Raw genomic sequence first — 57671 nt, forward strand, 5'->3', positions numbered from 1 at the left:
CCATTTATGACACAAAAGACAACTCCTGGTCTGCATGGGCAACTTTGAAGCTGCCAGATACCAATAGGTTTTATAATGCCGGTGCAGGAAGTACACAGCGGCTGGATTTACCCAATGGCGATATTTTGTTACCCATTTATTTTAAAGCAAAAGACGTTAATGTGTATAGCGCGACGGTCTTGCGCTGTAAATTTGATGGCAAACAATTGAGCTATTTAGCCTATGGAGATGTGCTCAGTTATCACATCGGTAGAGGGTTTACAGAACCATCCCTTACATTTTATAAACAAAATTTTTACTTGACGTTACGTAATGACTCTGCGGCATATGTAGCAGTGAGTAAGGATGGCTTGCATTATTCCAAGCCAAAAGTCTGGCGTTTTGATAATGGAGAAGATGTAGGAAGTTATAATACACAACAGCACTGGGTAACACATAATAATGGTTTATTTCTAGTTTATACGAGGCGCAGTACCGACAATGAAAACGTAGTTCGCCACAGAGCCCCGCTCTTTATTGCTGAAGTAGATCCTGAGCGGCTGGTAGTTATACGTGAATCTGAACGTATTTTGGTGCCAAATAAAGGTGCACAATTGGGCAATTTTGGAGTGGTCAATGTCAATAAGAACGAAACGTGGATTACCACCTCGGAAGGGATGTCGGGACGTCAGCCAACAAAATATGGCGCAGACGGAAGGGTATATGTTGCGCGGATCATTTGGTCTAAACCCAATAAAAATTGGGATAAATACTAAGTAGAGATAAAATAAGTTGGCACCAACAAGATGCCCGTCAAATGCATTCCTTCTTTAGAATTTACTTTTAGAAAGAGGGTTGAGGAAGCTAAAAACATTGGACTAAAAACGTAGGTAACATAAACAGCATCGCTTACGATCTGGGATTATCTTCTTCACAGCACTTTGCAGGGTAGAAAGCTGGGAGCAGCTGATCCATAAGTTTTTGCTGCTGGTCTTCCGGAGTCCTGTAAAAAAAATTACTTTGGAAACCGTTTTTTGTAGTATACCTGGTAAAGCTAGCCCGGTTAGTGGGCTATATGAGAAGAGCCTTATGATGCGGGAGCATCAGGTACGGTCTATGAGAATCTCAGGCTGAAATGCCTGGGTTTACTTGACAGATTTTCGGCATATTCGCTAAATTTTGAGACAAATTGCACAACATTTGATCAGCTGGATCAAAAATTAATTCATCTATTAGCGTTACCAATTCCTAATCAAACAAACTAAAATTGCCATCATGAAAATTACGATACCCAGTCTTACTCAAATTTAACAGCCCGGAAGAAGGCGGAAGTTTATTCCCGTGATTTTATGGCAGTATTTCCGGCAATGATCTTATTTTTCAAAACCGGGTACGTAACCATAAATATAATTTCTTCCACAGATATTTTAAATAAGCAATGAAAAGAACATGATCCGCTCTTGAAATAGACAGTAAAACCTAGTAATAAACCATATAAACAATTAATTATGACAAAAAAAACTACAAAATTTAGTCGAAAGGACTCAATCAGGTGGTTAGGTACAGTTCTATCTATGGCTGTAGTAATCGTGCCGCCTTTTATTCCCCTTTCACTTAGTGCAAAGGCTGTGGATATTGGTAAAGTGGCGTCCGTTACCTATGGTCTTAATGAACGCAGGTCCTTGTTTCAGGAGCGTGTCATAACCGGCCGGGTCAGCGATGTTAATGAGGCTGGAATAATCGGAGCGGGTATAAGGGTTAAAGGGACAAAAATTGCTACTGTTTCGGATTTGAATGGAAACTTTTCTATCACAATTCCGAACAACGACGCCATACTGGAGTTTACGTCTATTGGCTATGCGTCAAAAGAAGTGCCGGTTAAAGGCTTAAAGGAAGTTCGTGTCACCTTGCAAGAGTCAACATCTACTATGGACGAGGTTGTCATAACCTCTTTTGGTACACAGAAGAAGGAAAGTGTGGTTAGTGCTATTTCAACAGTTCGACCTTCTACCATGAGAAATTCGTCAAGTAACCTGACAACCGCTTTGGCTGGAAAGGTTGGTGGAGTGATTGCCTACCAACGGTCAGGAGAACCAGGACTGGATAACGCCGAATTTTACATCCGTGGCGTTACGACTTTTAGTACATCTGGTAAACGAGATCCGCTGATCCTGATTGACGGTGTAGAAATGGCAACAAACGACCTCGCCCGGTTAAACGTAGACGACATCGCATCCTTTTCCGTACTAAAGGATGCCAGTTCCGCGGCACTGTATGGCGCACGTGGAGCAAACGGCGTGATTCTGGTGACGACAAAGGTGGGAGCGGTAGACAAATTGTCGATCAGCGTAAGAGCTGAGCAGTCCAACTCTTATAATACTAAGTTAGCCGAACTGGCCGATCCTGTTACCTACATGAAACTTCACAACGAAGCGGTGCGAACGCGCAACGCCCTGGTAGACCTACCCTATTCGTCTTCTAAAATTCGGGAAACAGAGCTGGGCACCGACCCGCTTCGATATCCATCCGTAAACTGGTATGACTATTTAATAGACGATAAGGCGATCAACCGCCGTCTGAATATGAACCTCACCGGCGGGGGACAATCTGTACAGTATTACCTGGCTTCCAACTTTCAGAATGACAAGGGAATACTAAAAGAAAGCGAACAAAATCTGGTAGAGAACAACATCAATATCAATCGGCTTCAGATACGCTCGAATGTGACCATTAAGTTTGCACCAACCACCACTGGTGTTGTGCGTGCATACGGATCATTTGATGATCGGACGGGCCCTTATATTCCCAGTATGAAAGATGAGTTGGGCAACACAGTGTCGGGTGGCGCGGCGGTATTTCGCGCGGCACGAAATGCGTCACCGGTGCGGTTCCTGCCATTTTATCCGGCAGACGCAGCCAACGAATTTACTGACCATATCCTTTTCGGTATGAATCCGGAAATGTCTTTTTCCAACCCTTGGGCGCAAGTGGTCAGCTCATTTCAGGAATCGAAAGAGTCCATGATGCTGTTGCAAATGGAAATGGATCATAAATTTACCGGGAGTCTGGAGGGTTTAACTGTGAGAGGAACATTCAACGCGATGCGGAAAGCGTATTATGCGCAAAACCGTGCGTATCGTCCATTTTATTACAGTCTTGCAAATACCATAGACGGTTCCTATCAATTAACACCGCTCAATCCAGACAGTGGTACTGAGTATCTGAACTATGAAAGTCAGGGCAGAACGGTCAATGCGTCCCAGTATGGTGAGGTTCGCCTGCAGTACAACAAAACCTTTAATAAAAAGCATGATCTCAATGCCTTATTAGTTGGTACGATCAGGAATGAAACTGGTACCCTTCAATATGATGAGAGAGTGTCTGATGACCTTCAAGCATCTCTAGCACGAAGGAATATCTCCTCAGCTGGCAGGTTATCTTATGGATATGATTCCCGCTACTTTCTGGAACTAAACTTTGGATATAACGGTACCGAACGTTTCGCCGAGCAGAACCGTTGGGGATTTTTTCCTTCTGCCGGAGCTGGGTGGATGATAAGTAACGAACAGTTTATGAAGGGTGTGAAGGATGTGATAACTACTTTAAAATTACGTGCTACATATGGTAAGGTCGGAAACGATCAGATAGGGTCTTTGTATGATCGGTTTTTCTACCTGTCTCAGATCAATATGAACGGGACCGGATACTGGTTTGGTTTGAATAGAAACTACCGTACGGGTATTTCTATCGATCGGTATGCCAACGACCAGATCACCTGGGAAGTTGCTAAAAAGGCGAATTTCGGTTTAGAGCTTGGATTGTTCAACGATCTGACGCTTATAGCAGACTTTTTTCAGGAAACCCGAAGTAATATTCTTCAGACCCGGGTAGATATACCAACTACTATGGGTCTTCGGGTAGTCCCTCAGGCAAATGTTGGAGTGGCTCAGGGAAAGGGAATGGATGTGGAACTGACCTACAACAAAAAGTTCAATAACGGTTTATCGTTAATGATAAATGGCAATTTCACTTATGCAGCAAGCACAGTTAAGAAGTGGGAAGAACCTGATTATAGTGATGTCCCCTGGCGTACCCGCGTTGGACAGAAGATTAATCAGCCGATAGGTTACATTGCCGAGCGGCTATTCATTGATGAGGAAGAAGTAAACAACTCGCCCAAACAACTATTTGGAGAATATGGTGCAGGAGATATTAAATACAAGGACATCAACAATGACGGTCAGATCAATACGGACGATATGGTAGCCATTGGTCACCCGACTATTCCTGAGATCATTTACGGAAACTCGATCTCGGTAGCATATAAAGCCTTCGACATCAATTTCTTTATTCAAGGGTCTGCCAGATCCTCGTTCTTTATAAGCCCCGCTGGTATCTCTCCTTTCCTCAACCAGGGACAAAAAGCGCTGATGCAAACGATCGCAGACGATCACTGGTCTGAAACGAACAGGAATATAGAAGCATTCTGGCCGCGACTATCTGAGTATACCATCTCAAATAACAATCAGACGAGTACGCATTGGCTGCGTGATGGAACCTTTATACGACTAAAACAGGCGGAAATAGGCTATACTTTACCCGAGCGATTGAGTAAAAGAGCCCGTATGAGTATGATGCGGGTGTACCTCAGCGGAACCAATTTGTTTTACATTTCTAAGTTTAAGATGTGGGATCCGGAAATGGGCGGATTAGGCCTGGGATATCCGGTTCAGCGTGTATTTAACTTAGGTTTGAATGTTAAATTTTAATAAAGATCTACGAATGAAGAATATAATGAGAATAATAGTAGCCTTTTCCCTGATGGGAATTATGAGCTGCAAATACCTGGATGTGGTGCCAAATGACACAGCGACATTGGACCACGCCTTCTCCAACCGCTCTGTAATGGATAAGTTTTTGAGAACATGTTACTCACACTTGCCAGATCCGACCGATCCGTTTTACTACCCTGCCTATTTTACCAGCAGGGACGAGTTTGACTGGAGGAGCGATAGCAGGGCTGGAAATACGCCCGCCGGCCAAATTTCCCGTGGACTTCAAAACACCAATAATCCACTGCAGGATTACTGGACGGGAGGCCAGGGAGGTAAATCAATGTATCAAGCCATACGTGACTGCAATATTTTTCTGGAAAACGCACATATTCCTCGTGATATCGACGAAATAGAACGGGCTCGATGGATCGCCGAAGTGAAATTCCTAAAGGCCTATTACCATTTCTTTTTAATGGAATTGTACGGCCCCATTGTGTTGGTGAAAGAAAATCTACCCTTATCGGCTACTCCTGAGGAAACGAAAGTATATCGCGAACCAGTGGATGAATGTGTAAACTACATCGTGCAGTTACTGGATGAGGCGGCGGTTGATTTACCATTGGCACTTCCAGATCCGTCGACAGAACAAGGCCGGATTTCCAAAACTATTGCACTGGGTATTAAGGCGAAAGTTTTAGCCTGGGGAGCCAGCCCATTATTTAATGGCAATCCGGATTATGCAGGTTGGATCGATAAGCGCGGGAAACAATTAATCTCTAGTACTCCTGACCCTAAAAAATGGGAGAGAGCTGCCGTAGCCATAAAGGAGGCAATTGATGCTGCCCATGCTGCCGGAAACCGCTTATATGAGTTCAACAAGTTTGCAGGTGGCGCCCAAACATTCGCAATGAATGACAGTTTGGTGCAGTTGATGACTGTCAGAAAGGCTATTACTGAATCGATCGAGCGAAATCCGGGAGTAATCTGGGCCACTCAAGAACAATTTGCAAATGGTAAAGGTGGTTCCAGCTTTGCTCCGCTAGGAAATATGCTTGCAAGTCTTTTTCCGGTATTGTATAGTACAGATCAGCCTAGTTATATCAACTACATGTCTGCTTCCTGGCATATGGGTGAATTGTTTTATTCAAACAAGGGTGTTCCGATTAATGAAGATAAAACGTATGACTACAACAACAGATATAGCTTAAAACGGGCAACGTCGGCGGATAATCATCAATCTTATATTGCTACTGGCGAAGTAACCGTCCTTCTTCACTTCTTCCGGGAGCCGCGTTTTTACGCCAATTTAGGTATAGACAGAGGGTTCTTTGAGCTATCGACTACTACAACCAATGGCGGCGTCTCATTTGCCCCCTTTATTAAGAGCCGTCCGGATGAGGTTGGACCAGCAGCGGGCCATGGTGCATATACTCCTAAAAAGATTATCCCGTTTGAGTCATCCGCCAGTCAGGGAGATGTGAATAAGCGATATACAGCATATCCTTATAACTTTCCTTTACTACGCTTATCAGATCTTTATTTGCTTTACAGCGAGGCACTGAACGAAACAAAGGGCCAACCAGATGCAGAGGTCTACAAATGGATTGACGAGGTGCGGGCTAAGGCGGGATTGAATGGCGTAGTACAGTCGTGGCAACAAGCGGCCTTTAATCCTGACGCACCATCAAATAAAAATGAGATGCGTAAAATTATTCAAAGAGAGCGCCTGATCGAGCTCTCATTTGAGGGACAACGCTTTTGGGATATACGTCGATGGAAAACGGCTGGTCAGTATTGGAACCTCCGTCCTATGTCTTGGACTCCATCCAGAGAAACAGAACAATTTTATGTTCCTTTCGTCTATAGCCAAGTTGTACGCCAGGTTACATTTAGAGATTACCTGTATCCAATCAGAGATTACGACTTACGGATTAATCCAAATTTGGTTCAAACGTATGGTTGGTAATAACGGTAAGTACAGAAATGGAATTATTAATAAAGATTAATTTATGAAAAAATATAGATTTATAATGGCGATATTGGTTTTATGTACCTTTTTCGCTTGCAAACAGGAAATTGACAAACCGGGTGGCAAATGGTCTTCCGGACCGATAGAGGTTGATCAGATAACTCCTATTAACGGAGGAGCGACGATTACGTACAAACTCCCAAACGACCCCAACTTACTTTACGTGATGGCAGAATATGAGCGGAACGGGAAATTGTTTACCGAGAAATCGTCTATTCATAAAAATATGCTTACAATCGAAGGATTTAACACGCTGGACAAAGTGCCCTTCCGCCTGTACATGGTTAATAAACAGGAACAGCGTTCAGAGCCTCTTGAATTAGAGTTTAAACCTCTGGAGTCACCTATTAGCATTGCCAAGAATTCCCTGAATATGGTGCCGGGATTTGGCGGTATTGTTGCGGATTGGAGTAATCCTAAAAAGACAGAATTTGGTGTCCGGTTGATGGTTAAAGACGAAAAAGGCGCTCTGGTAACCAAGGAAATGTATTTTTCCTCGAGCGAAAAGGAACGCCGCTCGTTCCGGGGCTTTAATCCAAAAGAGACTACTTTTGCGATCGCTTTTGAAGATAAGTGGGGAAATATATCGGACACGACGGTGCTTAAGACAACTCCATTTTTTGAGACGGTGGTACCGAAACCATATGCGGATTTTCGGTCAAGTATCCCTTATGACAATGTCACAAATCTTTCTGGTAGAAACATTAGTTCACTATGGGACAACATTGTTAATACTGCTTCTCACGGATGGTTGACTCAATCCGGAGGCGGTAGTGGCATATCTATGACTATTGATCTCAAACAAGTTGTCAAGCTCAGTCGGATTGTTATTCACGGTTATCATGTCAACTCCGTTTACGGACAGGCAAATATTACTCAATTTGAGGCATGGGGTGTCAAGAAAATTGACTTTGCTAAATTGGCTGACCGTCCGTACTGGCTGGACGAGTATGCTGTTCGCAATAAGAATATCAGAGACCTCGATGGGATTAACGAAACCACCCAGCTTCCTGCCCGGACATTTAAAGATGACTGGCAATATTTGGGTTGGCATGCCATACCTCGCTATGACAGAATGGTTCCGCCAGATCCACAGGGCGCATTAAACCTTGCAGCAAACGGTACGGAATACGAAATTCCACTGGATGCTGGCCCAGTGCGATATATTCGAATATTTGTACGTGAAATTGCAGGTACAATGCCACCTCCCGTAAACAACTATTGGTCTATGGGAGAGATTACTGTTTATGGCGATAACACAGTTCCACAACAATAGAAATGGAATAAACTTTATACAGATGAAAAAGATAACTAAAATAATTCCCATAACACTAGCCTTCATAGCGGTCGTTTTATTATTATTGTCCTCTTGCGACAAAATGGACGACATTCAGCGAAAATATGCTGAGAAAGAAGAGCAAGTCTATTTAGGAAAAGTAGACTCCATTAAATATTTTTCGGGATTCGGAAGAGCAAAGATAACATGGTATATCGGTTCCGATCCCAAAGTAGAAAAGACCATTATCTACTGGAATAGGAGGAAAGATTCAATTGTGAAAGAATTTGTACGTAAAGGAGCAGGAGTCCAAAAGGACTCGGTGATCGTTGAAAACCTTCCTGAAGGCTCCACACTTTTCGAATTCAGGAATGTAAACAACAGAGGAGAAACGTCATTATATTCGTCTTCAACCATCAATGTATGGGGTTCAGAATTTGCAGATGGCTTGCGTGCGAGAAATTTAACAGCATTTAATTTCGACTATGCAAAGTCGCTTTTCACGCTAAACGTTTCGCCATCGACCCGCGGGGATAGTGTTATCTATTCAGAAATTGTTTACAAAGACAAAGCCGGCGCGGAAAAAACAGTGAAAATAGAACGGGCCACAGTGGAAGTTCAATTACCTAACTTTCCCGACGCAGGTGAGTTTAAATTCAGAACTGTTTTCTTTCCACCTCAAGGCTTAGATATCGTTTACAATAAGTTTAAAACCTATCGGGCACCAGATGCAATCTCTAACAGAGGTATAAAACTTTCAGTCCCAGGAAGGATAGCAAGTAAATATTTTAAGGGTGAAGGGCAAAGTTTATATGAGTGGAATGCTACAGGCGGCATCATTCGTTATGCTGTAAATGCAGACGGATCGTTAACCCAAACAGCATCCATAGCTTCGCTCGTTCCCCGCGCTACTTATCGCGACTTCTTCTACTACAATGAGGATCGGTTTATCGGTATTAATACTGCCGGTGCTGTATCCATGCACCAAATTCAAAATGGTCAGCTAATTTTTGTAAAAGCGACGCCCACTTCAGCAAACACTTTCGGAACCGGATTTACTATGCCGAGGTTTGTACCCGGTAACGGTTTCTTCTTGTCAGTATTAGCCGCCTCGGCAGACCCATTGACCTCAGGGGAGGTTAAGGCCTGGTATGCAAAAAATGACGCTACATTTGGCGCGCCTAACGGAGTTACCGTAGGAACAGGGTATGCTATTTATGAGCCCCTTACTATGTTCAATAATCAATCTCTTTTGGGGGTTGACGCCAATGGAATTTTATGGAGCATTCCAGTTACGGCGAACGGTTCTCTAGGTTATAGAAGTCGTATCGGCACCGGCTGGAATCGGTTCAAAAAAATAGTAGGTGTTGGAACATCGTTGCTATGTATGGAAGAAAATGGTGATTTTTATGTATTTAATAATTTTAATTCTACTGATAAGTATTGGATTGTAAATTAAGGAATAACTAACAAGTATGGTTCATATGAGGTATTCTGTTGATTCTCATATGAACCGTACTCTGTAACGGAGATTTTAACACATGTATACACAAAATACATCTTGTTGACCCCTTCTCGCCAAAACTGAAATGACCCCATATGATTTTTATAATGAATCAGTTAGGACTGCAAGATTGACCAGTTATAGTCAACTGCTTTGATGCAGCATATTCAGAAGGTGTCATTCCAAACTGTTTAAGAAAGGATCTCCCAAATTGGGTCTGAGAACTGAAACCCGTCATGGAAGCGATCTTCAGGATCTTATGGTTCCCTTCAGCCAGCAGTTCGGCTGCCCGTTTAAGCCGGGTGATGTTGATGAGCTCGTGTGGTGAAAGGTTAGAAATGGCCTTGATTTTCCGGTATAGTGTTGGTCTGCTCATGTGCATGATTTCGGCCAGTTGATCTACATCCAGGGATTTGTTGTCCAGGTTTTTATGGATGGCCTCATAAAGTGTTTCCAGAAAAGCCTCATCTGCTTTATTGTAGGCCATACTCTTGATGTGAACCAGCGGAGAACTTGCAAAGTAGTTTTTAATTTTATCCCTGCCTGCTAATAAATTGGAAACCTGGGTTAACAAATGATCCGGAGAGAAAGGTTTTTCCAGATAGGCATCTGCACCAACCTCCAGGCCTTCTATTTTAGACTGTAAAGTATTTTTTGCGGTGAGCAGGATGATCGGTATGTGTGCATATTCCAGGTTCTCCTTCACCGCTCTGCACAATGCTATTCCATCTAAAACCGGCATCATGATGTCGCTGATGATCAGATGAGCGCTTTTTTCTTTTAAGATATCCAGCGCCTCCTGTCCGTTTCCAGCTTGTAATACCTCAAAATCTTTAGCCAGTTTGCCTGCAATGAAGGCACGGATCTCTGTATTGTCTTCTACCACTAAAATGATGGGACAATTTGTCGCATCTTTTTTTTGCGAGATGCTTTTTGCAATTGGGCTTGTTTCTGTTAAACTGATTTTAAATTCTTGTTCATGGCGTATGGGTAGGGTCAACACAAAGTTGTTGTATTTTTTATCCTCATTTTTTAGCCCCAAAGTCCCCTCATGCAATTCAGTAAGGGATCGGGCCAGGGCCAGGCCAATTCCTGCTCCTCTTTCCGATCCTGCACTGGTCATTCTGAAGAAGGGTTCGAAGATCTTTTCCCGGAAATTTTCTGGAATAACTTTGCCGTCACTGGATACGGTGATTACGAAATTGTGCTCATAGGTGACCAGCTTTACCGAAATTTCGCTTCTGGAATATTTTACCGCATTATCGATCAGGTTACTGAATATCTTGTTTAGTGCTTCTGGATCGGCATAAGCATAGAGGGGCATCTCTGGTAAATCTACAGTTAATTCCAGTTTTTTATGTTCAATAGCTGTTTTGAACCTGGAACAGTTCTCTTTCAGGATGTCGTTGATGTTTACATTTACAAAACTGAGGTTAAAGCCTTCAATCTCAGTTTTTCTGAAGCCCAGGAGTTGATCGGTCAGTTCTATCAGACGATTGGTGTTTTTTTCCATGGTCGTTAGGTTTTCTTTGACCTGGGGCAAGGCTTCTGCATGGCGCATCACTTCCTCTAAAGGACCTTTGATCAGGGTTAGGGGTGTTTTAATTTCATGGGTAACATAAGTGAAAAATTCGATTTTAGCCTGGTAAAGCTCCGTTTCCTTTTTAGATTCCCAGCGCTCGATCTTTCTTTTATTTCTATCGCTGGTTCTTTGATGGTAATATTTTATGCCGTAGTATATGGCAGTTACCACAATGATGAAGTAAAGCAGATAAGCCATAGGACTTGCCCAATAAGGAGGGCTGATGACAATTTTAAGGCTGGCCACATAGGGATTCCAGATGCCACTGCTGTTTGTAGCTTTCACCTTAAATGTATACGTACCCGGCGCGAGGTTAGTAAAATATACTTTTCGGTTGGTTTTAAGATAGGTCCAGTTTTGGTCCAAACCTTCCATTGTATAGGTGTATTCTGTCATTTCGGGTGCCGTGTACCCTAGCGCAGCGAAATCAATACTAAACGTGGATTGGTGGTGTTCAAGGTTCAGTACCCTGGTAAAATTGATCGATTGGGCCAAGGGAGAATTCTTTTGACCGATTTGCAGTTCTTTGTTGTACACCTGGAAGCCTGTAATGTAAATTGGCGGAACAAACTGGTTTTTTCTAAACTCATCTGGCAGGAAGCTGATCATTCCTTTAACGCTGCCAAAATACATCCGGCCATTCTTATTCTTATATGCCGAACTATAGTTGAACTGATCGTTCAGCAAGCCATTGGATCTGGTATATAGTGTTATCTTTTCATCCGGACTAAAACACACAAGTCCACGAGAGGTACTGATCCACAGGTTCTGCTTTTGATCTTCGAGTATCCTATAGAAAACATTGCTTGGAAAGCCGTTTTTGGTAGTATACCTGGCAAAACTTTTGTCTTTTTCATTAAAGCGGTTGAGACCATTTTCTGTTGCAACCCAGATGTTACCTTTGCTGTCCTGGAAAATGCTATTGATGGCATTGCTGCTCAGGCTTTTGGTATTATTTTCTTCGAACTTATAGGAAGTGGATCTTCTGTCGCCATTGTTATAAATATACAGGCCATCCCTTAATGAGCCTGCCCAGATATTGCCGGAATTGTCTTCCATTAAATATTGGTAATGCAGATTTCCGGGCACTTCATTCAGCAGGCTGAAGTCATCGCTATGTTTATTATATCTGTACAGTCCATAAGAACTGCCCAGCAGTATGTCTCCTGAACGGGTTTTTAATATGGATTCAATAAAATTGCTTTTTAACTGGTTGGGCTTATTTTCTACCTGGTAATGCCTGATTACTTTTAAGGTATTGATGTCTATAACGTCCAGTCCACGTTCAAAAGTTCCTACCCAAAGTTCATCATCTGTAGCCAGCAATCCGTGGATATTGGTATGGCTAATGCTGGTTTTGCCTCCACCTGGTTTAAAATGTTCAAATACCCCGGTTTTAGCATTTAGCCTATTTAAGCCGGCATCTTCTGTGCCAATCCAGAGGTTCCCATATTTATCATTGCATATTTCTTTAACCGCATAGCCGCTTAGACTATTGCCGGAAGCCTGTGGGAAAAATTTATCAAAGGAGGTAAATTCCTTTGCATAATAGTTTACGCCCCCGAAATACGTTCCTACAAAAATCCCGCCTTCTTTGTCTTTACACAGGGTATAGACTGCATTATCTGAAATAGAATAAGGATCGTTGAATTTATTGCGCAGGTTTTTATATTTACCTGTCTTCATATCATAAATAAACAATCCTGATTCTGTCGCTATCCAGTATCTATCATTTCCTATATCCATAAAATCTCTTGCATAGATGGCTGTGTTGTCGGGATTAGAGGTTAACAGGTCCCGGTAGGACAACGTATGGATATCAAATATTTTTATTCCCTGATTTGAAGTCCCAACCAGTAGATATCCTTTATTGGTATGATATACCTTTTCTATCCACGGGGAGATGGCCGGTTTGGATTTATCAAATACCTTATAACTAATAAATGAGTCGGTGGCCGGCTGGTATCTTTGGATGAAACCATCAGCTGATGACACCCAGATATCATCTTTTTCACTGATGCTGATAGAGGTTGTACCGGTATGTGATTTGTTCCTGTATGTGATGTTTTGCTTTGTTTTTTCATTATATCGTGAAAGGAACAAGCCTGTTATATACCATATATTTCCGTGGCTGTCTGCACTTACATCTCTGATGTCATATCCTTTTGAAGGGGGAACCAGGCTAAAACTTTCTTTAAGTGGATCGTACTTATAGAGCCCGGTAAGTGTGCCAATCCAAATAGTCTGGTTTTTATCTTCATACAGGCTATGGATAAAATTGTTCCCGATGCTTTCCGGATTATCGGGATCATTTCTAAATATTTTAAATGTATAGCCATCAAATCTGTTTAAGCCATCTTTTGTGCCAAACCACAAAAATCCTTTCTTGTCCTGTAAACTGCAGATCACGGAGTTGTAAGATAGACCATTCTCTACCTGGTAGTGCCTGAAGGAGTACGACTGGCTGTAGCCAATGCTTACCACGCTGAACAGCAAAAAAAATACAAAGAATAGTTTAGTTAGTTTGGTGTACATATCTGGTTTGTTGTGGTTATCCTAAAGATAGTTCTAAAACTCAGATAAACGAAGATAAAATGTATCAATTACTTGATTAGACCAATTATAGATACATTTTTGATACAAATTGTACAACATTTGATCAGCAGGATCAAATGTTAATGCTTCTATTAGCACCATTAACAAATAGACAACTAAAACAAACAATGTCAGTATGAAAAAACTACTACAAGCAAAGGTTTTGACGATCTGAATTAATTCTGTTAAAGTGGCCAGGCATACGCTGGTCCGCATTGGTTTTAATTGCATCTGGTATAAAGGTTGTCAGCATGGCCAATCCTGATGCATTAAAACCGGCGGATCATCCGTTTGCCTGTCTGCTATTACTGCAAAATGGGATTATATAAAGCCAGCTACCAGTTGAAATGGAGGTATACTTATCCGCGCATACGGAGGTATGGATGATCAAAGGACGTGTAGAAACGGACACTGATCTGTTATAATTAGAAAATAATAAACGAGAATAAATAAAAATTACAAACAATGAAAGACCTAAAAACCTATCTATCGCTGCTGATATTCGTCCTGATTTTTCAGGCCTGTGCGCAAAAGCAAACCGGACAAACAGATCAAAAACCAAGAGAAATATGGACGGTAGAAAAAGCTAACAAATGGTATGAACAATGGGGATGGCTGCGTGGAGCGGATTTTATTCCGAGTACAGCAATTAACCAGCTGGAAATGTGGCAAAAAGAAACTTTTGATGCGGCTACAATAGACCGGGAACTTGGGTTTGCAGAAGGTATAGGAATGAATTCTATGCGGGTATATCTGCATCATGCAGCCTGGCAGCAAGACAGGGAGGGTTTTAAAGAAAGAGTAAAAACTTATCTGGATATTGCCGATAAGCACCATATTTCTACCTTGCTTGTGCTGTTTGACGATTGCTGGAACCCAACCTATAAAACAGGTACGCAGCCTGCGCCTAAGCCAGGTATACACAATTCGGGCTGGGTTAGGGATCCGGGAGATCTTTATCATCAGGACCCTAAATTGGTGGATACGCTGGAAGTTTATGTGAAGGATATCCTGACCAGTTTTAAAGATGATAAACGCATTGTGCTGTGGGACCTTTACAATGAACCTGGTAATTCAGGTTATGGCAATAAGAGCATGGACCTGCTTAAAAAAGTATTTGAATGGGGACGTACCGTTGATCCTAGTCAGCCACTTTCTGTAGGGGTATGGAAGCGTGACCTGAAAGAACTTTCAGATTACCAGATCCATAATTCTGATATCACCACATATCACAATTATGGAGATCCTAAAGACCACCAGTTTTGGATTGATACCCTCAGAAGCGTATCTAAACGACCACTGATCTGTACGGAATATATGGCCAGAACAAGGAATAGTCTGTTCAGCAATATTATGCCTTTGCTTAAAAAAGAAAATATAGGCGCTTATAACTGGGGCTTGGTAGCGGGCAAAACCAACACCAAATATGCCTGGGACACTCCTTTGCCCAATGGTGATGAACCAAAAGTTTGGTTCCATGATATATTTAATCCTGATGGAACACCTTATAAAAAAGAAGAGATCGATCTGATCAAATCACTAACGGGAAAATAAATGAGTCTGCAAGCTTAATTTAATAAAAGAACAGAATGATTAGATATAAATTGCTTCAGCTAATGTTGTTGTTGGGTTTTCCTTTGCTAGTCTGGAGCTGCGGCAGGGATAAAAAGACGGAAGAGGACAAGAGCAACAAGGGTATAATTAACCCGGTGCTCGATATAAATTTTCCTGATCCAACAGTGATTAAGGTGGGTGATAACTATTACGCGTACGCTACCAATACCTATTATAAAAACAAGAATTATAATATCCCTGTTGCAGTATCTACAGACTTAAAGACCTGGAGAGTTTCAGGAGATGCTTTGCCGAAGAAACCGGATTGGGCCACTAAAGATTTCTGGGCACCACATGTACTTTTTGATAGCAAACTAAATAAATATGTGATGTTCTACTCGGGTGAACTGGGACCCAACACCGGCAAATGTATCGGGGTTGCTTTTTCCAATACACCAGAAGGACCTTTTACAGATTCCGGAACACCGATCATCAGTGGAACCGGATTTATTAATATTGACCCTTTTGCTTTTATTGATCCTAAAACAGGGAAGAAACTGCTTTACTGGGGTTCTGATTCTAAACCAATTAAAGTTCAGGAACTTACTGATGACTGGAAGGCCTTTCTGCCTGGCAGCGTAGCAAAAGATGTAATCCCAACAGGTAAAGAAGCAAAATATGACCGTTTGGTTGAAGGTGCATGGGTAGATTATCAGGATGGTAAATATTATATGTATTATTCCGGAGACAATTGCTGCGGGGCAGGTGCCAGTTATGCGGTTTTGGTTGCCCGTGCTGATGACGCATTTGGGCCGTTTCAAAGATACGGAGAAGCCAATGGTACAGGTAGCAGTGTCATTCTTGAAAAGGATACCAAATGGATGGCTACCGGACACAATTCTATTTTTCGCGATGGGGGTGGAACTGCATACATTGCTTATCATGCTTTACCAGTTAACCAGACTACCGGAAAAGCTGTGGGAACCGACAGGCAGATGCTGATCAATAAAATTGAATATGTTAACGGCTGGCCAAAAGTAATCAAGTAGTTTAAATTTCTAGTAGCGTTTGTAAGCGTTCAGAGACCCAGGGTTTCTGAACGCTTTTTTTATTATTTTTACCAGCCTATGGTATTGATACAACTGCGCATTACTGAAATGACATTTTGTCCAGGTGAAACACTGATTATAAGTTTTGAACCTGTGGATGGAATAAAACCCAAATATCTTGCAGGCCAGTTTTTAACACTCGTTTTTAAAGTGAACGGCAGAGAATTGAGAAGGTCTTACTCTTTATGCAGTTCGCCTGATGTAGACGAGCCGCTTTCTATTGCCATAAAACGGGTTGAAAATGGCGAAATATCCAGGTTGCTGCACCATAAAACGGCCGTAGGGGATGTGCTTACTGCAGTTGAACCCAATGGCCGTTTTAGCTATGTACCTGAAGTGCAATTGAAAAGAACAGTTTTTCTTTTTGCTGCGGGTGTAGGCATAACCCCATTGTACGCCATTGTTAAAACTGCACTCATTACTGAACAGCATACAAAGATCATTCTGATCTATAGCAGCCGCTCGGCCGATCAAACCCTGTTTTATAAAGAATTAAACAACTGGCAGGTGCAATATCCAGGACGTTTCAAGATTGTTTATGTGTTTAGCCAGTCGCAAAATCTCCTGATGGCCCGTTTAAATGGACCACTAATAGAAAGGCTGGTGGCTGAGTATCTGGAGTTCAATAAGGAAGATGCTTTGTTGTATACCTGTGGTCCGGTCGACTACATGGACGTATGTCGTATTACACTGCTCAATTTAGGATTTGACCAGGGCCAGATCAGGAGGGAGACCTTTGTGCTCCCCGAGGATGAGCAGGACGAAGATGATGCCACCGAGAAAAAGGTAAGACATACCAATACCTATTCGGTAGTTTTGAATTTTAAGAACAATATATATCATTTAAGCGTTCCTTATAACCAAACCATACTGGATGCAGCATTGGAGAAAAACATTAAACTACCCTATAGCTGCCATGCGGGAATATGCAGCACCTGTACCGCAAATTGCATTAAGGGTGGTGTAGAGATGGATTATAATGAAGTACTGATGGACGATGAAATTGCAGCTGGAAGGGTGTTGGTTTGTACCGGCCATCCTACGGAAGACGATACCACAATTGTTTGGTAAATTTTTAGTTTTGGTACAATGTTTTGATAAAATTTTTAGCAATTTTGTGCCGTAAAAAAATGTGATCTTAAACGTTTAAAATCAGTATCATTTTTAAATATATATGAGCAAAAATACTGTTGACCTTGGCGAGCAAAAAGATGTGGAAGTGTATGGGGCCAGGGTGCATAACCTTAAAAATATAGATATCTCCTTTCCGCGGAATAAACTGGTAGTGATTACAGGTCTGAGTGGGAGTGGTAAATCATCTCTGGCTTTTGATACTATTTATGCCGAAGGGCAGCGTAGGTATATGGAAACCTTTAGTGCCTACTCCCGGCAGTTTATGGGCGGGATGGAAAGACCTGATGTAGATAAGGTATCTGGTTTAAGCCCCGTTATTGCCATAGAACAGAAAACGACCAGTAAAAACCCACGCTCTACAGTTGGTACCATTACCGAAATCTACGATTTTATGCGGCTCCTTTATGCCCGTACAGCCGACGCTTTCTCATACAATACGGGTGAAAAGATGGAGCGCATGAGTGAAGACCAGATTCTTGAAAATATATTCGATAAGTTTGGTAACATGCCTGTAAATATTCTGGCCCCGGTAGTAAAAGGACGTAAAGGGCATTACAGGGAATTGTTTGAACAGATTCGTAAACAGGGTTATGTGAAGGTGCGTATTGATGGAGATATCCAGGATATTACACCAAAGATGCAGGTAGACCGCTATAAGATCCATGACATTGAGATTGTGGTAGACCGTCTGATCATTGACCGGAAAGATGTAAAGCGCTTACAGGACTCTTTGCAAACTGCCATGCGTTTGGGCAAAGGCATCATTAAGATCAGTGATAAAGACAACAATGTATCACATTTCAGCCGTTTTCTGATGTGCCCCACAACCGGCATCTCTTATGATGAACCCCAACCCAATAGTTTCTCATTCAATTCCCCATACGGTGCGTGTGAAAACTGTGATGGCCTGGGCTATATATTTGTGGTAGACAAGGAATCGGTAATGCCCAATCCTAAGCTGAGCATTATGAACGGAGGATTGGCCCCATTGGGTGAGTACCGCGATATATGGATGTTCCAGGTATTAAAGGCATTGGCCAAAAAATATAATTTCTCTTTGTCTACCCCGATAGAAAAGTTGGGTGATGACATCATCAATATCATTTTAAATGGATCACATGAACTGCTTTCTGTAGCGGTAGAGTATAATAAATGGAATGTACAAAACTATCAGATCACTTTTGACGGCATCATTAAACTGCTGGAAGAACAGCAGGAACGCAAAGGGGAGGCCGCAGTAGATGATATGGAGGCTTTCAGAAAACTGAAGACCTGCCCGGTGTGTAATGGCGCGCGGTTAAAGAAGGAGAGCCTGCACTTTAAAATTGATGGCAAAAATATCTTTGAACTTGCAGAGATGGACATCAGCAGCATTAAAGAATGGTATGTTGATTTGGAAAGCAGATTAACGGAAAGACAAAATACCATAGCTAAAGAGATTTTAAAAGAGATCAGGTCCAGACTTGGCTTTTTGAGTGATGTTGGGCTTAATTATTTGTCGCTGGACCGTACGGCACGGACCCTTTCCGGAGGGGAGGCGCAAAGGATCAGGCTGGCCACACAGATCGGTTCTCAGCTGATGAATGTGATGTACATTCTGGATGAGCCAAGTATCGGGCTTCACCAGCGTGATAATGAACGTTTAATAGGAGCGCTAAAAAATCTGCGGGACCTGGGCAATACGGTGCTGGTGGTAGAACATGATAAGGACATGATTCTGGAGGCCGACCATGTGATCGATGTTGGCCCGGCTGCTGGTGTACATGGCGGGCAGATTGTCGCACAGGGTACACCTGCCGAGATTTTAAAGTCTGATACGCTTACAGCAGCTTATTTAAATGGTAAAAAAGGGATAGAAGTACCTAAAAGGCGCAGAAAGGGAACCGGGCATAAACTTTCTATCATCAAGGCAAGCGGGCATAACCTGAAAGACGTATCTGTTGATTTCCCTTTGGGCAAGTTTATTACCGTAACAGGTGTATCAGGTAGTGGAAAGTCGAGTTTAATCACAGAGACTTTGTATCCAATTTTAAACCATCACTTTTTTAGGGCTAAAAAACATCCTTTACCCTATGAAAAGATCAATGGCTTAAAAGAAATAGACAAAGTGATTGAAATTGACCAGGCACCCATCGGGCGTACGCCGAGGTCAAATCCTTCTACCTACACAGGTGTTTTCTCTGACATCCGGAACTTATATGTGCAATTGCCCGAGGCTAAAATAAGGGGTTATAAGCCCGGCCGCTTCTCTTTTAATGTGAAAGGCGGACGTTGTGAAACCTGTCAGGGCGGTGGAATGAAGGTCATAGAAATGAATTTCCTGCCTGATGTACAAGTGCCCTGCGAAGAATGTCAGGGAAAAAGATATAACCGGGAAACGCTGGAAGTACGTTACAGAGGTAAATCCATCAGTGATGTGCTGGATATGAGTATAGAAGAGGCTTGTGATTTTTTTGAGAACATGCCGGCCATTTATCGCAAGATCAAAACCCTTAAAGATGTGGGGCTGGGATACATTACACTTGGCCAATCGTCCACCACCTTGTCGGGCGGTGAGGCCCAGCGGGTTAAACTGGCTACGGAACTTTCTAAAAAAGATACAGGTCGTACATTTTATATTCTGGATGAACCCACAACTGGCCTGCATTTTGAGGATATAAACGTATTGCTAGGTGTGCTGAATGAGCTGGTAGAGAGAGGAAATACTGTACTGGTTATTGAACATAACCTTGATGTAGTAAAAGTAGCGGATTGGGTAATAGACCTGGGCGAGGAGGGTGGTGCCGGAGGTGGAAAGATCATCTTTGAAGGTACGCCGGAAGGCCTGATCCAAAATCCGATAAGCTTAACCGGCAAGTTCCTGAAAAAGGAAATGGGCCTGTAAATTAATTATTATGGCAGTCTTTTTAAGTACTTTTCTGCCCGATTCAGATGCTTCAAGCAAATTGCAGGTTGTAGATGAAGGACTGGGCAAGTTAAGTTCCGAAGAAGAAAGTTCGCCCTATAAGCTAATAGGCGATAGGGATATTAAAGCGATCCTAAAGCCAAGAAGGCCCTTTTCTCATAAGGGTACTTACGGACACGCCTTGATTATTGCCGGCGATATGAAAACCATGGGTGCTGCTTTATTGTGTGCCAGCGGTTGTTTACATGCAGGTGCGGGATTAACTACAGCAACTGTCCCCGAAAGTGGACTAACTGCCTTAAATTCGGCGCTTCCTGAAGTCATGTACCTGGACAGAAAGCACCTGGTTAAAATAAAATCATTAAAAAAATACGATGCTATTGCTGTTGGCCCGGGGCTTGGTAAACAGCTGGAAGCAGTATGTATCCTTGAGGAACTGATGGTATTAAAACAAGCTGTAATCGCAGATGCAGATGCTTTAAACATCCTGTCGAAAAGGGAAGACCTGCTTTTTCACCTTGCCAAGGATTCGATCTTTACCCCGCATTTAAAGGAGTTTGATGCCCTGTTTGGTAAACATAAAAACTGGTGGGAAAGGCTGCAGACGGGCAGAACGATGGCAAAAAAGCTGGGATCTGTTATTGTGCTCAAGAACCAGTACACTTTTATCATTGATCAACAGGGCGATGTGCTGATCAATCCTACAGGAAATCCTGCTATGGCGCAGGGTGGGATGGGTGACGTGTTGACCGGTATGATAGCGGCCTATGTGGCTCAGGGCTACAGTGCAAAGGCAGCAGCAATTCTTGGTTGTTATTTCCATGGTAAGGCCGGAGATGAGCTGGCCATGGGCCATTACAATATCACTGCTTCACAGCTTGCTGCACAGGTACCTGTAACGGTTAAAGCATTCCAGAATAAAAGCGGCTCTTAGATAGAGACCCCACCCATTACGATCATCTGATCCATAGTAGGTGCAACACTACCACCACGTTTTTCCAGGGTTACTGCAAAAGCCTGGGCGCCTGTAATTTCTTTCATTTTTAGCAGGATATGCGTACTGTCTGCTTTCACATCAAATACACCAAGGTCTACAGGTTTGCCATTTACCAGGGCCCAAAGCTGATACTGATGGTTTTGATCGTTTACAGGTAAGGCCATTTTTGCATTGTCGACCATTACATGCTGACCGGTTTTATGCCAGTACACTACCATTTTTGCTTTGGGATCCATAGCAGTGCCTGCAAGTTTAACAATCTTCCAGTCCGGATCATCTGGCATATCGGCAATCTTTTGAAGATCTGTATTGCTTTCTTCCAGGTGACTTACAGTAGCTGCAAATTTTTGCTTATCGAGGTTAAGTGCCAGGATTTCACTTTTTGCTGCACCCAATTCTGTACGGGCTGAGAACAAAGCGACTACGCTGATCGCCAGCAAGGCAATACAAGCCACCAGAGCCACACGTAAAGTTCTTATTTTTGATTCATAAGCTTTGGTTTGCAGAGGTATAACAATACTTTCCTTAACAGGTTGGTGCATTTGTGTCGTATTGTCTGCAACCTGTTCAGGTTTTGTTTCAACCGGTTTTGCTGTGCTGATCTGATCCAGAATTTTTCCTTTCAAATCTGCAGCAGGCTCAACTGCATGCCTCAATGCATATTGTTCCATAGCAATTTCAATGGCTTCGATTTCCTGTTTTACTTCAGGATATTTCGCTGCCATTGCTTCAACTTCATGTTGCTCCTGAACGGTTAATTGTCCAAGAACATAAAGTTCAAGTATGCCTGATTCGATATATGCTTTTCCTTCTTCCACCTTAATTAAAATTCTTTCTTAATTCCATAATAGCCATCCGGATTCGTGTTTTTACGGTACCCAATGGCAAATTTAATTCTTCTGCCGCTTCTATATGCGTATATCCCTTAAAATACACCATGTTCAAAACTGCATTAAACTCAGGTTTAAGTGCATTGACCATGTCTTTTACGCCCAAAGTATCTGCATTAAAAGTAACTTCTTTCTGCGCGTCAATGAAATCTACGTTATTTTCTATATCCTGGTTTTTACCAGCGTTCTTAAAATCTTTTGAACGCAATTTATCGATGGATAAGTTGCGGGTAATATTTAACATCCAGGTAAACAAACGTCCTTTTGTTGGATCGTAGCTGTCAGCCGAATTCCAGATTTTTATGAATGCCTCTTGTAATAAGTCTTCCGCTACTTCCGTTTGTACTACAATTCTGGATATAACGCCTAGTAATGCGCCTGAGTACATATCGTACAGGGCTTGAATAGCAACAGTGTCGCGTCTTTTTAGGGCGCTAACCAGCTCTTCTTCGGAGAGGGATATTTTTTTTGCTGTTGCCAATGGTCTGCTAATATACAGAAAACAACAAAGAAAAAGTTAAAGTGTTTTGGCTAAAAATTGAACAGGTGTTTTTCTGCGTGGTAAGAGGAACGTACAAGCGGCCCGCTCTCAACATACCTTAACCCTTTGGCCAATCCGATTTCTTTATATCTGGCAAACTGATCAGGATGTATCCAGTCTACCACAGGGTGATGGTTACGTGTAGGTTGCAGGTATTGTCCGAGGGTTAAAATATGTACTCCATTGGCTACCAGATCGTCCATTGCTTCCAAAACATCTGCTTCAGTCTCACCTAGTCCAAGCATGATGCCGGTTTTGGTTCTTAACCCGAATTCAGATATGCGTTTCAGTGCTTCGAGGCTCCTGTCGTATTTGGCCTGGATACGTACCTGTTTGGTTAAACGTCTTACAGTTTCCACGTTGTGCGACATCACCTCCGGGCGCTCTTCTAAAACCCGGTAAAGGTTATCCCACTGACCTTTAAAATCAGGGATAAGGGTTTCCAAGGTAGTTTCAGGACTTTCTCTTCTAATCGCCTGCAGGGTCTCGGCCCAGATGATGGATCCTCCGTCTTTTAGGTCGTCCCTGTCAACCGATGTAATTACACAGTGTTTTACCTGCATCAGCTTTACAGAGTTTGCTACACGATTGGGTTCATCAGTGTCAACTGCCAAAGGCCGGCCGGTGGCCACTGCACAGAAGGAACATGACCTGGTACAGATGTTGCCAAGAATCATGAATGTTGCCGTTCCTGCACCCCAACATTCGCCCATATTGGGGCAATTGCCGCTTTCACATATAGTGTGCAGCTTGTGGGTATCTACAAGGCTACGTACCTGTGCATATTCTTTGCCAACAGGAAGCTTTACTCTAAGCCAATCTGGTTTACGTTGTACTTGGTTTTCTGAAACAACCGGTAATGCGATCATGGTACAAAGTTACGCAATACGGTTTGAATTTTATAAATATGAAATGTTTACCTGATGTAAACTTGATAAACTACTTTTTTGTAAAGCGCATCAATGGCAGATCGCCTTGCAGCATAGTCAGTGTATTTTCTTTAACTTCATAGGCATTCACTTTTTTCAGCATATCTAAAAAAACCTTTTCGCCTCCGCCTTCACAGTACCGCATGGTCATTGGACCTGGTTCAGCAATAGTCATTTTATTGCCATCGATGGTTAGTTTGCAGCTAAAACCGTTACAGCTGGTATTGCCATTGATCTCTTCAGGGTTCTCTTTAAAATTAATGATGGGCTTGGCGTTAGGATATAATCCGTTAAAGGCAATCCTTGGGCCGGTAATGTAATTTAGTTCCCACTGGCCGGTTAATTTTTGGGCCAACTGGTTGTGTTTTCTCATGTTGCAGGCAGTTAATGCGCTTACACTGAAGAGCATAACAAAGATGATTGTTTTCATAGTATTTGTTTATTGTTACTTAAAGTTAACAATTGCCGCTATACTTTGTCATATAATGTTTGATTTGTATATGCTTTGTATTGTATTGCTTAATTTTACCGCATGAGCACTTCAAAAATAACTTATAATGGTGGTTTAAGAACCACGGCTGTACATCAGCGTTCCGGTAAGGAAATCATTACCGATGCACCGGTAGACAATAAAGGAAAAGGAGAAGCTTTTTCACCAACAGACCTTTTGGCTACGTCGCTTGGAAACTGTATGCTGACCATCGTAGGGATTGCAGCTAATGAACATGGCTTTAATATTGACGGCACTACTTGCGACATTACGAAGGTTATGGCGGAAAATCCACGAAGGGTAGCCGAAATTGTGATTAATTTCCAATTTCCTGCAAATGATTATTCCGATAAGGATAAAAAAATCATTGAAAGGTCGGCAAATACCTGCCCTGTGATGTACAGTCTGCATCCTGACATTAAGAAAACGGTTACTTTTAATTATTAATCCCGCATAAGTACCTGATAACCTTTCAGTATTTTTTTTCTTAACAACAGACATTTTTGTCTGTTGTTAAGGTTTTTTTGTTGAATTAAATTTGGAAAGCAAGAATTTGCATCAGTATATTGCTCTTTTCTGTAGACGGAGGTCCGGCTGAAGTCTGGAAAATTGCTTCTGCTAACGGTAGAACAGGTTTTGGACCTTATGAATGGGACCTTATCAAATTGACTTTTCTGGTGATGGCTATAAACGGGGCTTTTTATGCGGTACAGAAGTACGCAACAGATCAAACGGTGGTGCAGCGTTACCTGACTGCTAAAACTGACCGATCGGCCATCCGCGCAACACTGCTGGGTATCTTGCTAACCGTTCCGGTATGGATTTTGTTTATGTTTATAGGAACTGCATTGTTTGTGTTTTATAGCAAAACCCAGTTTATTTTTTCCAAAACGGGTTCTGGATACCAATTTGCTTTATAGTGGCTGGCTGGCGGTTAGACGGGAAGAAAGGGCAAGGTCAGACAAATAGCTAATTGTTGTTGATCACTTCGGCAACTTCTTCTGCCGAGATATCGCTGTGTGAAGCATCTAATATGCAGTCGCCGTTTTTCACCACCAGGATTTGCGGCGACTCATGCTGCACCTGGAAGGTATCAGCTATTTGTGCAGAAATAGCCCGGTAGCTGATGAGGTCTAAAAAATAAAGCCTGGTATTTTCGGGGATAACAGACCAGTCCATTTCAAAGCGTCTTTTAGCCATTGAGCTTACGGAACAACGCGTACTGTGCTTAAAAATTAAGCTGTATCCTTCTTGTTGCTGTATTTCGCTAACTTGTTCCGGATTAGTAATATTTTTCCACTGCATCTTTATCCTGATTTTAGTAATTACCGGTTTTATCCCCTTCTTCTTTTGCCTTCCGGATACGAACTGTAAGCCGGGCAAATTTTGTTAGAACAGGCTTCCAAAATGGTTATTGCAAAAAACACGCCAAGCAATAGTATTGCAACTTTTTTCATTTGTTTATAATTGAATATGACTACTAATCTACAGTTTTTAATAAAAGAATCAAAGTTTGTTATACTGTAGCTAAAAGTTCTGCCATTTTTAATGCTGTAATGGCCGCTTCATCACCTTTATTTCCGTGTTTACCACCGGCCCTGTCTATCGCTTGCTGCTGGTCGTTGGTGGTCAGTACACCAAATATCACTGGCTTGCTGTGCTTAATACCAACATTGGTAATGCCATTGGCTACCGCATCACATATGAAATCGAAATGTTTGGTCTCACCTTGTATAACACATCCAAGACAGATTACTGCATCAAGATCTTTGTGTTTTTGTAAAAGAATTTCTGCAGCAGCAGTTAATTCAAAACTGCCGGGTACAGGTACAGAAATGATGTTTTCTGCAGGTACCCCATGTTTAAGCAGGGTTTTCAGCGCACCCTTATAAAGGCTGCCGGTAATCTCAGCATTCCATTCTGCTACGGCAATAGCAAATTTAAAAGTACTGCCATCAGGTACTGTAGTATGAGAAAAATCGGATAGGTTTTTTAATTGTGTTGCCATGCCGCAAACTTAGGGAAAAATCAGTTAAACTACACTTTTGTTTGGATTTTGCTGTTAAACATTTTAAGCCTGGCGCTGTTATTAACGTGGTGATTTTGCCAACTTAAAAGAAAATTAAATGCTGAAAAAAGGAGAAAGGGCGCCAGATTTTACATTGTATGCTACACCCGATCAGAAAATTGTATTGAGTGAATTAAAAGGGAAAAATGTGATCCTTGCATTTTATCCGGCCGACTGGAGTCCGGTTTGCAGTGATCAGATGGTACTTTACAACGAAACCCTGAAATATTTTTCAAAACATGATGCGATGCTATTGGGTATATCTGTGGATAGTAAATGGTGCCACCTCGCTTTTTCACAGTCGAGAAACCTACATTTTCCGCTACTGGCTGATTTTGAACCTAAAGGTGAAGTGTCAAAAAAGTATGGGGTTTATGATGACGAAGAGGGAGAATGCAAAAGGGCATTATTTGTAATTGATAAGGAAGGAAGGATTGCCTGGAGCTATTTGTCACCCACTGCAATTAACCCAGGTGCTGACGGCATACTGGATGCACTTGAATCATTAAAGAAAAAATAATATGGGATCTTTATTAAAACCCCCGGTAGGGCCGGGTGATCATGTCATTGGTCATGCTGATGCTGCTGTAGAAATTGTAGAATATGGTGATTTCCAATGTCCGCATTGTGCTGCGGCACATCCGGTAACTAAAGAAATACTTAAAGTATTTGGTGACCAGATCAGGTTTGTATTTAGAAATTTTCCTTTAGCTGAATCGCACAGATATGCAACAATCGCTGCTATTGCTGCCGAAGCCGCAGGGCTGCAGCATAAATACTGGGAAATGCACGATATGATATTTGAACATCAGGCTTCATTAAGTTATGATAGTTTATTTGTGCTGGCCGGTAAGCTCGGTTTAAACCCTGAGCAGTTTGAAAGGGACCTGCAAAATGAGGGCCTGCGTGATAAAGTAGAATCAGATTTTGAAAGCGGTATCAGAAGTGGGGTGAACGGTACGCCTTCTTTTTTTGTAAATGGGAATAAGTTTGATGGCGCTGCCGGCGATCTGTTCGCTATGCTGAAAGAAAGCAGTAATTAGTGCCCTGTAGGCATTTATAAAGCAGTTTTAACGATTGTTGAATATAAATACTTGATTATCCGATAATTATATTTACATTTGAGGATAAATTAAATACAATGCAACAAGGAACAGTAAAATTTTTCAATGAAACAAAAGGTTTTGGATTTATCGTACCAGCTAATGGTGATAGCGAAATCTTTGTACACTCTTCAGGTTTAATTGATAGCATTCGCGAGAATGATTCAGTTAGCTATGATGTTGAGCAAGGTAAAAAAGGCTTAAATGCCATCAATGTTAAGATCAGCTAATCAACTTATTTTATAATTGAAAAAAGCATCCATTTTATGGATGCTTTTTTGTTTACGCCAGGTTCATCAGTTCCTTTACCATTTCTGGTACCCCTATGGTGGCCGCCTTCTCTATTCTTTTAAAATTGCCCTTTATCTGAGGGATATTTGGATCTACGGCGTATTTAAGCGCTGTGTCCGGTACATAATCTATAAGCCCGGCAGCCGGATAAACCACAAGAGAGGTTCCGATAACTGCAAAAATATCAGCTTTCGCACAAATTTTTGCAGCTGGCATCAGGTTAGGTACATTTTCTCCAAACCATACTACATGGGGGCGTAATGGCATACCGTATTCACATACAGCTGAAGGTCCGATCTCCCAGCCCTCAATGGGATAGGTTACCGTCGAATCCACATCAGACTGTGAACGGGTGATGATCCCATGCAGGTGCAGTACATTTTCTGCACCGGCCCTTTCATGCAAATCATCTATATTCTGGGTAATGATGTGAACATTATATTTCGTTTGTAATAGAGTCAGTGCTTTATGTGCCGCATTTGGTTGCGCTTCTATTACAGATTTACGCCTTTCATTATAAAAACGTTGCACCAGTTCCGGATTGCGCTTCCATGCTTCCGGAGTTGCAACATCTGCTATGTTGTATCCTTCCCACAAACCATCAGCATCCCTGAAAGTCTTTAGACCACTTTCAGCGCTGATGCCCGCACCGGTTAGTATCACAACTCTTTTCATGCATGTAGAAATGGTATGTTTCTAATTTTTATTTTTGGTTATCCAGATAAATCGTTAGCAGGTGTTTTAAATAGAGTTCTGGTTTGGGCATTTTAACAACAGTTCCTATTACTTTATCCTGATTTTGTTTGATATAATTTGCCTTTATCTTACCCCAGTCCCGGGAATAGAGCTTAATAAACATGGCTACAAAATCTTTATCTGTATAATCCTTAGGAAGTTCTTTTAATACCGCCTCAATTTTCTCTTCTTTTCTATTTAATACTGCCATCTGATTTTAATTGCCGCTAAGTTATGGAATAATTCTCTTATACTTAGAACAGGCTGATGATCATGTTTACTGCAAAAAAAAGGCCCTGCATACAAACGTATACAGGGCCTTTTTTAAAGTGTCTCTTTTATTTTACCTGCGCAGCAGCACGTGCAATGTATTCATCTATCATTGCTGCTTCCTGACTTTCAGGGTACTGTGTTTTTATCTTGGTGTAAGCCTCTTCAGCCGATTTAAAATCCTTGTTATTTTCATAAACCAAACCTAGTTTTTTAAGAAACATTGGTGAAGTAAATTTATTGCTGGCTTTGTCGGCCGCTTTTTTATAATAAGTGGCTGCCTGCTTGAAATCTTTCAGCTCACTGTAAGCATCGCCCAAAAGTCCCAGTGCCAGCGGATCTGCAACTACACTTCCGGTTTCAGAATATTTTCCTAAAACTTCAGTAGCTTTTTTATACTCACCTTTACGCAGATAAATACCGCCAAGATATAGATTGGCAAGATTTGCAGATTTGGTATTGTCATACTCATCAGCTATTTTTTCTAAACCCGGGTAACCACCTTCACCATTTATAGCCTTGTTGGCCAGTGAATCCGGACCACCAATATATTGTTCTGCCCTATACATTTTTGCAGAAGCTTCTTCAGCTCTGTTTTTAAGGTATACATTCTGGTACCAAAAGTAAATGGCTACCAATACAACAACTGCACCTGCAATGAATAAAAGACTTTTCGAATTTTCTTCTAAAAAAGAGCCTTTTCTTACCGGTTGATTTATTTCTTTTTCTGCTACAGACATTTTATTTAAAAAAATTAAGGATTGCAAAAATACGTTTTTACATCAAAGTATCAACCCCTTTTTTAAGTATTTAACTAAAATTAATAAACTGAGTGTGAATTCAATAAAAACAATTCATAGAATTCACAAAGCTAAACGGTAACTTTGAGTATTGATACTATGTGGTTAAAAAACATTACCCTTCTTAATTTTAAGAACTATACAGATGCAAATGTTAGTTTTTCAAAAACAGTAAATGCTTTTGTAGGGGATAATGGAGCGGGTAAAACCAATTTACTCGATGCCATCCATTACCTTTGCCTGTGCAAAGGGTACTTTAATCCAATCGATACACAGCAGATCAAGGCGGGGCAGGACCTGTTTTTAATTCAGGGAGATTTTGATCGTCAGGAAAAAAATGAAAAGATCACCTGCGGGGTAAAAAGAAATCAGAAGAAACAGTTTAAGCGAAATAAAAAAGAATACGACAAACTGGCCAATCATATCGGACTTTTTCCACTGGTCATGATCTCGCCCTATGATACCAATATTATTATGGAGGGAAGTGAGGAAAGACGGCGTTTTATGGATAACGTGATTTCGCAGACTGATACAAATTACCTGGATGAACTGATTCTGTACAACCGACATTTGTTGAACCGGAACGCCCTGCTAAAACAAATAGCGGTAACCAGAAGTTATGATCCTACCTTGCTGGAGATCTATAACGATCAGCTTGTGGCTTCAGGTTTAAAGATCTATGCCAAACGGCAGCAGTTTATGATTGAATTTATTCCCTTGTTTGATAAATATTACCAGTTTTTAACAGAAGATCAGGAAAGGGTAAGTTTGCAATACCAGAGTCAGCTGAATGATGCTGCCTTTGAGCAATTGCTGCAGCAGTCTGTAGAAAAAGACAAGGTGCTGGAAAGAACGACTACGGGTATTCATAAGGATGAGCTGATATTTACCATTAGCGATATGGCGTTAAAGAAGTTTGGCTCACAGGGGCAGCAAAAATCTTTTTTAATTGCACTGAAACTGGCGCAATATGCTTATCTTCAGAAATATAAAGGCTTTAAACCCTTGCTGTTGCTGGACGATATTTTTGATAAACTGGATGATAAGCGGATGCATAAACTGATGGAAATGGTATCACACCATGATTTTGGACAGATCTTTATAACAGATACAGGGAAGGAAAGGGTAATTGCGGTATTTAATAAAATTCAGGTACCGGTAACTTTGTTTGAAGTCAATAACGGGGCAATCAACCATGCGTAAACCTAATGACATTACACTTAAAGAGGGCATTGACAAGCTGCTAAATGTATATAAGCTTAAAGGTAAGTTTGATGAAACTTCTGTAGTGGCTTTATGGCCCGAACTTATGGGGAAAGCTATCGCCAACCGGACTACTCAAATCTATGTTTCACAGAAAAAACTGTTTGTCAGGATCGAGTCCTCAGTGATCAAAAATGAGCTGTTAATGGTCAGATCCGGCATCATTCAAAAAATAAATGAACGTGCCGGATCGGAAGTGATTACTGATATTGTGTTTCTTTAATAGTTGGCTATCCACCAAACACTTTACTGATCAGCCAGATAATAAGTGCCAGTACCAGGACAACTACAATTACGCCTGTCCACATCCCAGCTTTAAAAATGCCCTCTACCAACTTGCAGCTCATCAGTGTTGTAGATAAAAAGGCAATGAATGCCAAAGGAAAATATTTTTTTGTTGTCATAGGTTTTATGTTTTTCTACAGTGTTTAACAAAAAACAATGACAATGGTTTTTATTCCGCTTGTTTTCCGTTTACCTTAAGCAATTCAATTTCGAATATCAGGGTGCTGTATGCAGGTATGTCATCCCCCATTGCACGTTCTCCGTAGGCCAGGTTATAAGGAATGAAGAATTTATATTTTGAACCTGTCTGCATCAATTGAACGCCCTCTGTCCAGCCTGCAATTACTCCATTTAATGGTAATGAAAGTGGTTCTTTTCTATCGTAAGAGCTGTCAAATTGTTTGCCGTTCAGCAGGGTTCCCCTGTAATTTACCAGTACGGTATCTGTAGCTTTAGGCCTGATGCCGGTACCCCTGTTGATGACCTGGTACTGCAAACCGCTCGGTGTAACCTGTACGCCGGCCTGTTGCTTGTTTTTTTCTAAAAAAGCTTTTCCTTCAGCAATGGTAGGGGCATTTTTTTGCCTGCTTACACTAACAAACAGGTTATTTATGGCGGCCTGCGACTTTTCTTTGTTGATTAGCGGGGTAGCCCCGCCAAAAGCATCTTTCAGGCCTTTGATCAGCAGGTCGTAATTAAGGCTGTTTAAACCATCGTTTTTCATACTGCTGGCCATGGTATTACCAAAAGCATAGCTGGCCGAATCTAAAGTGGATTTAAATACCAGGGTTGTTGAGTTACTTTTTGCCGGTGCCTTGGCGGTTGTTGTCGTTTTTTTCGGACTTGTGTTTTTTGCTTTTGTTTGTGCATTTACAACAAATACGCAAAAAGGGAGCGCAAGTGTGATGATGATCTTCTTCATTATATTTATTTGTTCTGGGTTGAAAGGTACAAACTTTAAAAAAAAATAAGCATCTTTTTGGGATGCTTATTTTTAATGGGTTAGTGACAATAATTGCGATAATGTTTAAAAACGTTCTGCAGCAGTAAAAAAGAAGTCTCCTTCAATTTGTGCATTTTCATCAGAATCTGAACCATGTACCGCATTTGCGTCGATGGATTTAGCATATTTCTGACGAATGGTACCTTCAGCGGCTTCAGCAGGATTGGTAGCGCCGATCAGTTTTCTGAAATCTTCAATTGCATTGTCCTTTTCAAGAATGGCAGCCACAATAGGACCCGATGACATGAAGCTTACCAGATCTGCATAAAAAGGGCGTTCCTTGTGAACAGCATAAAATTCACCAGCAGACTCTGGCGTTAATTTAGTGTACTTTAATGCAATGATCTTAAAGCCGGCAGTAGTAATGTCATTGATTATAGCACCAATATGGCCATTAGCAACAGCATCAGGCTTAATCATGGTAAATGTTCTGTTTGTACTCATCTTTTATATTAATTTTTGCAAAATTACGTTTTATACTGCTAATATTAAAGCTGGAAACCCAGATAATTGGGCCTGCCTTTAAATATAGATTTACAGGTTAAATATTATAAGCTTCAATTATCATTAAATTACTAGCTTTGCACCGAAACTTATGCTATCTATTTCAGAATTAAAATCTTTACTGGCCACGCCCCAGAAAATTGTAATTACGACACATCACAAACCTGATGGTGATGCGATGGGTTCGTCTTTGGGGTTATATGCCTATTTGATCCAGAAGGGACACCATGTTAAATTGATTACCCCAACAGACTATCCTTACTTTCTGCATTGGCTGCCAAATAATGCCGATGTGCTTATTTATACAGAAGATCAGGAACAATCGGCAAGACTGGTAGAAGAAGCTGCAATTATTTTTTGTCTTGATTTTAATACCCTGTCAAGGATCAATGAGCTGGGTGAACTGGTGCGTGCTTCCAATGCTTTTAAAATCATGATAGACCATCACCTGGAACCTGAAGATTTTGACGATTACCGCCATTGGAGCATTAACGCATGTGCTGCTGCCCAGCTGGTTTACGATTTTATTGTGAATGAACTGGGAGATGGGGCGATGATGAACAAAGACATTGCTACCTGTCTGTATACTGGTATTATGACAGATTCGGGCTCATTCAGATTTGAATCTGCAAATGCTGCCGTATATCGCATCGCGGCCGATCTGATCGATCTCGGTGCAGAACACTGGAGAATCCATCAGCTGGTATACGATAATGCAACAGAAAACCGTTTACGCTTTTTGGGTTATTGTTTAAGCGAGAAACTGGAAGTGCTGAGAGAGTTTAATACCGCGGTTATTACGGTTACAAAAGAAGAACTGAACAGGTACAAAATCGTAACCGGTGATACAGAAGGTATTGTAAATTATGCATTGTCAGTTAATGGTATTAAATTGGCTGCATTTATTATTGAAAGAACTGATAAAGTTAAATTATCTTTGCGCTCCACAGGGGATTTCCCTGCGAACGAGATTTGTAAGAAATACTTTAACGGCGGAGGGCACAGAAATGCTGCCGGAGGTTTTTCGGATAAAAATTTAACAGATACTGTACAGGAGTTTAAAGCACTTTTGTCAGATTATAAAAATCAGTTATTGCAATAAAGAGTGACAATAAAAAGAAACATATAAAAAAATAATTTAAAAAACCACATGAAGAAAGGTATAGTAATTCTCTTCGCAGCTGCACTTGGTTTAGCTGCCTGTAACAACTACAAAAAAGGTCCGGGTGGCCTTTCGTACATCATCCATAAAGATGGTGGCAACGCAAAGATTAAAGAAGGTGATATTGTTAAATTAAACTTTATCCAGAAAAGCGAAAAAGATTCCGTGATGTTTAACACATGGGACATGGATCAGCCTCAGGTTTTTCCTGTTGCTAAAAAAGTTTATGCAGGTGATATGAACGATGTTTTAACCTTGTTTGGAGAGGGTGACAGTGCTACATTTAAACTGGATCTGGATACTATGGCCAAACATTCCGGTCAGCCAAAACCTCCGGGCACAAAAGATAAGTTCATTGTGTTTACCATTAAAGTAGAAAAGGTATTGGCTAAAGCAGCCAATGAGGCAGATTCTACCTTCCAGAAAAAAGCAAGGGATTTCTTTGAAAAAGATTACAAAGCCAGCATTGAGAAAAAGAAAGGTGCTGAAGCCGGAAAGATCAAAAAATATATTGCCGACAATAACCTTAAAACAACCACTACGGCTTCTGGTTTACAATATGTGATCAGCAAACCGGGTGATGCTGTAAAGCCAGTTTTAGGTGATACCATGATGGTTAACTATACTGGTAAATTAACTACTAAAAAATCTGATGGTAAAGACAATATTTTTGATACCAGTGATGAAAAAGTAGCTAAAGAATCCGGTAAACACAATGCTATGGCCCAGTACGGTCCGCGTCCTATTACCCTTGGAAGAGCAATTCCGGGATTTGACGAAGGTTTACAGCTAATCGGTAAAGGTGGAAAAATCACCCTTATCATCCCTTCAAACCTGGCCTATGGCGAAGGTGGTATGCCTCAGGGTGGTATCAGTCCTTTTTCTCCGCTTGTATTTGAAGTAGAGTTAACTGACATCAAAAAACCTGTTGCGGCACCAGCAGCAGCTCCGGGAGCAACAATTTCTCCTGTTACACCCGCTCCGGCTACAAAAAAATAATCAAATAGCTCTGCCTCCGGCAGCAGATGAGGAAATAAAAACCCTGCAGGCTTTTGTCTGCAGGGTTTTTTTATTTGTTAAGCTCGGATGGTTTTTATTAACTTCGCCAATGCTTTTAACAGATACCCATACACATCTGTATTATGAAACAGATGAGGAAAAACTGAACCAGCTCATGCAGCGCTGTTTTGACAATCAGGTCAGACGGCTGTTTCTGCCAAATGTAGATATGGCTTCTGTCGCTAAAATTGATGCGCTGGTACAGCAATTTCCACAAAACTGCTTTGCTATGGCAGGCCTGCATCCATGTGAGGTAAAGGAAGATTATGAAGATATTTTAGACGAGATCTGTCAAAGTATCGTAGATCGTGATATTTATGCCATTGGAGAGATCGGTATTGATCTTTACTGGGATAAAACTACACTGGCTTTTCAGCAGGCTGCTTTTCGTGAGCAGATCAAATGGGCTAAGGACCTGGAACTGCCTATTGTAATCCATTGCAGGGAAGCATTTGATGAGATATTCGAAATACTGGAGGAAGAAAAAGGAGAATTGCTGCGGGGAATTTTTCATTGTTTTACAGGAAACCTGGAGCAGGCCAATCAAGCCATCGCACTAGGGTTTTACCTGGGAATAGGTGGGGTGGTCACCTATAAAAAGGCCGGGTTAGATGAGGTATTAAAGCATGTACCCCTTAAAAATCTGGTTTTGGAAACCGATTCTCCATATCTTGCACCGGCACCTTACAGGGGTAAACCCAATGAAAGCAGCTATCTTGTGCATATTGCCCAAAAGCTTGCAGAAATATACGAAAACAGTATTGAAGAAATTGCAGCAGTAACCACAGCCAATTCCATCAGTATTTTTAAAATTTAAGAATGACCAAAATACTCATCATATACACCGGCGGAACCATAGGTATGGTAAATGATGCGGATACAGGCGCGCTGATCCCTTTCAATTTTAAGCAGATCCAGCAAAATGTACCGGAACTGGCAAGGCTAAACTATAACCTGGAGGTTTATTCTTTTGATCCAATAATGGATTCGTCGAACATGCACCCGGATATCTGGGCCGAAATGGCACAGCTGATCTTTACCAGATATGATGAGTTTGACGGATTTGTTATCCTTCATGGTTCTGACACCATGGCATTTACAGCCTCTGCACTTAGTTTTATGCTTCAAAATCTAAGTAAACCGGTAATTCTTACAGGTTCTCAGCTGCCTATCGGAGAAATCCGGACAGATGCCAAAGAGAACCTGATCACTGCACTTGAAATTGCTGCAACCAAAGAAAATGGTAAAGCAAAAATACCTGAGGTCTGCATTTACTTTGATTCCCAGCTGTTCCGTGGCAACCGCTCCATTAAGTACAATTCTGAGAAGTTTGAAGCTTTCCGTTCGCCAAACTATCCGGTCCTGGCCGAAGCTGGTGTGCACCTCACTTTTTTTAACAACTATATACTGCCCCAGCCAGAAAAGGAACTGCAGGTATTGTTGGATTTTAACTCCAATATTGGTGTTTTAAAAATGTATCCCGGCATTTCAGAACAGGCGGTAATGGCCATTACCCATTCTTCGGTTGATGCCATAGTTTTGGAAACTTTTGGTTCCGGAAATACCACTACTGCCGAATGGTTCATTGCTTGTTTACAGGAAGCCATCACTAAGGGCAAAATCATAGTTGATATTTCTCAGTGCCAGCGGGGGTCGGTGGAGCTGGGCAAATATGAAACCAGTAAAAAGCTGCAGGAAATGGGTGTAATAAGTGGCTATGATATGACCTTTGAAGCTACTGTTACCAAGTTGATGTACCTTTTGGCACAGGGGCATGGTAATGATGAGGTGATTAAACTCATGGAACAATCACTGCGTGGAGAATTAACCCTAAATTAAGCTTAAATTTGTATATAACCAGGAAAAGTTATGAATATAGAGCAAATTTATACAGGCTGTTTGGCAGAAGCTGCATATTATATTGAAAGTAACGGAGAAGCTGCAATCATAGACCCGCTACGTGAAGTAGCCCCTTATTTAAAAAAAGCGGCCAAGGATAATGCAAAGATCAGGTATATTTTTGAAACGCATTTTCATGCTGATTTCGTTTCAGGGCACATAGACCTGGCAGAGAAATCCGGGGCAACGATTGTATATGGCCCTACTGCTAAAACTTCCTTCAAATCACATGTTGCCAAAGACGGGGAACAATTTAAGATAGGTGAGCTGACCATTGTCGCTTTGCACACGCCCGGGCATACGCCAGAATCAACCACCTATTTACTGATCGATAAATATGGTAAGCCTTATTGTATTTTTACCGGGGATACTTTATTCATAGGCGATGTTGGCCGGCCGGATCTTGCCCAGCAGGGCGACCTGACCATGGAGGATATGGCGGCAACTTTATATGACTCTTTGCACCAAAAAATATTGACGCTGCCAGATGATATCCTGGTTTATCCGGCTCATGGAGCTGGTTCGGCATGTGGTAAGAGCATGAGTAAGGAAACCTTTGATACGTTGGGCCACCAGAAAGCGGTGAACTATGCGCTTAAGGCAGCGAGCAAGGCACAGTTTATAAAAGAAGTTACGGATGGCATTTTACCGCCGCCGCAATATTTCGCAAAAAATGCGGCGATGAATAAGCATGGTTACGAGTCTGTCGATGATGTTTATGAAAAAGGGCTGAAGCCTTTAACACCAGAGGAATTTGAGGCCATGGCCAACCTGGCGGGTGCTTTGATCCTCGATACCAGGGATCCCCAGGTGTTCGCGAAGGCGTTTGTGCCATCGGCTATAAATATTGGGCTAAACGGGCAGTTTGCGCCTTGGGTAGGTGCTTTAATAACTGACCTTAAGCAGCCCTTGTTGCTGGTTTGCGAGCCTGAAAAAGAGGCTGAAACCATTACACGGCTAGCCAGGGTAGGTTATGACAATACGATTGGTTATTTAGCGGGTGGAATTTCGGCCTGGCAAAAAGCAGGTAAGGAGACCGATGCTGTTCAATCGATATCCGCTATGGAATTCGAAGGTATAGCAAACGAAGATGGCACTGTTCAGGTACTTGATGTTAGAAAAGCCGGAGAATACGAGTCAGAGCACCTGGAAATGACAATGACGCGGCCACTGGATGATATCAATGACTGGACCAATGGGCTTGACCATAAAGAAACCTATTACGTGCATTGTGCAGGCGGTTACCGGTCGATGATTGCGGCCTCGATACTGAAGGCAAGAGGTATTGATCATGTAGTAGACATTGCCGGAGGTTATGCTGCAATTAAAAATACCGCGCTGAAGCGCACAGATTTTGCTTGTCCTTCAAAAGCGATGAAAGGTTAGGATATTTTATTATGTTTGCACACCTAATTTTCGTAACCTGAATGCCAGGAATAAATCAGATAAAACTACCCATAGCTGCAGATATAGCTGCCTTTGAAGAGAAATTCAAGGCCTCCATGCATAGTGATGCACCTTTGCTTGACAGGATTACCCATTATATTGTAAAGCGGAAAGGGAAGCAGATCAGGCCGATGTTTGTTTTTTTTGCTGCAAAGCTATGTGGGGGAATCATCGAATCAACACATAGGGGGGCCGCACTGGTGGAGTTGTTGCATACAGCCACCCTTGTTCATGACGATGTAGTAGATAACGCTTATGAACGGAGGGGCTTCTTTTCTATCAATGCCCTATGGAAAAATAAGATTGCTGTTTTAGTAGGCGATTACCTGCTGGCCAAGGGCTTATTGCTTTCGGTGAACAATTCTGAGTTCCGTTTGCTGCAGATCGTTTCTGAAGCGGTGAAACAGATGAGCGAGGGCGAATTGCTGCAGATAGAAAAAGTAAGAAGAATGGACATCAGTGAAGAATTGTATTTTGATGTCATCCGTCAAAAAACAGCCTCCTTAATTGCCTCCTGCTGTGCCTGTGGCGCAGCCTCTGCCGGTGCTGATGAGGAAACCATAGAGAAGATGCGTCTTTTTGGGGAGAAGGTGGGAATTGCCTTTCAGATCAAAGACGATACCTTTGATTTCGGTACAGATGATGTGGGTAAGCCATTGGGTATTGACATCAAAGAGAAGAAGGTTACCTTACCATTGATCTATGCTTTAAACCGCGCTGAAAAGAAGGAGAAGAAAAGGGTCATTAACCTGGTAAAAAACCATCAGGATGATCCTGCAAAAATACAGGAGATCATAGATTTCGTAAATGCGCAGCAAGGTGTTCATTATGCCCATGAAAAAATGATCCAGTACCAGCAGGAAGCCTTTGCTATCCTGCACAGTTTTGAGCCTGGTGATGCCAGGACAGGACTGGAGCAGCTGGTGCGTTATACTACCGAACGTAAGAAGTAGAATTGAAATTGCTGAGATTTTTATCTCTTCTGCAATCCACTTGCAATATTTAGAGGTAACAACCATTCACCCGGTTTTTAAACGTATGCATTGTTTTAAAGTCTTGAAATAATCAGCATCCATATATATGCTGGGCGATTCTAAAGCTATAAAAAACCAACGCATTGTAGCTAAAGAAGCCTAATGACGAGGATCATCCTACCCATGTGGTGTTTAATGTCAGAGTATGAAATGAAATCGATTACTCCAGCTAAGCAGAGGTTTTGCAGATTTTTTCTATCTTTGCCACAATCGAAATGAGAAAAAAAGCTAAAGTTTCATTTAACCCCGTGACATACCACTGATTAAGTCCGGTATGTTGTTCTATTTGTGTCACTAATTTCATGGTGGGTTAATTACTATATTTCTAACTTTTCTTTTATATTTTCTATGTTTTCTCGTATCAATCTATTTGACTTTTCTCAAAAAGTTAACTATAAAACTGAAGTTCTTGCTGGCTTAACGGTTGCGATGACCATGATTCCTGAATCTTTATCCTTTGCCATTCTGGCTGGGTTTTCCCCATTGACCGGGCTGTATGCTGCTTTTTTGATGGGGCTGATCACAGCGATTCTGGGTGGTAGGCCGGGAATGGTGTCCGGTGGTGCGGGCGCTACGGTGGTGGTGCTAATTGCCCTGATGCAATCCCATGGCGTGGAGTATGTGTTTGCGGCTGTTGCGCTGGCTGGTTTGATTCAGATCAGTGTTGGTGTGTTCAGGTTGGGCAAGTTTATTCGTCTGGTGCCTCAGCCGGTGATGTATGGCTTTGTGAATGGTTTGGCGGTGATCATATTTATGGCGCAGCTAGAGCAGTTTAAGGTGGCTTCTGCCAGCGGTGCGGCCTGGCTTTCGGGCGCTGCTTTAGGGACAATGCTTGGACTGGTGATGCTGACCATTGCTGTTGTGGTGTTTTTCCCTAGACTTACTAAAGCAGTTCCTGCCTCACTAGTAGCGATCATCGTAGTGTTTTTGGTGGTACTGGGTTTTGGAATCGATACCAAAACTGTTAAAGATATTGCTTCCATCAGCGGCGGTTTCCCGCCTTTTCATATTCCAAAGGTGCCGTTTGATTTGAACATGCTTCAGGTTATTTTTCCTTATGCGCTGGTGATGGCAGGAGTTGGTTTGATTGAAAGCCTGCTGACCCTGAACGTGGTCGATGAAATTACCGTTACCAAAGGTAGAGGAAACAAGGAGGCAGTAGCGCAGGGTACAGCAAACGTAGTGAACGGTTTCTTTACGGGTATGGGTGGTTGCGCAATGATTGCGCAAACCTTCGTTAATTTATCCGCAGGGTCAAGGGCGCGCTTATCGGGAATTGTTGCGGCCGTGACGATTTTGCTGATCATTCTTTTTGGGGCTCCAGTGATCGAACTGGTTCCAATGGCGGCATTGACCGGGGTAATGATCATGGTGGCGATTGGTACATTTGAGTGGATCAGTTTAAGGATTATCAATAAAATGCCACGGCACGATATAGCAGTGGGGGTTTTGGTGGCTGTAATTACGGTGTGGCTGCATAACCTGGCTTTGGCTGTGCTGATCGGGGTGATAATTTCAGCCCTGGTATTTGCCTGGGAAAGTGCAAAACGCATTCGGGCCAGAAAGTATACTGATGATCAAGGTATTAAGCATTATGAAATATTCGGCCCTTTGTTCTTCGGCTCAACGACTACTTTTCTGGAGAAGTTCGATGTTCACCATGATCCTGAGGAAGTGATCATTGATTTTAAGGAAAGCCGTGTGGCTGATATGAGTGCGATTGAGGCTTTAGCGAAATTAACCGAGAGGTATCATACTGCAGGGAAGAAACTGCATTTGCGGCACCTGAGTCCGGATTGCCGGGTGTTGCTGAAGAATGCGGAATCGGTGGTTGATGTCAATATACTGGAAGATCCGAATTACCGGGTGGCGGTTGATAGATAAATTTGGCATCTTTCATTTGCGGGAATTACTGCTAATGAACATTTCATTTTTTTCTTCCGAGATGAGCTCCAGGTAGTGTTTGAGTATGTCATAGCCCGCTCTTTCATCTCCGAAATAGCATTTTTGGATAGTAGGTTTCTCTGTCCCTGGCTTCTGGAAGGTTTTCTTCATTTATCAGTTGTTGGGATACAACCTTGAGCTGATTTTTTACGCCATATACAAAATTGTTTGCGATGTCATGCCTGATTTCCAATTCTAGCTCCTCAGGGAAAGTGGCAGCCGGTAACGATAGGCAAAGTAAAAAAGTGACAAGCCAACTATTCCATACACGGCCCAAGCGCGGATGCCCCAGTGGAAGAAGGTGTATAGCTGGGCAGTTTTTGTCCGGTTAATGTAATGATTATCTGCGAGGATTTGTGCTGAATAGTGCTGCATTGGCTCGGCTACACCGAAATGTTTGAGCCCGATTCCCATTCCTGCGGCAAAGAGCATAGAGATCCACGAAAAGAATGAATATTCAGGTATATTGTCATTGGATCCAGCCTGATTTTTCCATAACTACTGATCATCAGGTAAATCAGAAAAAGTACAAATATGGTTACTATCCAAATATACACCCAGTTGAGGTTGATGAAAATAAGCTGCTTAATTTGATTCAGTATCACATTTGCCAGATTTGGATAGATAGCGGACGAGGCACACGACGACGATAAAAAAGAGACTTGGTATGGTGATTCCTTTTTTGAAAGTTGTGCTGATCGTTTGCTTGCTGCTCATGCTGTTTCGTTTGGCGCTGGATACTTTATCCTGTATTAGTGCAGTTACAGGGATAGGTTACTGTCATCTGAAAAGAATCCGCTGGCATTAATTCTCGGGGCTTTTTCTAGTTCATCATGTCCGGAGGATACAGTAATACGGTTTGTGTCCCAGTCGATTGAAATTATTTTTTTTACTTCCAGTATCACCCTATCCTGGTCAGAGGTGAATATGTCGTCCATCAGCAAATAGGGTATAGACCAGTCGCTCAGGTTGATGATTACATCCTTCAGTTGCCCGACTCGTCCGATCTGGTTACACACATCATAGCTGGAAATATGCTGCAGGCTCCGCAAATGTGGGTCGAATTTTTTCTCCTGCTCCAGTTTGTTCTGCAACGCGGATGTGCCTTTAAACATACCGGTAGTTGGGAATCCTTTCCCCGCTCCGCCATAGGCAGGCCAGGAATAATGATCAAAAAGGCTCGATTCCTGCTGCCTGGATACCGGCATGTCTGTATCAATATCGGGGCTGTTTTTTACCTGATCTTTGGTAAGATGAACTGGAATCACTTTCAAATCTGTTATTTTTTCGGGGGATTCGATTGCGCAGGGGGCGATCAGTACTTTTCGCTGGAATAGCCAATTTCCTGTTTCTATAACGAAATAGCGAATTGACCATGTGCTGTCATCAAAATACAGGTCTTTTATTTTTCCAATTTCTCCGTCGGTAGCACCAAGTGATACGCCGAAAATCTGATGTCCATGTATTTGCATATGTTCAGGTTAAATAACTAATAGAACACCCGGGGCGTTGTTTTGTTGTTTATTATTAAAAATGCGCTGATGAATCAATATGTTACTGTGCTTTTGGTTGCTGGTCTTTCCAGTCAGGGTATGGCTTTTCATGCCTGTGGTTAACAAGGCTTACCCGCATACTGAAACAATCCCTGTGGGTACTGCGATGATGCCGTAGCCGACGATCATCAGGATGCTGGCCAAGACTTGTCCGGCGAGACTCTGCGGAAAAATATCGCCATAACGGTTGCTTAAGCGAATTGGCAAAACGATTGTAAAATAGTTCTGATAGAATTGGGGCTTTTTTCTTTTCTTTATAAAATAACATACTTAGCTGCAAATCGCAAAATGGAAGAAATACTTACAAATATCAATGACCTGATCTGGAGCAATGCGCTGATCATCCTGTGTATGGGAACCGGAATCTACTTTTCTGTGGTAACACGGTTTCTTCAGGTGAGGTATATCAAAGAGATGTGGCGGCTGTTGTTTGATGGGAAGAGTTCAGATAAAGGAGTTAGTTCGTTCCAGGCTTTTGCGATTGCCATTTCCGGGCGGATTGGTACCGGTAATATCGCCGGGGTGGCAACAGCCATTGCAATGGGAGGGCCTGGTGCGGTGTTTTGGATGTGGCTGATTGCTTTTTTGGGTAGTGCCTCCGCGTTCATTGAAGCTACCCTGGGCCAGATTTACAAGGAGGTAAATAACGGGGAATACCGTGGCGGACCTGCTTATTACATTGAAAAAGGGTTGGGCATGAAGTGGTACGCCATGTTATTTGCGTTAGTAACCGTGTTAAGTACAGCTTTCTTTTTGCCCGGTGTACAGAGCAACAGTATTGCTTTAAGCATGCAGAATGCCTTTGCAATTCCTGTGTCTTATACCGGGGCAGGAGTGGTATTACTCCTTGCACTTATCATTTTTGGTGGGGTTAAACGCATAGGGAAAGTGGCTGAAATTGTAGTGCCTTTTATGGCTGGGGGATATATCCTGATGGCGATCGTGATCATGGCTTTAAATTTTGCTGAAATCCCTGCGGTGATTTCGCTGATCATTAAATCGGCTTTTAAACTGGAACCCGCCTTTGCGGGTGTTTTTGGTATGGCAGTAGCCTGGGGGGTGAAGCGTGGGATTTATTCAAATGAGGCTGGTCAGGGAACGGCTCCGCATGCTGCTGCTGCTGCAGAGGTAAGCCATCCTGCAAAGCAGGGTTTAGTCCAGGCTTTTTCTGTTTATATTGATACCTTGTTCGTTTGTACCGCCACTGCGTTCATGATCCTGTTTACCGGTAAATACAATGTGCTCAATCCGGAAGGTGGCTTTCTGGTAGAAAATCTGCCGGATGCAAAGATCGGTGCGGAATATACCCAGCAAGCGATCAGTTCACATTTCCCTTCCATGGGTGCAGGCTTTGTGGCAATATCTTTGTTGTTTTTCGCTTTTACTACCATCATGGCTTATTATTATATTGCTGAAACCAACTTAAGTTATCTGGATAAAAAGGGAAATAAATGGGCGGTAAATGCGCTTAGGCTATTGCTGTTGTTTTCTACTTTTTACGGTTCAGTAAAGACTGCCGAAGCGGCCTGGACTTTGGGGGATATTGGCGTGGGCATGATGGCCTGGTTGAATGTCATTGCAATCCTATTGTTACGGAAGCCGGCATTGAAAGCACTTCGTGACTATCAGCAGCAACGTAAAGCTGGCAAAGATCCGGTTTTTAATGCTAAAGATCTCGGAATCGAAAATACGAACGAATGGTAAGTTTCAGTAGCTAAAACGCGCAGCATTGACCAGGTATCGGGATGCTATCTGGCATTTTTAAGTCTGGTGATTTAACTGGTAATGCTGAATTTTCACTGCCCTTTGAGAACTCCCAAAGTGTTGTTGCGGATGTAATCCTAAAAGACCTTTTGTGACGGACAAAACCCCAGTTGAAAGCGCTTCAGGGATAACCATTTACCTCTTGTAAAATTTCAATGTTTTCCTGTGTTCTACTTAGCGATTTGCAGAAACATCAAGTGCAGATGATATTTTTTTAAAAATCGCCCCTGAGTCGTCTTTGAGGCCTTAAAAACGATAAAAATATATATTGAAAATTGCTATAAAATGATCAAACTAAGCGTTTAATTTGACCTCGATATCGCGCCTGACGAATGGTTTTTCAGGCGATAAAAGATAGCAATATATGACTATGGAAGCGCTCATTTTAAATTACTGGTGGGTGGTGGTGGCACTGATGTGTGCAGTTTTAAACAAATATATTTTGCGTTTTTTCTTCGGCATGGTTGTCGTTCCGGAAGATAGAATCGGACTGGTTACCAAAAAATTTATTTTGTACGGGCCTGGTAAGGAGTTGCCCGACGGCAGGATCATAGCCATCAAAGGTGAAGCAGGCTTTCAGGGAAAGACACTTGCGCCGGGGCTGTATTTTGGGATGTGGTTTTGGCAGTATACTGTTACCATGGAGGAATTTACAGTAATTCCTGAAGGCCAGATTGGCTTGATCATGGCAAAAGATGGCGCGGAGATTCCAACGGGAAATATTCTGGGGCATAAAGTGGAATGCGATAACTTTCAGGATGCGGTGAAATTTCTGGAAAGTGGCGGCCAACGCGGCAGACAAACCTGCTACATCACGTCCGGTTCGTACCGGATCAACACGCTACTGTTCCAGATCTCTGTCACCGATATGGTCAGGATCCAGGAAAGCATGGTCGGCATTGTAACCACTTTAGATGGCTTGCCGATTGAACGGGACCAGATTGCCGGTAAACTGATCGAAGGCCATAATAACTTTCAGGATTTTGATGAGTTTATCAATAAAGGTGGCAACCGTGGCTTGCAGCCACAGGTGGTATTGGCGGGTTCATATAATCTTAATCCATGGGCGATCCAGCTGGAGCAGATTCCCATGACCGAAATTGCCATTGGATATGTAGGTGTCGTGATTTCTTATATTGGAAATGACGGCAATGATCTAACCGGAGCCGATTTTAAACACGGTAACATCGTGGCAAAGGGTTCCAAAGGCGTGTGGCTGGAGCCGCTGGGTCCTGGAAAGTATCCGATCAATAAGTACGTGATGAAAGTGGAGCCGGTGCCTACTACTAACCTGGTTTTGAACTGGGCATCTGCCCGGAGTGAGGCACATAATCTGGATAAGAATTTATGTACCATTACGGTAAGGTCTAAAGACGGCTTTCCTTTCAACCTGGATGTCTCACAGATCATTCACGTTCCTACTACTGAAGCACCAAAGGTGATTGCCCGTTTTGGTAACATGGTAAACCTGGTTTCGCAGGTACTGGAGCCTACTATAGGCAATTATTTTCGCAACTCGGCGCAGGATAGTGATGTAATTGCTTTTTTAAGTACCCGCAAGGAGCGCCAGGAATCTGCAAAGGAACACATCCGAAAGGTGCTTGATGAGTACAATGTAAATGCAGTAGATACGCTGATTGGTGATATTGTTCCGCCTGAATCGCTGATGAAAACATTAACTGACCGCAAGATCGCTGAAGAGCAGAAAGTAACGTACAATACGCAGAAGCAAGCTCAGGAAACCGGTCAGGGAATGGAGAAAGAAACCGCCATTGCCGACATGCAAAAGGACATGGTCAAAGCCCAGCAAAGCGTGGAGATCGCCGAACGAACAGCAAGTGCCACGGTTAAAAAATCTGAGGGCGATGCTGCCGGTGTGAAACTTGCGGTGGGAGCGGAAGCTGAGGCCACTAAAATGAGGGCTCATGCTGAGGCGGAAGCAACCAAAGCCAGGGCACATGCAGATTCAGAAGCCATTAAATTACGGGCTTCTGCCGAGGCTGAAATGATCTCGCTGACCGGCAGCGCGGAAGCGGGTAAGATTTTGGCTGTGGGTAAATCAACCGCAGAGGCGTACGAACTGGCTGTTAAAGCGCTCGGAGGCGAAAACTTTACCCGCTATAAGATTACCGAAGAGTTGTCGAAAGGGAAAGTCAAACTCATTCCTGATGTGCTGATCGGGAGCAGTGGGCCTAACGGTGCCTCAGCTATGGACGGCCTGTTGGGAATCAAGTTAATGGAACTGATGGATCCTGCTGGCCGCCGTGAAGTAGTACCAGCTGTAGCGCTTGCAGAGGCTAAGCCTTAAAAATTAATTTATCCGGATCCCGTTCTAAAAATACTGTAGGGCGGGATCTTTTTCTTGATGTGTTAACTTGTATCGCTTCTAGATACGGAGCATCTTTGTGTTAGAGAATGGTAATATAAAAAGCGTCTGATCGCTAAGTAAATCTCGTTCATCTCGCAAGATAGGAATTTGAATGTAAATAGCTCTGAGCTATGCACAACTGAGGATGATGTTGCCTCAAAAGGTGTTTAGAATATATTTTGTACCTTTGCAGCTCATTCGCTGGTCCAGCGTTTATTATCTTGCCTTTCCCTTTAAGGGATTCTATCAGGCAGTCCGTCAGCATGGAGATTTATTTTATTATTTCACTTGGCGGAGTCACATCTTAAAACCAATTGATTATGCAGAAAAGATTGCTCATAGTTTCCAACCGATTACCCCTTACCATTGAAAAGACTGATCATGAGTATCAAAGTCGCCAGTCTTCCGGTGGACTGGTCTCGGCTGTCGATGCCTACCTGAATAATAACGGGAAAGAAGTGTTTTCTGAACGTATCTGGGCTGGGGTGCCTGGTGTGAGTTCGGAGATTTGGGATATGGTTGATCTGGGGCAAACGGATTACCAGTATCTACCTGTATTTCCCGGTGAGCAAGAATATGAAGAGTATTATAATGGCTTTTCCAATTCCTTACTCTGGCCACTTTTTCATTATTTTCCTTCTTTTGCAGCGTATGAGCCCGCTTTTTTTGAGGCATATATGGCGGTGAACAAAGCTTTCTGCAGGACACTGTGTACAGAAATCAGACCGGGAGATGTTGTATGGATCCATGACTACCATTTACTCCCCCTGGCAGGTATGCTGAGAGAAAAATTACCTGATCTCACCATTGGCTTCTTTCTGCACATTCCTTTTCCTTCGTATGAGCTTTTCCGGCTAATTCCCAAGCGCTGGCAAAAGGCCTTGCTTGAAGGGATGTTGGGAGCGGATTTAATTGGCTTTCATACGGCAGAATATGTTGCCCATTTCCTGAAGACGGTGGATATGTCGCTTAAAACCGAACATGATGATCAGTATATACAATGGGGAACCCGGCAGGTGCAGGTAGATGCATTTCCGGTGAGTATAAATTTTGATCTGTTCAACAATGCTTTCGATCATCCAGGTGTGGAATCGCTTCGGCAAAAGTATCTGCAGATGAAAGGCAAAAAGAAGATGATTTTTTCGGTCGACAGGCTGGATTATACCAAAGGGATTTACAACCGCCTCATAGCTTATGAGCTTTTTTTGCAGCGTTCACCTGAATACCGGGGAAATATCGTTTTTGTGTTGGTGATGGTTCCTTCACGCGATACGATCACCAGGTATAATGAAAAAAAGAAAATGATCGATGAGTTTATAGGTAATCTGAACAGTACCATTGGGAACATTTCCTGGCAGCCTGTTATTTATCAGTATGACCACCTTGACTTTAATGAACTGGTTGCATTGTATACCACGTGTGACCTGGCTTTGATCACCCCACTGCGTGACGGAATGAATCTGGTGGCCAAAGAATTTGTTGCCAGCCGCAGGGACGAAAAAGGAGTTTTGATATTGAGTGAGATGGCCGGGGCGGCAGCCGAACTCAAAGAAGCGCTGCTCATTAATCCGAATGACGCCGATGAACTCGCTGAGACAATTGCATGCGGTTTGGGAATGTCAGAAGAGGAACAGCGCTCACGGATGCGCAGTATGCGCGATCTGGTTCAGCAGTATGATGTGAATGCCTGGGCCATGGATTTTTTTGGCGAACTGGATCAGGTGAAAGCTTTGCAGTTAAAGTTTGAGGTGAAGTTTTTGGATAATTTTGCCAGGGCAGACTTAATTGAGGATTACAAATCCGGAGAAAATCGATTGTTTTTGTTGGATTACGATGGAACGCTGGTTAATTTTTCCAAAGATCCATCCAAAGCTTCTCCAGATAGCGCGCTGCTGGAATTGTTACACATGCTTTGCTCGGTGCCCGGCAATAATGTATATGTGATCAGTGGCAGAGACAGCGATACACTCGACAAATGGCTGGGACACTTACCTATTGGCCTGATTGCTGAACATGGCGCTAAAAACAGACATATCGGCGGTAATTGGTCGAACGAAGCACTCGCCGAATCAACGGAATGGAAGGAAAAGATCGAAAATATTATGCAGCATTATGTATTCAGGAGCCCGGATTCCTTTATTGAGAAAAAGGATTTTTCCCTGGCCTGGCATTACAGGAATGCGGATCCTTTCCTGGCAGGTAGGCGGGCCAGAGATCTTTACGAGGAGCTGGTCGAATACACGGTGCAGATGCCACTGGATGTATTGAATGGGCACAAGGTAATAGAGGTTCGGAATAAAGGCATTAACAAGGGCCTGGCGGTTGCACGCATATTGGATTCAGGCAGTTATGATTTTATTCTGTGTGTGGGGGATGACCAGACCGATGAGGACATGTTTAAAATTCTGGCTAAAAACACCTCTGCCTATACTGTTAAGGTAGGTCATCAGGCTTCTTTTGCCGCATACAATTTGTACACTCCATTTCTTGTCCTTTCTTTGCTTGATTCGATAGTTTCCACTCAGGGTATAGAAAGCATTTGATCGAAAAACAATAAAAAGTTAAGATTCTTCCTAGCTCGTGCCGGGATGGCTATCAGATAGAAATCTTAATGTAAAGTCATCTATTGATTTTTTCTAATCAAGAACCTGATAGAATTGTTATTTTAAGCATAGCGCGGAAGCGCTGTTCAATTATTTTTATTCACTAAAACTTTTCAAATTTGGCATTAAAAAAAGCAGGATTTAGCAGGGGTACACGTTTACCCTTCAAAAAGAAAGAAGCAGAACACAAGATCAACCATTTTATTACCTCTCCCGAGGTACGGTTAGTCGGCGATGATGTCGAGACCGATGTATATCCGCTGGCAAAAGCCATAGAGATGGCCGAAGAACACGGACTCGACCTGGTCGAAATATCTCCAAAGGCAATCCCGCCGGTTTGCCGGATCATAGACTACAATAAATTTCTATTCGAGAAGAAGAAAAAAGACAAGGAAATTAAGGCGAAGGCCAAACAGACTGTCATCAAGGACATACGCTTTGGGCCAAATACGGACGATCACGACTTTGAATTTAAACTTAAACATGCGGTGTCATTCCTGCAAAGCGGGGAAAAGGTCCGGGCTTTTGTTCATTTTAAAGGCAGGTCTATTGTGTATAAGGATAGGGGAGAAATCTTGCTCCTGAAATTTGCGCAGGCGCTGGAAGAGGTGGGCAAGGTGGAACTCCTGCCCAAACTTGAAGGCAAAAGAATGTTTTTGACACTTGGACCCAAAACCGGCAAAAAGTAAGCGAGAAATTCCCTACACTATAAAAATGATATAGTTTGTTTTTTAACGGACTTGTTTACTGTCCTAATAATTTTAGTTATTTTAGAATAGCTCCAATACAAAACATATGAAACATTACGATGCTATTATCATTGGCTCCGGTCAGGCTGGCACCCCACTCGCAAAAAAGATGGCTATGGCCGGAAAAAAAACAGCCATCATTGAAAAAGGTTTAATCGGCGGGACCTGTATTAATGACGGTTGCACGCCAACCAAGGCTATGATTGCATCTGCCCGTGCAGTTCACAGGGCAAGGACAGCCGCAGAATTGGGCGTGGAAACAGGGGAGGTCAAAGTGAACTTTAAAAAAATCAAGCAAAGAAAAGATGACATCGTGGAATCCTTCCGGTCCTCTGCCCGAAAGGGACTCGAAGACACTGACGGCCTTGACCTGATCTTTGGTGAGGCGGAATTTTCAGGCAATAAAGCGTTGACGGTGACAACTTATGATGGCGGAGTACAAAAATTCACAGCGGATCTGATCTTCATTAATACCGGTGCTAAAACGATTATTCCGCCAATAAAGGGGTTGTCAGCTATCAATTATTTGACTTCTACCACGATTCTTGACCTGGAAGAAGCTCCCGGGCATCTGATTGTAATTGGTGGAAATTATATAGGACTTGAGTTAGGCCAGATGTTTCACCGTTTTGGGAGTAAGGTAACCATCCTGGAAAAATCTTCCAGAATCACCGGACGGGAGGATGAGGACGTCTCTGCAGAGCTAACAAAAATATTGCAGGATGAAGGTCTCCAGATTCTGGCTGACTGCAAAATCAAAGAAATAAAACAGATGGACGGGAAGGTAATCCTGGATCTTGAGGTTGCAGGCAATCCACATAAAATACCAGCCACCCATGTGTTGGTCGCAGCAGGAAGGAAAGCGCAGACCGATGCACTTAAGCTCTCAGTTGCAGGTATTGCCACCGATGAAAAGGGAAACGTAATTGTTAACAACAAGCTGGAGACTAACGTTAAGGGCGTTTATGCCCTGGGCGATGTAAATGGCGGACCTGCATTTACACATATCGCTTATAATGATTATATCATTGTATATAATAACCTGATTAAAAGCGAGAACTGCAGCACTGAGGGCAGGCCGATACCCTATTGTATGTTTACCGATCCGCAATTGGCCCGTATTGGAATTTCAGAGGGCCAGGCCAGGGCGGAGAAGCTGGATTTCACTGTCGCTAAAATACCCATGAGTAATGTTGCAAGGGGAATAGAGACAGGCGAAACCATGGGATTTATGAAAGCTGTTGTGGATAGGAAAAGCAAAAAGATACTGGGTGCCTGTATACTTTCGTCAGAAGGGGGAGAGATCATGTCAATTTTGCAAATGGCAATGGAAGGAGGAATTACTTATGACAGGATCAGGGAAAATATCTTTGCGCATCCCACCTATGCTGAATCCTTAAACAACTTATTTATGAAAATAGAGGATAAATAAATGATCACGCTAGCAGGTGTCAGCAAGAATTTTGGAAATACCCGGGCCGTAAATCAGATTTCATTTAAGGTAGAGGAAGGGGAAACGCTTGTACTTCTGGGAACCAGTGGATGTGGTAAGACTACAACATTGAAAATGATCAACAGGCTTATTGAACCCGGTTCGGGAACTATTTGCATTGATGGCAGAGATATCAAACAAGAAAATCCCGAAGAGCTGAGGCGGAGAATTGGCTATGTACTCCAAAATATAGGGCTTTTTCCTCATTATACCGTGGCAGAAAATATTGCTGTGGTAGCAAAATTATTGAAATGGGGCAAAGAAAAAATTCTGGAACGCACTTTCGAACTGATAGAAAAACTGCACCTGCCCGATGATTGTCTGAACTTATTTCCCCACCAGCTGAGTGGTGGCCAGCAGCAACGTATTGGACTGGCTAGAGCACTGGTTACCGATCCAGCGATTTTATTGATGGATGAGCCCTTCGGAGCACTTGATAATGTAACCAGGTCAAGTATCCAGGCAGAATTTAAAGCTCTTGAAGAGTTCAAAAGGAAAACTATTGTGATGGTTACCCACGATGTTCAGGAAGCTTTCGAGCTGGCTGATCGCATCTGCCTGATGAATAATGGTGAAATCGTTCAGATTGGAACACCTAAGGATTTGCTTTATAAACCAGTTGATGACTTTGCCAGGAGATTTCTGGACGGGCATCGGCTGGCGCTTGAATTTAAAGTAATCACCATTCAGGATATCTGGGAATTCTTGCCTGACGCTTCCCCGGAGCGAACAGAAAATGTGCTTTCTGCAGAGATGGATGTATGGTCGGCAATGGAGCGGCTGAATTCGGCGGCAAGCGACGAATCTCCTGATTATCTGCACCCGCATACCGGACAAACAAAGGGCATTACTTTTAAAGTGTTGAGCAGCGCATTTCATTCTTATCAAAACAGCAAGAGAAATGATTGAGCAGGAACAGACATTATGGAGCTTTATGTTACAGCAGTCTGATAAATTGCTTGCCCAGACCTTGCAGCACCTTGGGCTCACCTTTATTTCTTTGTTGCTCGCAACCGTAATCGGATTACCACTCGGTATTCTGATTGCGCGACGAAGGAAGCTGGCAGGTAGTATACTTGGAATTGCAGGTGTACTGCAAACGATTCCCAGTATTGCGTTATTGGGCTTTATGATCCCGCTGCTTGGCATTGGTGCAAAGCCAGCCATCGTAGCGCTGTTGATTTACGCCTTACTTCCGATCATACGCAACACCTATACCGGAATCTCAGGGATAGACCGCTACATTATCGAAGCGGCAAACGCTTTGGGGATGAATAAGCGGCAAATACTTTTCCAGGTAGAGTTGCCTTTGGCGATGCCAGTAATCCTGGCCGGCATCCGCACAGCAACAGTGATTAATGTTGGGGTTGCTACACTGGCTTCTTTCATTGCCGCCGGCGGATTGGGCGAATTTATTTTTGGTGGTATTTCTTTGAATAACTCGAATATGATTCTTGCAGGCGCAATTCCTGCGGCGCTCCTGGCTGTTATCCTGGATCTTTTATTGTCAGCGCTACAACGTTTTGATTTTAGAAAACTAAAGAAATTGCTGTACCTTTTTCCGATGGCTATTTTGCTGTTGTGCGGTTACTATCTGTTTCCCCGCGCCTATGGAACTAAACTTAGAGCAGGCTTTACACCTGAGTTTATGGGAAGGCAGGATGGTGACCTGGGATTGAAGTCTGTTTACGGATTGAAAATCCATACCACCGTGATCAGCGATGCGGTGATGTACAAAGCTGCATATGCAGGTGAGCTGGATGTGATCAGTGGCTATTCGACAGACGGCCGCTTAAGAGCTTTTGGGCTGACCATATTAAAAGATGACAAAGGTATATTTCCCCCATATTATGCTGCACCGATTATTCGCCAGGCATCGCTGGAAAAATTTCCAGATCTTGAGGCTTCGCTAAACCTGCTAGCAGGAAAGATCAATGATTCGGTGATGACCGATCTCAATTACCGTACGGACTATCTGAAACAAACACCTGAGCGGGTTGCTAAAGATTTTTTGATTGGCAGCGGCTTATATAAAAGTCCCAGGAACGGACGCTCAGGGATCGTCAGGATCGGATCAAAAATATTTGGTGAGCAATATATTTTGGCCGAAATATATAGTATGCTGATTAAAGGCAATACTGACTATGAAGTTTCGACAAAAACAGGGCTTGGAGGAACCAAGATTTGTTTTGATGCCCTGATGAATGATCAGATTGATTTTTATCCGGAATATACCGGTACGGGACTGCTTGTTTTGCTTCAGCCTGATCCCGCAGCCGTAAAGAAAATCGTTCACGATAAAGACAAGACATATAATTATGTGAAAGCTGCTTTTCAAAAGAAATACAAGATCCGTTGGCTTAAACCCATAGGATTTAACAATTCTTACGCATTAATGATGCGTGAAAAACAATCGAAAGCACTTGGTGTTACTACTATTTCAGCACTCAAAAATTATTTAGATAGAAACTGATGACATTTGCCGACCAATATCTAGCGATCAGAAAACATACTGAGCAAATTTGCGCACCTTTACAGACCGAAGATTATGTAGTACAGCCTGTAGTGGATGTTAGCCCACCCAAATGGCATCTTGGACATACCACATGGTTCTTTGAAACATTCCTTTTGCAACCATTTCTTGATCATTATCAGGTTTGCAACGCAGATTATAATTATGTATTCAACAGTTATTACGAAACCGTTGGCAACCGCGTGATCAGAACAGATCGTGGCAACCTTAGCCGCCCTGGTGTTAGTGAGATTTATCAATACAGATCGTATGTTGACCAGGCAATGCTCAGCTTACTACAGGAGGAAATTACAGCAGAGATTAAAGAGCTTCTGCTACTTGGATTTAACCATGAGCAACAACACCAGGAATTGTTGCTAACAGATATAAAGTATATCCTCGGAAACAATCCGCTCTTTCCCCCGTATCGGCAACCAGGCAGCGAAGTTATTCCAAACAATGTTAAAACAGCTGAAATGATTTCCTTTAAAGAAGGCATTTATGAGATTGGTTATTCGGGAGACGGATTCTGTTTTGACAATGAACTGGGCAGGCATAAAGTGTATCTGCATCCCTTCAACTTAAGTTCACAACTGGTCAGCAATGGTGAATATCTCAAATTCATCGAGGATGGTGGGTACACCAACTTCAATTACTGGCATGCAGAAGGCTGGGATTGGGTGAAGAACAACCAGGTCATTGCTCCGATGTACTGGCACTGGATAGATGATAAATGGTTTATTTATACATTGGAGGGGCTCATGCCTCTTGTTCCGGATGAAACACTTGCTCATGTAAGTTATTATGAAGCCTACGCATTTGCCAATTGGGCCGGTAAGCGGCTGCCAACAGAATTTGAGTGGGAAGTTGCAGCTGATTTCCTGGATTGGGGAACACGTTGGGAATGGACCGGTAGTGCCTACCTGCCCTATCCCGGTTTTACTAAAGCGCCCGGAGCTATAGGGGAATACAACGGCAAGTTTATGGTCAATCAAAAAGTACTTCGCGGGGCATCAGTGGCTACACCGGTAGGGCATAGCCGGAATACTTACCGGAATTTCTTTCATCCGCACTTAAGATGGCAATTTACAGGTATAAGACTCGCACAATAATTTCGACATGGATACAACAATAAAATTAATACCCGGTACAGCGAATTTTCTGGAAGATATACTGACAGGTCTTAAGGCAAGGCCAAAATTTTTGCATTCTAAATATTTCTACGACCGCCAGGGTGATGCTATATTCCAGCAGATCATGGCAATGAAAGAATATTATCTTACAGATTCGGAGATGGACATACTTGCCAATCAGTCAAAAGAAATTGCAAAAATGATCGCCGAAAAAAACAGCCCCTTTGATTTACTTGAACTGGGTGCGGGTGATGCCACCAAATCGATTCACCTGTTAAAGGAATTGACTGCTTTGGAACTTGAATTCAGCTATCTGCCTGTTGATATATCTGCAAATGTGATCACAAATCTTGAAAATTGTTTACCACTGCAGCTGCCCGGTCTGGATATCAAAGGGCTCAACGGCGATTATCTGGATATGCTGAAAAAGGGCACTACATTTTCTGACCGTAGAAAAGTGGTTTTGTTCATGGGTGCAAATATTGGCAACATGAATATGGAAGACACGTTGAATTTTTGTAACAAACTGAGGGAATCACTTTCTGAAAATGATATTTTGCTTATTGGTTTTGACCTGAAGAAAAATCCCCGGCAAATTCTGTCAGCATATAGTGATGCCGGTGGAATAACCCGTGATTTCAATCTTAACCTGCTTAAACGGATCAACAGGGAACTGGGTGGAGATTTCGATCTGAAAAATTTTGAGCATTATGCCAGCTATGATCCTGAATCCGGCGCCTGCAAGAGTTTTCTGGTCAGTCTGACAGATCAGACTGTTCACATAGGGGATGATACCATTCAGTTTTTAGAAAATGAATATATTTTCATGGAAATTTCACAGAAGTATGCCCTGGAAGACATTGAAATGCTGGCTATTAAATCCGGATTTCGGTGTAAGCAGCATTTTTTTGATAAAAACATGTATTTTGTCGATTCCATTTGGCTGGTGGATTGAGGCGTTGCGATTAATTCTTTTGATCCAGAATAGACAATAAATGATCAAGGTCTTTTCTGGTATTGTAAAAATGAAAGGACAACCGTACACCTGAGCCACGATTGGAACATAAGACATGATTTGATGCCAGGCGCTCTATCATGCTGCTATTTAAAGGCAAATTTATAATCGTCGATTGTGATTTTCGGTTAATTAATGACTGAGGTACCAGGCCCCGATCGTAAAGTGCTGTTCTGGCCTGCCCGCAGATAGATTGGCTCATCCTTTCAATGTTGTGCAGACTGAGGGACTGCAGATAAATCAGGCTTTGGTTGAGGCTTCCAAAGCACAGGGTATCAAGGTGTCCGGGCTCAAAAATTACCGATAAGTTACTTCTTTCACCTAGTATAGATGTATCGGGTAAATTTAAGTTCTTTCTGTCCTGATACAACTGGTTTTTCAGGCGGTCCGATAGCATAATAAACCCGTTTCCATATCCGCCGAGCATCCATTTGTAACCGCTGGAAATCACTGCATCCAGTCCTGATGAACTGAAATCAAAAACAGCCGTCCCGCAAAACTGCGTACCGTCACCGATTAAAATAAGATCTGGATAAGTTGTGCTGATTTCTTTTATAAACTGTGGATCGAATCTAATTCCGCTAATGTATTGGACGATGCTGAATGCAAAAACACTTGGCTTATAGGTTTCTATCGCTGCTAATATCTGATCTTCCAAATCCGCGCACATCGGCACCTCGGCATAGATAAAGCCTCTGCTGATCACAGCATAGTTAAGTGAAGGATAATCTCCGGTCAACAGCAAAAAACGGTGGCCCCGATCCAGTCCGTCTAATGTTATATTGAAACCGCTGGAAAAATTAGTGATCAGGTAGATGTTTTTCTGTTCTGCTCCAAATAGTAGTGATAAGTTGTGGCGAAGCTCAGTAAAGATAGAACTGTGCTTTATGCGCAGATCACTCCCGGCTGTAAGGTGATCGGCATCGTGTGCGCTTCTCCAATCCTGAAGGGAAGTAGAAAGAACTCCTGCATTGGCCGTATTTAAATAAGTGCAGGTATCCAGTGCCGGAAAAAGAGTAGAAAAGCTCATGTTCAAATATAGCAGATTTCCACGCAAGCACATTATTGAAAACTTTTGGTAGCAGTAGATTGTATATTAATATGGGCGTGGCCCAACTTATTTAATTTCAACTACCATGTTAAAAAACTCAAAAGCATTTAGTTCTTTTTCGACAGACGATCTGGAAAAAGCTAAAGAATTTTATCAAAATACACTTGGTCTGGAAGTAAAATACGGATCCATGGGCACTCTTGAATTGCATGTTGGTGATTCCGAACCGGTTTTGATCTATCCAAAACCTAATCACGAACCAGCGAGTTTTACAGT

General features: G+C 42.4%; 50 protein-coding genes and 1 pseudogene (2 of these 51 cut by a window edge). 34 read left to right on the forward strand and 17 right to left on the reverse strand.

Translation table 11 applies throughout. The features are described from left to right. The 5 genes from HDC92_RS08370 to HDC92_RS08390 form a co-directional block, all read left to right on the forward strand. Window positions 1-755, forward strand: partial view of a sialidase gene (locus tag HDC92_RS08370; protein ID WP_012780677.1) — the 3' portion only. 499 nt of this gene lie to the left of the window's left edge; the window shows 755 of its 1254 coding nt (coding positions 500-1254); its start codon lies beyond the left edge, outside the window; it ends in the stop codon at window positions 753-755. A 798-nt stretch (window positions 756-1553) separates the two neighbouring features. Then, window positions 1554-4748 carry a SusC/RagA family TonB-linked outer membrane protein gene (locus tag HDC92_RS08375; protein WP_255484488.1) on the forward strand — a complete coding sequence of 1065 codons (3195 nt, stop codon included), beginning with the start codon at window positions 1554-1556 and terminating at the stop codon, window positions 4746-4748. A 13-nt stretch (window positions 4749-4761) separates the two neighbouring features. Next, a complete protein-coding gene (locus HDC92_RS08380) occupies window positions 4762-6720 on the forward strand; it encodes a RagB/SusD family nutrient uptake outer membrane protein (protein WP_183873746.1) in 1959 nt (652 codons plus the stop codon). Between the two features lie 43 nt (window positions 6721-6763). Next, entirely contained in the window at window positions 6764-8059 is a 1296-nt protein-coding gene (locus tag HDC92_RS08385; RefSeq protein ID WP_183873748.1) for a DUF4959 domain-containing protein, read from the forward strand. Between the two features lie 22 nt (window positions 8060-8081). Further along, the gene (locus tag HDC92_RS08390; RefSeq protein ID WP_255484489.1) at window positions 8082-9518 is read left to right on the forward strand and encodes a DUF4998 domain-containing protein; all 1437 of its coding nucleotides are present in this window, start codon (window positions 8082-8084) and stop codon (window positions 9516-9518) included. 157 nt (window positions 9519-9675) lie between these two features. Here the strand turns inward: HDC92_RS08390 and HDC92_RS08395 are convergent, their stop codons facing one another. Continuing rightward, the gene (locus HDC92_RS08395) at window positions 9676-13680 is read right to left on the reverse strand and encodes a hybrid sensor histidine kinase/response regulator transcription factor (protein ID WP_183873751.1); all 4005 of its coding nucleotides are present in this window, start codon (window positions 13678-13680) and stop codon (window positions 9676-9678) included. A 525-nt stretch (window positions 13681-14205) separates the two neighbouring features. Between HDC92_RS08395 and HDC92_RS08400 the strand changes: the two genes are divergently transcribed. The 5 genes from HDC92_RS08400 to HDC92_RS08420 all read left to right on the forward strand — a co-directional run bounded on the left by HDC92_RS08400 (window position 14206) and on the right by HDC92_RS08420 (window position 21376). Further along, window positions 14206-15294 carry a glycoside hydrolase family 2 TIM barrel-domain containing protein gene (locus HDC92_RS08400; protein ID WP_183873753.1) on the forward strand — a complete coding sequence of 363 codons (1089 nt, stop codon included), beginning with the start codon at window positions 14206-14208 and terminating at the stop codon, window positions 15292-15294. 35 nt (window positions 15295-15329) lie between these two features. Further along, window positions 15330-16343, forward strand: a complete 1014-nt coding sequence (locus HDC92_RS08405; protein WP_183873755.1) for a glycoside hydrolase family 43 protein — start codon at window positions 15330-15332, stop codon at window positions 16341-16343. 78 nt (window positions 16344-16421) lie between these two features. After that, the gene (locus HDC92_RS08410; protein WP_183873757.1) at window positions 16422-17474 is read left to right on the forward strand and encodes a 2Fe-2S iron-sulfur cluster-binding protein; all 1053 of its coding nucleotides are present in this window, start codon (window positions 16422-16424) and stop codon (window positions 17472-17474) included. A gap of 103 nt (window positions 17475-17577) precedes the next feature. Further along, the gene (uvrA, locus tag HDC92_RS08415) at window positions 17578-20421 is read left to right on the forward strand and encodes an excinuclease ABC subunit UvrA (RefSeq protein WP_183873759.1); all 2844 of its coding nucleotides are present in this window, start codon (window positions 17578-17580) and stop codon (window positions 20419-20421) included. A gap of 10 nt (window positions 20422-20431) precedes the next feature. After that, window positions 20432-21376: an NAD(P)H-hydrate dehydratase gene (locus tag HDC92_RS08420; protein WP_183873761.1), complete on the forward strand. Its 945-nt coding sequence runs from the start codon at window positions 20432-20434 to the stop codon at window positions 21374-21376. On the opposite strand, the gene HDC92_RS08425 is transcribed toward HDC92_RS08420, so the two are convergent. The 4 genes from HDC92_RS08425 to HDC92_RS08440 all read right to left on the reverse strand — a co-directional run bounded on the left by HDC92_RS08425 (window position 21373) and on the right by HDC92_RS08440 (window position 24229). After that, on the reverse strand, window positions 21373-22257 hold the full coding sequence (locus tag HDC92_RS08425; protein ID WP_183873763.1) for an anti-sigma factor domain-containing protein: 885 nt from the start codon (window positions 22255-22257) through the stop codon (window positions 21373-21375). The two genes, HDC92_RS08420 and HDC92_RS08425, sit on opposite strands and share 4 nt — an antisense overlap. Window position 22258: 1 nt before the next feature. Then, a complete protein-coding gene (locus tag HDC92_RS08430) occupies window positions 22259-22810 on the reverse strand; it encodes an RNA polymerase sigma factor (RefSeq protein ID WP_183873765.1) in 552 nt (183 codons plus the stop codon). Between the two features lie 50 nt (window positions 22811-22860). After that, window positions 22861-23739 carry a lipoyl synthase gene (lipA, locus tag HDC92_RS08435; protein ID WP_183873767.1) on the reverse strand — a complete coding sequence of 293 codons (879 nt, stop codon included), beginning with the start codon at window positions 23737-23739 and terminating at the stop codon, window positions 22861-22863. A gap of 70 nt (window positions 23740-23809) precedes the next feature. Continuing rightward, window positions 23810-24229 carry an META domain-containing protein gene (locus HDC92_RS08440; protein ID WP_183873769.1) on the reverse strand — a complete coding sequence of 140 codons (420 nt, stop codon included), beginning with the start codon at window positions 24227-24229 and terminating at the stop codon, window positions 23810-23812. Between the two features lie 102 nt (window positions 24230-24331). Here HDC92_RS08440 and HDC92_RS08445 point away from each other — a divergent pair, with 102 nt between their 5' ends. Together HDC92_RS08445 and HDC92_RS08450 are read left to right on the forward strand one after the other, a co-directional pair. Continuing rightward, window positions 24332-24736, forward strand: a complete 405-nt coding sequence (locus HDC92_RS08445; RefSeq protein ID WP_183873771.1) for an OsmC family protein — start codon at window positions 24332-24334, stop codon at window positions 24734-24736. A 119-nt stretch (window positions 24737-24855) separates the two neighbouring features. Continuing rightward, window positions 24856-25209 (forward strand): hypothetical protein, encoded by a 354-nt coding sequence (locus tag HDC92_RS08450; RefSeq protein WP_183873773.1) that lies wholly within the window; start codon window positions 24856-24858, stop codon window positions 25207-25209. 49 nt (window positions 25210-25258) lie between these two features. Here HDC92_RS08450 and ytxJ read toward each other — a convergent pair whose 3' ends face one another. Further along, window positions 25259-25594 carry a bacillithiol system redox-active protein YtxJ gene (ytxJ, locus tag HDC92_RS08455; RefSeq protein WP_012780703.1) on the reverse strand — a complete coding sequence of 112 codons (336 nt, stop codon included), beginning with the start codon at window positions 25592-25594 and terminating at the stop codon, window positions 25259-25261. 211 nt (window positions 25595-25805) lie between these two features. Further along, window positions 25806-26297, reverse strand: coding sequence for a 6,7-dimethyl-8-ribityllumazine synthase (ribH, locus tag HDC92_RS08460; RefSeq protein WP_183873775.1), 492 nt, complete (start codon window positions 26295-26297; stop codon window positions 25806-25808). Between the two features lie 118 nt (window positions 26298-26415). Here ribH and HDC92_RS08465 point away from each other — a divergent pair, with 118 nt between their 5' ends. The 3 genes from HDC92_RS08465 (at window position 26416) to HDC92_RS08475 (ending at window position 27690) form a co-directional block, all read left to right on the forward strand. Beyond that, window positions 26416-26877 (forward strand): redoxin domain-containing protein, encoded by a 462-nt coding sequence (locus HDC92_RS08465; protein ID WP_183873777.1) that lies wholly within the window; start codon window positions 26416-26418, stop codon window positions 26875-26877. A gap of 1 nt (window position 26878) precedes the next feature. Beyond that, window positions 26879-27400 carry a DsbA family protein gene (locus HDC92_RS08470; RefSeq protein ID WP_183873780.1) on the forward strand — a complete coding sequence of 174 codons (522 nt, stop codon included), beginning with the start codon at window positions 26879-26881 and terminating at the stop codon, window positions 27398-27400. A gap of 98 nt (window positions 27401-27498) precedes the next feature. Then, entirely contained in the window at window positions 27499-27690 is a 192-nt protein-coding gene (locus HDC92_RS08475) for a cold-shock protein (protein ID WP_012780707.1), read from the forward strand. A 52-nt stretch (window positions 27691-27742) separates the two neighbouring features. Here HDC92_RS08475 and HDC92_RS08480 read toward each other — a convergent pair whose 3' ends face one another. The 3 genes from HDC92_RS08480 to HDC92_RS08490 all read right to left on the reverse strand — a co-directional run bounded on the left by HDC92_RS08480 (window position 27743) and on the right by HDC92_RS08490 (window position 29496). After that, window positions 27743-28426, reverse strand: a complete 684-nt coding sequence (locus HDC92_RS08480; RefSeq protein ID WP_183873782.1) for a Sir2 family NAD-dependent protein deacetylase — start codon at window positions 28424-28426, stop codon at window positions 27743-27745. A 28-nt stretch (window positions 28427-28454) separates the two neighbouring features. Continuing rightward, on the reverse strand, window positions 28455-28697 hold the full coding sequence (locus tag HDC92_RS08485) for a hypothetical protein (protein ID WP_012780709.1): 243 nt from the start codon (window positions 28695-28697) through the stop codon (window positions 28455-28457). Between the two features lie 127 nt (window positions 28698-28824). Continuing rightward, window positions 28825-29496, reverse strand: a complete 672-nt coding sequence (locus HDC92_RS08490) for a tetratricopeptide repeat protein (RefSeq protein WP_012780710.1) — start codon at window positions 29494-29496, stop codon at window positions 28825-28827. Window positions 29497-29655: 159 nt separating this feature from the next. On the opposite strand from HDC92_RS08490, the gene recF reads away from it, so the two are divergent. Continuing rightward, window positions 29656-30759 carry a DNA replication/repair protein RecF gene (gene recF, locus HDC92_RS08495; protein WP_183874085.1) on the forward strand — a complete coding sequence of 368 codons (1104 nt, stop codon included), beginning with the start codon at window positions 29656-29658 and terminating at the stop codon, window positions 30757-30759. Then, window positions 30752-31042 carry a DUF721 domain-containing protein gene (locus HDC92_RS08500; protein ID WP_183873784.1) on the forward strand — a complete coding sequence of 97 codons (291 nt, stop codon included), beginning with the start codon at window positions 30752-30754 and terminating at the stop codon, window positions 31040-31042. Before recF ends, HDC92_RS08500 begins: the two co-directional genes overlap by 8 nt. A 7-nt stretch (window positions 31043-31049) precedes the next feature. Here the strand turns inward: HDC92_RS08500 and HDC92_RS08505 are convergent, their stop codons facing one another. From HDC92_RS08505 to HDC92_RS08515, 3 genes are all read right to left on the reverse strand, one after another. Next, window positions 31050-31223 (reverse strand): hypothetical protein, encoded by a 174-nt coding sequence (locus tag HDC92_RS08505; RefSeq protein ID WP_183873785.1) that lies wholly within the window; start codon window positions 31221-31223, stop codon window positions 31050-31052. A 50-nt stretch (window positions 31224-31273) separates the two neighbouring features. Then, complete coding sequence (locus HDC92_RS08510; protein WP_183873788.1) at window positions 31274-32026, reverse strand: FKBP-type peptidyl-prolyl cis-trans isomerase; 753 nt, start codon at window positions 32024-32026, stop codon at window positions 31274-31276. Window positions 32027-32131: 105 nt separating this feature from the next. Continuing rightward, complete coding sequence (locus tag HDC92_RS08515) at window positions 32132-32551, reverse strand: nucleoside-diphosphate kinase (RefSeq protein WP_183873790.1); 420 nt, start codon at window positions 32549-32551, stop codon at window positions 32132-32134. A 151-nt stretch (window positions 32552-32702) separates the two neighbouring features. Here HDC92_RS08515 and HDC92_RS08520 point away from each other — a divergent pair, with 151 nt between their 5' ends. From HDC92_RS08520 to HDC92_RS08550, 7 genes are all read left to right on the forward strand, one after another. Beyond that, entirely contained in the window at window positions 32703-33713 is a 1011-nt protein-coding gene (locus HDC92_RS08520; RefSeq protein WP_012780716.1) for a DHH family phosphoesterase, read from the forward strand. Between the two features lie 48 nt (window positions 33714-33761). Next, on the forward strand, window positions 33762-34772 hold the full coding sequence (locus HDC92_RS08525; RefSeq protein WP_012780717.1) for an FKBP-type peptidyl-prolyl cis-trans isomerase: 1011 nt from the start codon (window positions 33762-33764) through the stop codon (window positions 34770-34772). Window positions 34773-34881: 109 nt separating this feature from the next. Next, window positions 34882-35649 carry a TatD family hydrolase gene (locus tag HDC92_RS08530; protein ID WP_183873792.1) on the forward strand — a complete coding sequence of 256 codons (768 nt, stop codon included), beginning with the start codon at window positions 34882-34884 and terminating at the stop codon, window positions 35647-35649. Between the two features lie 2 nt (window positions 35650-35651). After that, on the forward strand, window positions 35652-36671 hold the full coding sequence (locus HDC92_RS08535) for an asparaginase (RefSeq protein WP_183873794.1): 1020 nt from the start codon (window positions 35652-35654) through the stop codon (window positions 36669-36671). Window positions 36672-36701: 30 nt separating this feature from the next. After that, complete coding sequence (locus HDC92_RS08540) at window positions 36702-38117, forward strand: MBL fold metallo-hydrolase (protein ID WP_183873796.1); 1416 nt, start codon at window positions 36702-36704, stop codon at window positions 38115-38117. Between the two features lie 41 nt (window positions 38118-38158). Next, window positions 38159-39130, forward strand: a complete 972-nt coding sequence (locus HDC92_RS08545; RefSeq protein ID WP_183873798.1) for a polyprenyl synthetase family protein — start codon at window positions 38159-38161, stop codon at window positions 39128-39130. A gap of 429 nt (window positions 39131-39559) precedes the next feature. After that, window positions 39560-41095: a SulP family inorganic anion transporter gene (locus tag HDC92_RS08550; RefSeq protein ID WP_183873800.1), complete on the forward strand. Its 1536-nt coding sequence runs from the start codon at window positions 39560-39562 to the stop codon at window positions 41093-41095. A gap of 12 nt (window positions 41096-41107) precedes the next feature. On the opposite strand, the gene HDC92_RS08555 is transcribed toward HDC92_RS08550, so the two are convergent. From HDC92_RS08555 to HDC92_RS08565, 3 genes and pseudogenes are all read right to left on the reverse strand, one after another. Continuing rightward, window positions 41108-41266: a hypothetical protein gene (locus HDC92_RS08555; RefSeq protein ID WP_183873802.1), complete on the reverse strand. Its 159-nt coding sequence runs from the start codon at window positions 41264-41266 to the stop codon at window positions 41108-41110. 84 nt (window positions 41267-41350) lie between these two features. Further along, window positions 41351-41760: pseudogene (locus tag HDC92_RS08560) on the reverse strand (BCCT family transporter). 156 nt (window positions 41761-41916) lie between these two features. Beyond that, window positions 41917-42627, reverse strand: a complete 711-nt coding sequence (locus tag HDC92_RS08565; RefSeq protein WP_183873803.1) for a PRC-barrel domain-containing protein — start codon at window positions 42625-42627, stop codon at window positions 41917-41919. A gap of 369 nt (window positions 42628-42996) precedes the next feature. On the opposite strand from HDC92_RS08565, the gene HDC92_RS08570 reads away from it, so the two are divergent. From HDC92_RS08570 to HDC92_RS08610, 9 genes are all read left to right on the forward strand, one after another. Continuing rightward, entirely contained in the window at window positions 42997-44412 is a 1416-nt protein-coding gene (locus HDC92_RS08570; protein ID WP_183873805.1) for an alanine/glycine:cation symporter family protein, read from the forward strand. A gap of 424 nt (window positions 44413-44836) precedes the next feature. Next, window positions 44837-46780, forward strand: coding sequence for an SPFH domain-containing protein (locus tag HDC92_RS08575; protein WP_255484490.1), 1944 nt, complete (start codon window positions 44837-44839; stop codon window positions 46778-46780). 380 nt (window positions 46781-47160) lie between these two features. Further along, entirely contained in the window at window positions 47161-49383 is a 2223-nt protein-coding gene (locus HDC92_RS08580; protein ID WP_183873806.1) for a bifunctional alpha,alpha-trehalose-phosphate synthase (UDP-forming)/trehalose-phosphatase, read from the forward strand. A 179-nt stretch (window positions 49384-49562) separates the two neighbouring features. Then, window positions 49563-50132 carry a translation initiation factor IF-3 gene (gene infC, locus HDC92_RS08585; protein WP_183873808.1) on the forward strand — a complete coding sequence of 190 codons (570 nt, stop codon included), beginning with the start codon at window positions 49563-49565 and terminating at the stop codon, window positions 50130-50132. A gap of 106 nt (window positions 50133-50238) precedes the next feature. Beyond that, window positions 50239-51624, forward strand: coding sequence for a mercuric reductase (locus HDC92_RS08590; protein WP_183873810.1), 1386 nt, complete (start codon window positions 50239-50241; stop codon window positions 51622-51624). Continuing rightward, the gene (locus tag HDC92_RS08595) at window positions 51625-52593 is read left to right on the forward strand and encodes an ABC transporter ATP-binding protein (RefSeq protein WP_183873812.1); all 969 of its coding nucleotides are present in this window, start codon (window positions 51625-51627) and stop codon (window positions 52591-52593) included. It begins immediately after the preceding gene. Further along, on the forward strand, window positions 52586-54157 hold the full coding sequence (locus HDC92_RS08600) for an ABC transporter permease/substrate-binding protein (protein WP_183873814.1): 1572 nt from the start codon (window positions 52586-52588) through the stop codon (window positions 54155-54157). The genes HDC92_RS08595 and HDC92_RS08600 overlap by 8 nt, the downstream gene beginning before the upstream one ends. Next, window positions 54157-55308 (forward strand): ergothioneine biosynthesis protein EgtB, encoded by a 1152-nt coding sequence (gene egtB, locus HDC92_RS08605; protein WP_183873816.1) that lies wholly within the window; start codon window positions 54157-54159, stop codon window positions 55306-55308. Before HDC92_RS08600 ends, egtB begins: the two co-directional genes overlap by 1 nt. Window positions 55309-55315: 7 nt before the next feature. Then, the gene (locus HDC92_RS08610) at window positions 55316-56284 is read left to right on the forward strand and encodes an L-histidine N(alpha)-methyltransferase (RefSeq protein ID WP_183873818.1); all 969 of its coding nucleotides are present in this window, start codon (window positions 55316-55318) and stop codon (window positions 56282-56284) included. A 10-nt stretch (window positions 56285-56294) separates the two neighbouring features. Here HDC92_RS08610 and HDC92_RS08615 read toward each other — a convergent pair whose 3' ends face one another. Then, window positions 56295-57374: an aminotransferase class V-fold PLP-dependent enzyme gene (locus tag HDC92_RS08615; RefSeq protein WP_183873820.1), complete on the reverse strand. Its 1080-nt coding sequence runs from the start codon at window positions 57372-57374 to the stop codon at window positions 56295-56297. A 106-nt stretch (window positions 57375-57480) separates the two neighbouring features. On the opposite strand from HDC92_RS08615, the gene HDC92_RS08620 reads away from it, so the two are divergent. After that, window positions 57481-57671 carry the start of a VOC family protein gene (locus tag HDC92_RS08620; protein ID WP_183873822.1) on the forward strand. The gene runs 193 nt beyond the window's last position, so 191 of the gene's 384 nt are visible here — the first part of the coding sequence; the start codon lies at window positions 57481-57483; its stop codon lies beyond the right edge, outside the window.

This window comes from Pedobacter sp. AK017 (assembly GCF_014200825.1).
GTDB classification, from domain to species: Bacteria; Bacteroidota; Bacteroidia; order Sphingobacteriales; family Sphingobacteriaceae; genus Pedobacter; species Pedobacter heparinus.

Coding starts and splice junctions, on each gene's coding strand:
- ytxJ (WP_012780703.1), bottom strand. CDS start 25,594: ATGCAGTGGAAAAATATTACTAATCCGGAACAAGTTAGCGAAATACAG.
- HDC92_RS08500 (WP_183873784.1), top strand. CDS start 30,752: ATGCGTAAACCTAATGACATTACACTTAAAGAGGGCATTGACAAGCTG.
- HDC92_RS08440 (WP_183873769.1), bottom strand. CDS start 24,229: ATGAAAACAATCATCTTTGTTATGCTCTTCAGTGTAAGCGCATTAACT.
- HDC92_RS08385 (WP_183873748.1), top strand. CDS start 6,764: ATGAAAAAATATAGATTTATAATGGCGATATTGGTTTTATGTACCTTT.
- HDC92_RS08590 (WP_183873810.1), top strand. CDS start 50,239: ATGAAACATTACGATGCTATTATCATTGGCTCCGGTCAGGCTGGCACC.
- egtB (WP_183873816.1), top strand. CDS start 54,157: ATGACATTTGCCGACCAATATCTAGCGATCAGAAAACATACTGAGCAA.
- HDC92_RS08400 (WP_183873753.1), top strand. CDS start 14,206: ATGAAAGACCTAAAAACCTATCTATCGCTGCTGATATTCGTCCTGATT.
- uvrA (WP_183873759.1), top strand. CDS start 17,578: ATGAGCAAAAATACTGTTGACCTTGGCGAGCAAAAAGATGTGGAAGTG.
- HDC92_RS08570 (WP_183873805.1), top strand. CDS start 42,997: ATGGAAGAAATACTTACAAATATCAATGACCTGATCTGGAGCAATGCG.
- HDC92_RS08595 (WP_183873812.1), top strand. CDS start 51,625: ATGATCACGCTAGCAGGTGTCAGCAAGAATTTTGGAAATACCCGGGCC.
- HDC92_RS08405 (WP_183873755.1), top strand. CDS start 15,330: ATGATTAGATATAAATTGCTTCAGCTAATGTTGTTGTTGGGTTTTCCT.
- HDC92_RS08480 (WP_183873782.1), bottom strand. CDS start 28,426: ATGAAAAGAGTTGTGATACTAACCGGTGCGGGCATCAGCGCTGAAAGT.
- HDC92_RS08540 (WP_183873796.1), top strand. CDS start 36,702: ATGAATATAGAGCAAATTTATACAGGCTGTTTGGCAGAAGCTGCATAT.
- HDC92_RS08380 (WP_183873746.1), top strand. CDS start 4,762: ATGAAGAATATAATGAGAATAATAGTAGCCTTTTCCCTGATGGGAATT.
- HDC92_RS08515 (WP_183873790.1), bottom strand. CDS start 32,551: ATGAGTACAAACAGAACATTTACCATGATTAAGCCTGATGCTGTTGCT.
- HDC92_RS08615 (WP_183873820.1), bottom strand. CDS start 57,374: ATGAGCTTTTCTACTCTTTTTCCGGCACTGGATACCTGCACTTATTTA.
- lipA (WP_183873767.1), bottom strand. CDS start 23,739: ATGATCGCATTACCGGTTGTTTCAGAAAACCAAGTACAACGTAAACCA.
- HDC92_RS08410 (WP_183873757.1), top strand. CDS start 16,422: ATGGTATTGATACAACTGCGCATTACTGAAATGACATTTTGTCCAGGT.
- HDC92_RS08555 (WP_183873802.1), bottom strand. CDS start 41,266: ATGAAGAAAACCTTCCAGAAGCCAGGGACAGAGAAACCTACTATCCAA.
- HDC92_RS08565 (WP_183873803.1), bottom strand. CDS start 42,627: ATGCAAATACATGGACATCAGATTTTCGGCGTATCACTTGGTGCTACC.
- HDC92_RS08535 (WP_183873794.1), top strand. CDS start 35,652: ATGACCAAAATACTCATCATATACACCGGCGGAACCATAGGTATGGTA.
- ribH (WP_183873775.1), bottom strand. CDS start 26,297: ATGGCAACACAATTAAAAAACCTATCCGATTTTTCTCATACTACAGTA.
- HDC92_RS08490 (WP_012780710.1), bottom strand. CDS start 29,496: ATGTCTGTAGCAGAAAAAGAAATAAATCAACCGGTAAGAAAAGGCTCT.
- HDC92_RS08485 (WP_012780709.1), bottom strand. CDS start 28,697: ATGGCAGTATTAAATAGAAAAGAAGAGAAAATTGAGGCGGTATTAAAA.
- HDC92_RS08420 (WP_183873761.1), top strand. CDS start 20,432: ATGGCAGTCTTTTTAAGTACTTTTCTGCCCGATTCAGATGCTTCAAGC.
- HDC92_RS08545 (WP_183873798.1), top strand. CDS start 38,159: ATGCCAGGAATAAATCAGATAAAACTACCCATAGCTGCAGATATAGCT.
- recF (WP_183874085.1), top strand. CDS start 29,656: ATGTGGTTAAAAAACATTACCCTTCTTAATTTTAAGAACTATACAGAT.
- HDC92_RS08575 (WP_255484490.1), top strand. CDS start 44,837: ATGACTATGGAAGCGCTCATTTTAAATTACTGGTGGGTGGTGGTGGCA.
- HDC92_RS08525 (WP_012780717.1), top strand. CDS start 33,762: ATGAAGAAAGGTATAGTAATTCTCTTCGCAGCTGCACTTGGTTTAGCT.
- HDC92_RS08375 (WP_255484488.1), top strand. CDS start 1,554: ATGGCTGTAGTAATCGTGCCGCCTTTTATTCCCCTTTCACTTAGTGCA.
- HDC92_RS08520 (WP_012780716.1), top strand. CDS start 32,703: ATGCTATCTATTTCAGAATTAAAATCTTTACTGGCCACGCCCCAGAAA.
- HDC92_RS08445 (WP_183873771.1), top strand. CDS start 24,332: ATGAGCACTTCAAAAATAACTTATAATGGTGGTTTAAGAACCACGGCT.
- HDC92_RS08465 (WP_183873777.1), top strand. CDS start 26,416: ATGCTGAAAAAAGGAGAAAGGGCGCCAGATTTTACATTGTATGCTACA.
- HDC92_RS08550 (WP_183873800.1), top strand. CDS start 39,560: ATGTTTTCTCGTATCAATCTATTTGACTTTTCTCAAAAAGTTAACTAT.
- HDC92_RS08470 (WP_183873780.1), top strand. CDS start 26,879: ATGGGATCTTTATTAAAACCCCCGGTAGGGCCGGGTGATCATGTCATT.
- HDC92_RS08600 (WP_183873814.1), top strand. CDS start 52,586: ATGATTGAGCAGGAACAGACATTATGGAGCTTTATGTTACAGCAGTCT.
- HDC92_RS08390 (WP_255484489.1), top strand. CDS start 8,082: ATGAAAAAGATAACTAAAATAATTCCCATAACACTAGCCTTCATAGCG.
- HDC92_RS08610 (WP_183873818.1), top strand. CDS start 55,316: ATGGATACAACAATAAAATTAATACCCGGTACAGCGAATTTTCTGGAA.
- HDC92_RS08580 (WP_183873806.1), top strand. CDS start 47,161: ATGCAGAAAAGATTGCTCATAGTTTCCAACCGATTACCCCTTACCATT.
- HDC92_RS08395 (WP_183873751.1), bottom strand. CDS start 13,680: ATGTACACCAAACTAACTAAACTATTCTTTGTATTTTTTTTGCTGTTC.
- HDC92_RS08530 (WP_183873792.1), top strand. CDS start 34,882: ATGCTTTTAACAGATACCCATACACATCTGTATTATGAAACAGATGAG.
- HDC92_RS08505 (WP_183873785.1), bottom strand. CDS start 31,223: ATGACAACAAAAAAATATTTTCCTTTGGCATTCATTGCCTTTTTATCT.
- HDC92_RS08475 (WP_012780707.1), top strand. CDS start 27,499: ATGCAACAAGGAACAGTAAAATTTTTCAATGAAACAAAAGGTTTTGGA.
- HDC92_RS08510 (WP_183873788.1), bottom strand. CDS start 32,026: ATGAAGAAGATCATCATCACACTTGCGCTCCCTTTTTGCGTATTTGTT.